General features: G+C 61.1%; 56 protein-coding genes and 3 tRNA genes (2 of these 59 cut by a window edge). 41 read left to right on the forward strand and 18 right to left on the reverse strand.

The window, feature by feature from the left end:
* Positions 1 to 928, forward strand: the 3' portion of a protein-coding gene (gene mptB / locus BLV41_RS02870) for a polyprenol phosphomannose-dependent alpha 1,6 mannosyltransferase MptB (RefSeq protein WP_074710345.1). 620 nt of this gene lie to the left of the window's left edge; 928 of the gene's 1548 nt are visible here — the last part of the coding sequence; its start codon lies beyond the left edge, outside the window; it ends in the stop codon at positions 926 to 928.
* Positions 929 to 980: 52 nt separating this feature from the next.
* Here mptB (BLV41_RS02870) and BLV41_RS02875 read toward each other — a convergent pair whose 3' ends face one another.
* Entirely contained in the window at positions 981 to 2141 is a 1161-nt protein-coding gene (locus BLV41_RS02875; RefSeq protein ID WP_342028163.1) for a hypothetical protein, read from the reverse strand.
* A 148-nt stretch (positions 2142 to 2289) separates the two neighbouring features.
* On the reverse strand, positions 2290 to 3696 hold the full coding sequence (locus tag BLV41_RS02880; protein WP_074713073.1) for a glycosyltransferase 87 family protein: 1407 nt from the start codon (positions 3694 to 3696) through the stop codon (positions 2290 to 2292).
* 232 nt (positions 3697 to 3928) lie between these two features.
* On the opposite strand from BLV41_RS02880, the gene mptB (BLV41_RS02885) reads away from it, so the two are divergent.
* Positions 3929 to 5554 (forward strand): polyprenol phosphomannose-dependent alpha 1,6 mannosyltransferase MptB, encoded by a 1626-nt coding sequence (gene mptB, locus BLV41_RS02885; protein WP_074710349.1) that lies wholly within the window; start codon positions 3929 to 3931, stop codon positions 5552 to 5554.
* A gap of 1 nt (position 5555) precedes the next feature.
* On the opposite strand, the gene BLV41_RS02890 is transcribed toward mptB (BLV41_RS02885), so the two are convergent.
* Entirely contained in the window at positions 5556 to 6281 is a 726-nt protein-coding gene (locus BLV41_RS02890) for a DNA alkylation repair protein (RefSeq protein WP_083360573.1), read from the reverse strand.
* A gap of 58 nt (positions 6282 to 6339) precedes the next feature.
* Between BLV41_RS02890 and BLV41_RS02895 the strand changes: the two genes are divergently transcribed.
* Positions 6340 to 7137, forward strand: a complete 798-nt coding sequence (locus BLV41_RS02895) for a putative protein N(5)-glutamine methyltransferase (protein WP_044572390.1) — start codon at positions 6340 to 6342, stop codon at positions 7135 to 7137.
* A gap of 86 nt (positions 7138 to 7223) precedes the next feature.
* A complete protein-coding gene (locus BLV41_RS02900) occupies positions 7224 to 7727 on the forward strand; it encodes a universal stress protein (protein ID WP_074710351.1) in 504 nt (167 codons plus the stop codon).
* A 3-nt stretch (positions 7728 to 7730) separates the two neighbouring features.
* Here BLV41_RS02900 and BLV41_RS02905 read toward each other — a convergent pair whose 3' ends face one another.
* Positions 7731 to 8195 carry an SRPBCC family protein gene (locus tag BLV41_RS02905; protein WP_044572394.1) on the reverse strand — a complete coding sequence of 155 codons (465 nt, stop codon included), beginning with the start codon at positions 8193 to 8195 and terminating at the stop codon, positions 7731 to 7733.
* A 56-nt stretch (positions 8196 to 8251) separates the two neighbouring features.
* Complete coding sequence (locus BLV41_RS21940; RefSeq protein WP_157884093.1) at positions 8252 to 8419, reverse strand: hypothetical protein; 168 nt, start codon at positions 8417 to 8419, stop codon at positions 8252 to 8254.
* 154 nt (positions 8420 to 8573) lie between these two features.
* Between BLV41_RS21940 and BLV41_RS02910 the strand changes: the two genes are divergently transcribed.
* Both BLV41_RS02910 and BLV41_RS02915 read left to right on the forward strand, forming a co-directional pair.
* The gene (locus BLV41_RS02910) at positions 8574 to 9497 is read left to right on the forward strand and encodes an oxygenase MpaB family protein (RefSeq protein WP_044572396.1); all 924 of its coding nucleotides are present in this window, start codon (positions 8574 to 8576) and stop codon (positions 9495 to 9497) included.
* Positions 9498 to 9559: 62 nt separating this feature from the next.
* Positions 9560 to 10021, forward strand: coding sequence for a DUF3817 domain-containing protein (locus BLV41_RS02915; RefSeq protein ID WP_044572398.1), 462 nt, complete (start codon positions 9560 to 9562; stop codon positions 10019 to 10021).
* Positions 10022 to 10031: 10 nt separating this feature from the next.
* Here the strand turns inward: BLV41_RS02915 and BLV41_RS02920 are convergent, their stop codons facing one another.
* Together BLV41_RS02920 and BLV41_RS02925 are read right to left on the reverse strand one after the other, a co-directional pair.
* The gene (locus BLV41_RS02920) at positions 10032 to 10991 is read right to left on the reverse strand and encodes a hypothetical protein (RefSeq protein ID WP_074710353.1); all 960 of its coding nucleotides are present in this window, start codon (positions 10989 to 10991) and stop codon (positions 10032 to 10034) included.
* 10 nt (positions 10992 to 11001) lie between these two features.
* A complete protein-coding gene (locus tag BLV41_RS02925) occupies positions 11002 to 11586 on the reverse strand; it encodes a TetR/AcrR family transcriptional regulator C-terminal domain-containing protein (protein ID WP_044572402.1) in 585 nt (194 codons plus the stop codon).
* A gap of 145 nt (positions 11587 to 11731) precedes the next feature.
* Between BLV41_RS02925 and bioB the strand changes: the two genes are divergently transcribed.
* The 9 genes from bioB (at position 11732) to BLV41_RS02965 (ending at position 20523) form a co-directional block, all read left to right on the forward strand.
* A complete protein-coding gene (gene bioB / locus BLV41_RS02930; RefSeq protein WP_074710355.1) occupies positions 11732 to 12817 on the forward strand; it encodes a biotin synthase BioB in 1086 nt (361 codons plus the stop codon).
* Complete coding sequence (locus tag BLV41_RS02935) at positions 12810 to 14180, forward strand: adenosylmethionine--8-amino-7-oxononanoate transaminase (RefSeq protein WP_074710357.1); 1371 nt, start codon at positions 12810 to 12812, stop codon at positions 14178 to 14180. Before bioB ends, BLV41_RS02935 begins: the two co-directional genes overlap by 8 nt.
* A complete protein-coding gene (locus BLV41_RS02940) occupies positions 14177 to 15394 on the forward strand; it encodes an 8-amino-7-oxononanoate synthase (protein WP_074710359.1) in 1218 nt (405 codons plus the stop codon). The genes BLV41_RS02935 and BLV41_RS02940 overlap by 4 nt, the downstream gene beginning before the upstream one ends.
* On the forward strand, positions 15391 to 16458 hold the full coding sequence (locus BLV41_RS02945; RefSeq protein WP_074710361.1) for a cytochrome P450: 1068 nt from the start codon (positions 15391 to 15393) through the stop codon (positions 16456 to 16458). Before BLV41_RS02940 ends, BLV41_RS02945 begins: the two co-directional genes overlap by 4 nt.
* Positions 16455 to 17180 carry a dethiobiotin synthase gene (gene bioD / locus BLV41_RS02950; protein WP_074710363.1) on the forward strand — a complete coding sequence of 242 codons (726 nt, stop codon included), beginning with the start codon at positions 16455 to 16457 and terminating at the stop codon, positions 17178 to 17180. Before BLV41_RS02945 ends, bioD begins: the two co-directional genes overlap by 4 nt.
* Positions 17181 to 17806: 626 nt before the next feature.
* On the forward strand, positions 17807 to 17938 hold the full coding sequence (locus BLV41_RS22740) for a hypothetical protein (protein WP_280138573.1): 132 nt from the start codon (positions 17807 to 17809) through the stop codon (positions 17936 to 17938).
* A 280-nt stretch (positions 17939 to 18218) separates the two neighbouring features.
* Positions 18219 to 18869: an alpha/beta hydrolase gene (locus BLV41_RS02955; RefSeq protein ID WP_083360575.1), complete on the forward strand. Its 651-nt coding sequence runs from the start codon at positions 18219 to 18221 to the stop codon at positions 18867 to 18869.
* The gene (locus tag BLV41_RS02960; RefSeq protein WP_074710365.1) at positions 18866 to 19900 is read left to right on the forward strand and encodes an LLM class flavin-dependent oxidoreductase; all 1035 of its coding nucleotides are present in this window, start codon (positions 18866 to 18868) and stop codon (positions 19898 to 19900) included. The genes BLV41_RS02955 and BLV41_RS02960 overlap by 4 nt, the downstream gene beginning before the upstream one ends.
* Positions 19901 to 19974: 74 nt before the next feature.
* Positions 19975 to 20523 carry a YdeI/OmpD-associated family protein gene (locus tag BLV41_RS02965; protein WP_074710367.1) on the forward strand — a complete coding sequence of 183 codons (549 nt, stop codon included), beginning with the start codon at positions 19975 to 19977 and terminating at the stop codon, positions 20521 to 20523.
* A gap of 51 nt (positions 20524 to 20574) precedes the next feature.
* Here the strand turns inward: BLV41_RS02965 and BLV41_RS02970 are convergent, their stop codons facing one another.
* Entirely contained in the window at positions 20575 to 21834 is a 1260-nt protein-coding gene (locus tag BLV41_RS02970; RefSeq protein WP_170835410.1) for an MFS transporter, read from the reverse strand.
* A gap of 52 nt (positions 21835 to 21886) precedes the next feature.
* Here BLV41_RS02970 and BLV41_RS21540 point away from each other — a divergent pair, with 52 nt between their 5' ends.
* Both BLV41_RS21540 and BLV41_RS02980 read left to right on the forward strand, forming a co-directional pair.
* A complete protein-coding gene (locus BLV41_RS21540; protein WP_074710371.1) occupies positions 21887 to 22882 on the forward strand; it encodes a GlxA family transcriptional regulator in 996 nt (331 codons plus the stop codon).
* 5 nt (positions 22883 to 22887) lie between these two features.
* Entirely contained in the window at positions 22888 to 23433 is a 546-nt protein-coding gene (locus tag BLV41_RS02980) for a GNAT family N-acetyltransferase (RefSeq protein WP_083360903.1), read from the forward strand.
* On the opposite strand, the gene BLV41_RS02985 is transcribed toward BLV41_RS02980, so the two are convergent.
* Positions 23335 to 24336 carry an acyl-CoA thioesterase gene (locus tag BLV41_RS02985; RefSeq protein ID WP_074710373.1) on the reverse strand — a complete coding sequence of 334 codons (1002 nt, stop codon included), beginning with the start codon at positions 24334 to 24336 and terminating at the stop codon, positions 23335 to 23337. The two genes, BLV41_RS02980 and BLV41_RS02985, sit on opposite strands and share 99 nt — an antisense overlap.
* A gap of 184 nt (positions 24337 to 24520) precedes the next feature.
* Between BLV41_RS02985 and BLV41_RS02990 the strand changes: the two genes are divergently transcribed.
* Positions 24521 to 26107 (forward strand): alkaline phosphatase D family protein, encoded by a 1587-nt coding sequence (locus BLV41_RS02990; RefSeq protein ID WP_074710375.1) that lies wholly within the window; start codon positions 24521 to 24523, stop codon positions 26105 to 26107.
* 55 nt (positions 26108 to 26162) lie between these two features.
* On the opposite strand, the gene BLV41_RS02995 is transcribed toward BLV41_RS02990, so the two are convergent.
* Positions 26163 to 26525, reverse strand: a complete 363-nt coding sequence (locus BLV41_RS02995; protein ID WP_074710377.1) for a mycothiol transferase — start codon at positions 26523 to 26525, stop codon at positions 26163 to 26165.
* 85 nt (positions 26526 to 26610) lie between these two features.
* Here BLV41_RS02995 and BLV41_RS03000 point away from each other — a divergent pair, with 85 nt between their 5' ends.
* The gene (locus tag BLV41_RS03000) at positions 26611 to 27408 is read left to right on the forward strand and encodes a dioxygenase family protein (protein ID WP_074710379.1); all 798 of its coding nucleotides are present in this window, start codon (positions 26611 to 26613) and stop codon (positions 27406 to 27408) included.
* Between the two features lie 92 nt (positions 27409 to 27500).
* On the opposite strand, the gene BLV41_RS03005 is transcribed toward BLV41_RS03000, so the two are convergent.
* Positions 27501 to 28436 (reverse strand): NADP-dependent oxidoreductase, encoded by a 936-nt coding sequence (locus BLV41_RS03005; RefSeq protein WP_074713077.1) that lies wholly within the window; start codon positions 28434 to 28436, stop codon positions 27501 to 27503.
* Between the two features lie 146 nt (positions 28437 to 28582).
* Between BLV41_RS03005 and BLV41_RS03010 the strand changes: the two genes are divergently transcribed.
* From BLV41_RS03010 to BLV41_RS03030, 4 genes are all read left to right on the forward strand, one after another.
* A complete protein-coding gene (locus tag BLV41_RS03010) occupies positions 28583 to 29059 on the forward strand; it encodes a MarR family winged helix-turn-helix transcriptional regulator (RefSeq protein WP_074710381.1) in 477 nt (158 codons plus the stop codon).
* A gap of 483 nt (positions 29060 to 29542) precedes the next feature.
* Positions 29543 to 30394: an alpha/beta fold hydrolase gene (locus tag BLV41_RS03020; RefSeq protein WP_074710386.1), complete on the forward strand. Its 852-nt coding sequence runs from the start codon at positions 29543 to 29545 to the stop codon at positions 30392 to 30394.
* Between the two features lie 71 nt (positions 30395 to 30465).
* Entirely contained in the window at positions 30466 to 31461 is a 996-nt protein-coding gene (locus BLV41_RS03025; RefSeq protein ID WP_074710388.1) for an NADP-dependent oxidoreductase, read from the forward strand.
* 43 nt (positions 31462 to 31504) lie between these two features.
* Entirely contained in the window at positions 31505 to 32365 is an 861-nt protein-coding gene (locus tag BLV41_RS03030; protein ID WP_074710390.1) for an alpha/beta fold hydrolase, read from the forward strand.
* A gap of 19 nt (positions 32366 to 32384) precedes the next feature.
* Here the strand turns inward: BLV41_RS03030 and BLV41_RS03035 are convergent, their stop codons facing one another.
* Entirely contained in the window at positions 32385 to 34061 is a 1677-nt protein-coding gene (locus BLV41_RS03035; RefSeq protein WP_074710392.1) for a serine hydrolase, read from the reverse strand.
* Positions 34062 to 34265: 204 nt separating this feature from the next.
* On the opposite strand from BLV41_RS03035, the gene BLV41_RS03040 reads away from it, so the two are divergent.
* From BLV41_RS03040 to BLV41_RS03045, 3 genes are all read left to right on the forward strand, one after another.
* Positions 34266 to 35213 carry a hypothetical protein gene (locus BLV41_RS03040; protein ID WP_139244189.1) on the forward strand — a complete coding sequence of 316 codons (948 nt, stop codon included), beginning with the start codon at positions 34266 to 34268 and terminating at the stop codon, positions 35211 to 35213.
* Positions 35214 to 35216: 3 nt separating this feature from the next.
* Positions 35217 to 35414 (forward strand): hypothetical protein, encoded by a 198-nt coding sequence (locus BLV41_RS21545; protein ID WP_139244190.1) that lies wholly within the window; start codon positions 35217 to 35219, stop codon positions 35412 to 35414.
* A gap of 80 nt (positions 35415 to 35494) precedes the next feature.
* On the forward strand, positions 35495 to 36403 hold the full coding sequence (locus tag BLV41_RS03045; RefSeq protein ID WP_074710396.1) for an MSMEG_6728 family protein: 909 nt from the start codon (positions 35495 to 35497) through the stop codon (positions 36401 to 36403).
* A gap of 854 nt (positions 36404 to 37257) precedes the next feature.
* On the opposite strand, the gene BLV41_RS03050 is transcribed toward BLV41_RS03045, so the two are convergent.
* Positions 37258 to 37330: transfer RNA gene (locus tag BLV41_RS03050), tRNA-Arg, on the reverse strand.
* 184 nt (positions 37331 to 37514) lie between these two features.
* Here BLV41_RS03050 and BLV41_RS03055 point away from each other — a divergent pair.
* From BLV41_RS03055 to BLV41_RS03070, 4 genes are all read left to right on the forward strand, one after another.
* On the forward strand, positions 37515 to 38144 hold the full coding sequence (locus tag BLV41_RS03055) for a single-stranded DNA-binding protein (protein ID WP_074710398.1): 630 nt from the start codon (positions 37515 to 37517) through the stop codon (positions 38142 to 38144).
* A 44-nt stretch (positions 38145 to 38188) separates the two neighbouring features.
* Positions 38189 to 38713 carry a DUF6993 domain-containing protein gene (locus BLV41_RS22380; RefSeq protein ID WP_244516715.1) on the forward strand — a complete coding sequence of 175 codons (525 nt, stop codon included), beginning with the start codon at positions 38189 to 38191 and terminating at the stop codon, positions 38711 to 38713.
* 85 nt (positions 38714 to 38798) lie between these two features.
* Positions 38799 to 40481 carry an energy-dependent translational throttle protein EttA gene (gene ettA / locus BLV41_RS03065; protein WP_074710400.1) on the forward strand — a complete coding sequence of 561 codons (1683 nt, stop codon included), beginning with the start codon at positions 38799 to 38801 and terminating at the stop codon, positions 40479 to 40481.
* A 187-nt stretch (positions 40482 to 40668) separates the two neighbouring features.
* Positions 40669 to 42417, forward strand: a complete 1749-nt coding sequence (locus BLV41_RS03070; protein WP_083360577.1) for a BCCT family transporter — start codon at positions 40669 to 40671, stop codon at positions 42415 to 42417.
* A gap of 22 nt (positions 42418 to 42439) precedes the next feature.
* Here BLV41_RS03070 and BLV41_RS03075 read toward each other — a convergent pair whose 3' ends face one another.
* Positions 42440 to 43345: an acyl-CoA thioesterase gene (locus BLV41_RS03075; protein ID WP_074710402.1), complete on the reverse strand. Its 906-nt coding sequence runs from the start codon at positions 43343 to 43345 to the stop codon at positions 42440 to 42442.
* Between the two features lie 135 nt (positions 43346 to 43480).
* On the opposite strand from BLV41_RS03075, the gene BLV41_RS03080 reads away from it, so the two are divergent.
* A complete protein-coding gene (locus tag BLV41_RS03080) occupies positions 43481 to 43972 on the forward strand; it encodes an acyl-CoA thioesterase (RefSeq protein ID WP_074710404.1) in 492 nt (163 codons plus the stop codon).
* Complete coding sequence (locus BLV41_RS03085) at positions 43972 to 44640, forward strand: DUF8185 domain-containing protein (protein ID WP_074710406.1); 669 nt, start codon at positions 43972 to 43974, stop codon at positions 44638 to 44640. The genes BLV41_RS03080 and BLV41_RS03085 overlap by 1 nt, the downstream gene beginning before the upstream one ends.
* Positions 44641 to 44687: 47 nt before the next feature.
* Here the strand turns inward: BLV41_RS03085 and BLV41_RS03090 are convergent, their stop codons facing one another.
* From BLV41_RS03090 to pepN, 4 genes are all read right to left on the reverse strand, one after another.
* On the reverse strand, positions 44688 to 45122 hold the full coding sequence (locus tag BLV41_RS03090) for a globin (RefSeq protein WP_074710408.1): 435 nt from the start codon (positions 45120 to 45122) through the stop codon (positions 44688 to 44690).
* Between the two features lie 8 nt (positions 45123 to 45130).
* On the reverse strand, positions 45131 to 45859 hold the full coding sequence (locus BLV41_RS03095; protein ID WP_044572503.1) for a mechanosensitive ion channel family protein: 729 nt from the start codon (positions 45857 to 45859) through the stop codon (positions 45131 to 45133).
* Between the two features lie 88 nt (positions 45860 to 45947).
* Positions 45948 to 46430: an OsmC family protein gene (locus BLV41_RS03100; protein ID WP_074710412.1), complete on the reverse strand. Its 483-nt coding sequence runs from the start codon at positions 46428 to 46430 to the stop codon at positions 45948 to 45950.
* A 124-nt stretch (positions 46431 to 46554) separates the two neighbouring features.
* Positions 46555 to 49104 carry an aminopeptidase N gene (pepN, locus tag BLV41_RS03105; protein ID WP_074710414.1) on the reverse strand — a complete coding sequence of 850 codons (2550 nt, stop codon included), beginning with the start codon at positions 49102 to 49104 and terminating at the stop codon, positions 46555 to 46557.
* 213 nt (positions 49105 to 49317) lie between these two features.
* Between pepN and BLV41_RS03110 the strand changes: the two genes are divergently transcribed.
* From BLV41_RS03110 to BLV41_RS03150, 9 genes are all read left to right on the forward strand, one after another.
* Entirely contained in the window at positions 49318 to 50358 is a 1041-nt protein-coding gene (locus BLV41_RS03110; RefSeq protein WP_074710416.1) for a DUF1648 domain-containing protein, read from the forward strand.
* Between the two features lie 4 nt (positions 50359 to 50362).
* Positions 50363 to 51352: a hypothetical protein gene (locus BLV41_RS03115; protein WP_074710418.1), complete on the forward strand. Its 990-nt coding sequence runs from the start codon at positions 50363 to 50365 to the stop codon at positions 51350 to 51352.
* A 77-nt stretch (positions 51353 to 51429) separates the two neighbouring features.
* A complete protein-coding gene (locus tag BLV41_RS03120; protein WP_044572464.1) occupies positions 51430 to 51903 on the forward strand; it encodes a ribose-5-phosphate isomerase in 474 nt (157 codons plus the stop codon).
* Positions 51904 to 51956: 53 nt separating this feature from the next.
* Positions 51957 to 52952 carry an Fpg/Nei family DNA glycosylase gene (locus BLV41_RS03125; RefSeq protein WP_074710420.1) on the forward strand — a complete coding sequence of 332 codons (996 nt, stop codon included), beginning with the start codon at positions 51957 to 51959 and terminating at the stop codon, positions 52950 to 52952.
* Between the two features lie 100 nt (positions 52953 to 53052).
* Positions 53053 to 53126: transfer RNA gene (locus tag BLV41_RS03130), tRNA-Gly, on the forward strand.
* Between the two features lie 201 nt (positions 53127 to 53327).
* Positions 53328 to 53400 (forward strand) — tRNA-Pro (locus BLV41_RS03135).
* Positions 53401 to 53489: 89 nt separating this feature from the next.
* Positions 53490 to 54854 carry a trigger factor gene (gene tig / locus BLV41_RS03140; RefSeq protein ID WP_074710422.1) on the forward strand — a complete coding sequence of 455 codons (1365 nt, stop codon included), beginning with the start codon at positions 53490 to 53492 and terminating at the stop codon, positions 54852 to 54854.
* 288 nt (positions 54855 to 55142) lie between these two features.
* Positions 55143 to 55763, forward strand: coding sequence for an ATP-dependent Clp protease proteolytic subunit (locus BLV41_RS03145; RefSeq protein ID WP_074710424.1), 621 nt, complete (start codon positions 55143 to 55145; stop codon positions 55761 to 55763).
* A 32-nt stretch (positions 55764 to 55795) separates the two neighbouring features.
* Positions 55796 to 55888, forward strand: partial view of an ATP-dependent Clp protease proteolytic subunit gene (locus BLV41_RS03150; protein ID WP_044573605.1) — the 5' end (the start) only. 582 nt of this gene lie beyond the right edge of the window; the window shows 93 of its 675 coding nt (coding positions 1–93); it begins with the start codon at positions 55796 to 55798; the stop codon falls past the right edge of the window.

Raw genomic sequence — 55888 nt, forward strand, 5'->3', positions numbered from 1 at the left:
CAAGTTGGCGCAACTCCAAGGTGTGAACGGTGCCCGGGCCTTGTGGCTCTCGGTCGCCAACCCGCTGTTCCTTCTATCCTTTGTTGCCAGCGCTCACAACGACGCCTTGATGGTGGGCCTGGCTGTTGCGGGTGTTTACTGTGCCGCCACACGACGGGGATTGCTCGGCGTGGTTCTTGTCACTGCTTCGATCGCGGTCAAGCCCATAACAATTGTTTTGCTGCCGTTCATCGGCTTGTTATGGGCAGGTCACGCCGCAGGCTGGGGGCGCAGATTCCTCTTCTGGGCGGCCACCGGGTCACTTAGCCTGGCCATGCTGTTGCTCATGGGCCTGCCAGGGAATGTGGGGTTGGGCTGGACCTGGGCCCTTACCGACGCCACGCCCGGCTACACGGGCTATTCTCCTTCAGGATTTGGCGGTCAAATGCTTGAGGCGCTGGGCAACCTTGTGGGGCTCGATGGCATGGCCATAGGCAACGGGTTCCGCTCCTTGCTGACCGTGGCGAGCATGGGGGTCGCCGCCTGGTTGGTCCTCTTTGGTGACCCCAAGCAAGTGGTGCGCCGTGCCGGATTGGCGTTTGCCGCCGTGGTTCTTATGGCGCCCATCATTCAGCCCTGGTACATCCTGTGGTTCCTGCCGTTGGTGGCGGCGACGGGTATCCGCAACAACTGGCAGATCAAGGTTTGCTACGTGGTGATCGGCTTCTTTGTCGTATTCGGGGCCCAGGACCAGCTCTTCGTGTGGGACTTTGTGAAGCTGCAGGTCGGTTCCGGCACGCTGGCAACCGCTGTGGCATGGACCGCCGTGTTTTATCTGTTGGTGTTGGACGTCCACACCCGCAAGCTGCTCTTTAGCAAGGAATCAGACGTGGATGCCCTGCGTTCACAACCAGACACGCTCACAACAGTTCCACGGCCGCCAAGGTAGCCGGTCCGCGTCGAAACTCACATGAGTCAACGCTGATTTCGAACCGGACCGGCTACTTCGGCGTTACAACGGGGAGGGCTTCCGGTGAACTTGCGCTCTTGCCCAGCTCCACGGTGCGTTGAACGGCCCACACGAGCAGTGTCACCAGCAGCACGTTGCGGATGGTCAGCACGGCCGCCATAATCGGGTTTGCGTGGATCAGCGGCGTGTAGAACAACGGGTAGATGATGAATGTGGTGAAGGCGATGCCCATCAGGAGGGTTGCCGGAATCTTCCAGCGGTCCCAATCGTGCACCAAGCCGGCAACCACCACGGGCAGCAGCCAGATGATGAACTGCGGAGAGCCAACCTTGTTGAAGACAATGAAGGCCGTGACCATCAGAAGTGAACCCTCCAGGATCAACTCCTCGCGCTGGGCGCCGCGGCGCAGAGCCCACAGCATGAGAAGGGCTCCGGTCAGGGTCGCAACGATGAGCAGCGGCTGCATCAAGGTGGCGGCAATTTCGGCTCCGGGTCCGTAGACCTCGGTTGAGTTGATGGCCACGTTGTCGGCAATCTTGGAGCCACCAATATTGAACACGCTGAGCCATACCCACGGGGTGGAGAACGTGGCCTCGAGCTGCATGCCGCGATCGCCCTGGTTGATGGCAAAGTCGAGCAGGTGCGAGCCTGCCCCGGTGAGGACTGCCACGGCGGCCACGGCTGCGGTCACCGCCACGCCCGTCAGGAAGATCTGAACACGCTTGGCGCTGGCAATGAGCAGGGGAGCGATCACTGCTGCCGGCCACACCTTGATCCAGGTTGCCGCCGAGAGCAGGAACGCGGCAACAATGGGCCGTTCGACCGCGTACAGCAAGGCAATGAGCACCAGCGAGGTTGTGATGCCTTCCACGCGGGCAAAACTCAAGAAGCCCATGAACATGGTGAAAAACAGCCAAAACCAGGCCGGGGCAATGCCGCTATGGGAACGTTTTCCCCGTGTCAGGAACACCATTCCAAGGGCGTTCAGGGCAATGACGATCAACGTCCAGCCCAAAAGATACAACGACGGGCCAAACATGTTTGCCGCAAAAATGGGAAGCTGCGCCAGCAGCGGATACACCCAGGGGCTGATCACATCGCCCAGATCGGATGGGTTGTAGCCCAAGAGCGCCCACTGACGGTACTGCTGGGTGTCGCTGAACGTGTCGCCGTGGATGATGAAGCTCATCATCCAGGCGAGGAAAAAGCCATGGACGACGGTGAAGCCCCACCATACGCTCGAAGGCGTGCGGAACCAGGCAATCACCTTGGGCGAAAGAATCGCGTTACGGAGGTCCGTGGCCCGAGTCAGGACCCTGTCAAAGCGTGGAGCAGAAATCTTAGGACTCCTTGGTCAGGGAATCAGCAGCCGAGGTTGAGGCGGCACTGCCGGACTCTTCCCCGGCGATAGCCGGGGTGCCCGCCGAGGCGGGTACGGCGTCGTTCTTGGGGTGATCATGTCGGGGGATCAGGCCAGGGTTGCGGCCCATCAGGAACAGCTGGCGCACGCTCCACACGAACAAGACCACCAGGAGCAGGTTGCGCATTGTCAGCACACCAGCCATGAGCGCGTTGTTGTGGGACAAGGCATCGTAGAAGAGCGGGTAAACCATGAACGTCAGGATGGCCACGCCAATGAGCATGGTGGCCGGGACGCGCCACGCCTTCCACTGGTAGGACAGGCCGACTGCGACGGCGGGAGCCAGCCACACCATGAACTGCGGCGAACCCACCTTGTTGAAGACCACAAAGGCGGTCACGAGCGCGAGTGCACCAAAGAGCAGGAGCGCGGTGCGATCGGCCCCGCCATTGCGCTTTCCGGTGTGCAGGGCCCAGAAAACCAGCCCGGCAACGAGCAGCGCGGCGGCAACAAGCAGCGGCTGCATGAGCACGCTCATGATCTCGGAACCGGGGCCGTCCACCTGCATGGAGTTGATGTCCTGATTCATGTACATGCGCGCACCGCCCAAGCCCAACACGCTCATCCACAGCCATGGCGTGGTGAAGGTGGCCTCGAGCTGCATGCCGCGATCGCCTTGTTCCAACAGGAAATTCAGCAGCTTCGGCAGGGCATTCATGCTTAGCGCCATGCCCACCACCAGTGCGGTCACCAGCACACCGGCCAACACCACCTGCACTCGCTGCCGGACTACTGTGAACAAGGCAAGGACGACGGCGGCCGGCCAGACTTTGGTCCACGTGGCCACACTGAGAATGAACGATGTCAGGAACGGGCTCGCCACACCGATCGACAGTGCGATCAGGACGACCGGCGCCGTCAATCCGTCAACACGGGCAAAGCCCAGCCACGCCATCAGGGCTGTGAACCCGGTCCACCACAGGGCGGCCGGAATGGCCTCGCGCTTTTTGCCCCAGCGCGTGAGTTTTCCCACGGCCAACGTGTTCAGTGCGGCGATCATCAGGACCCAGATGAACAGGAACGGCCCGCTGCCAAAGATGTAGGCAATGGCCATGGGAATCAAGGCCAGTATTGGGTAGACCCACGGGCTGGGACCGGTCACGAGGGCTTCGTTGAAGTCCACGGATGCCCAAATGCGGTAGATAAAGGTGTCGCTAAACGCCTCGCCGCGCAGTGACAGCAGCCCCGCCAGTAAGAGGAACATCACATGTACAGCACCAAAGATGGTCCACATGCCGCGTGGAGTTCTCAGCCAGGTTTGGGTCCGGGCGGGCAGAAGCGCGTCCCGGAATCGGGCAAGGGCGGCAAAAAACGTATCCGTGGAGATGGTCCAGTCCTTCGTAGCAGTGGTGACGCCCGGGCGCAGCACGCGTGCGTGGCGCAGGTCCAGTGGTCGTTTCCAAGGAATTGACCGGGTGAAGTGGGTAGAATGCCAAGAACGGAGTCCGTGGCTGCTTACATATTAGCGCAGCACCCTGTTGCTCCCCGGGCCGGTTCCGGCCCTCTGCACGCAAACCAGTCCTGCCGCGAGGGACAGCATTAGTTCAGGAGTTAAGCAGTTGACAAGCACGCGTGTTGCCCAGCCGGAGGTGAAGACAAAGGTGTTGAGTAAGCTGCCTTTTCGCACTGGGACCGCGGCATCAGCAGTTTGGCAGGGATTTGCCGGTTCTGTGATGTTGCTGTTGGGCTCACTGGGTGTTGGATGGCTCGCCAGCAGTTCTGTCCTGATCCGCAATCCACTCTTTATTGTGGCCAGAACCACGCCGGTGGCCGTCATTGTCGCCACGGTTTTGTTGTGCCTTGGTGCTGCTTTGATGCTGCGTGGTTGGCTGCGGTTGCGCCAACACTTGGTGTCGTGGGATGAATCTTCTGCTCCGGTCTTGAAGAAGGCCCTGATTTTGTGGGTTGCGCCCATGATGTTCGCGCTGCCGCTCTTCAGCCGGGACTCCTACGCCTATATTGGCCAGGGCCGCCTCATGCAGCAGGGGCTGAATCCTTATACCGACGGCATTTCCGCCTTGAACAACTATTTTTCGCTCGGTCCGGACACCCTGTGGACCGAAGCGCCCACACCCTATGGACCCTTGTGGCTCTGGTTGGAGCACTTCGCGGTTCTCCTGCCGGCCAGCAGCCCCGAGATCGCGCTGATTCCCTTCCGGCTGGCGTGCCTGGCTGGTGTGGTGTTGCTGGCCATCTACATCCCCAAGCTGGCCGCCCGCCACGGTTTCAACCCACACCGGGCCTTGTGGCTGGTGGTTTTGAACCCCGTTGTGCTGATTAACTTTGTTGCCAGCGTCCACAATGATTCGCTCATGCTGGGCCTTGTGGTGGCCGGTCTCTACTACGCCTCATCGAAGCGGGCCATCCTGGGGATCTTGCTCGTGACGGCTTCGATCGCCATTAAACCCATCACCTTGATCGCCTTGCCCTTTGTTGGATTGCTGTGGGCGGGGTCCCAAGCGGGTTGGGTCCGCAAATTTGGGATCTGGGCGGCAACCCTGGGCATCTCTACGGCCGTCATGGGCATCATGGGCGCCATCAATGGTCTGGGCTTTGGCTGGTTGGCGGCCCTGCAGACACCCGGTACGGTGTGGATCTGGTACGCGCCGATTGGCCTGTTCTCGAATATTGTTGGCTTCGTAGTCACACTGTTGGGCGGGGGCGGTGCCTCCGTGACGGATGTGATCCAGGGGATCGGCCAGGTGGCTTCGATTCTTATCGTCATGGTTCTGGCATTTTGGAAGATCAACCTGCCGTCCAGCGCATCCGCAGACGCAGGTTTGACGGCAAATGCCGGGTCAGCCTTCACCAACCCGGAAGCACATGGCGAATCGCAGCGGTACAGCCAGGCAGTGCTGCGGCGCATGACATGGGCTTTTGCAGCAGTTGTTCTCATGGCGCCGATGATTCAGCCCTGGTACATGTTGTGGCTTGTGGCCTTCTTCGCAGTCACAGGGGTAAAGGAGGGATGGCAGCTGCGGACAGTGCTCTATCTGACGGCGTTCTTTACGCTGATTGCACTAACGGATCAGCTCAGCGTATTCCCTTGGATTCCGGTCGTCCTGGTTCGGTCCGTAGCCATTGGCGTTGGCGTCCTGAGCATTTTGTATGTCATGTTCTGGGACAAAAAAACGCGAGGACTCTTTGTCCCCAGCCGCGAACCTGCCCGTTCCACAACCGCCTGAATCAGAGGTGTTTGAGGGCCTCGCGACGGGACAGCGGGCTGAGCTGGGCGGCATGTTCTTGAACATAGGAGCGCACCCACTCGGGATCGGTTTTGCCATGTTGGCGCAGAGCCCAGCCGATCGCTTTGCGGATGAAAAACTCCTTGTCATCCAGGTTCGGGCCAATCACCCCGCTGAGCAGGTTCAGATCCGTGGCTGCCTTGGCCGGCAATTGAGCAATGATCGAGGCCCGGCGGAACCAAAAGTTCTCATGGACGCTCCACTGCCGCAAGAGCGGATCCATGGTGTCCCGATGCATTTGGAGCAGTTCGCACAGGCGAGGCGCCACCGAATCCACGAAATCCCACCACTGACCGGTCCCAATAACGACGCCGTAAAACGGCAAGAGCCCCATCTCGCCTTTGCCGAGGCGTGAGTCAGTGAGCATGATGGCCGCGTACCGTTCCTCCCGAAACTGTGCAGCGGTCCACAGCGCCATGACGGTTGCATGCAGCTCCTCGACGTTGGCGAAGGGGTGCTCCTTGGCAAGGGCTCTGACAGTTTTGCGGACCGCGGGGGAGGGGACCCCCAGATACGGCATGGAAGATTTCATGTAGAGCGCCATCCCCTCGGCTTTCTCAGTGAGGGACACCTGATCCAAGGCGGGACGAAGGGCTTGCAGAAACGCGGCGTTGGTCAGGCCCGTCGGGACGTATTCGAGGAGAAGGTCCGTGTCTGATGGCGTCATGCCACCAGCGTAGCGCCCCGGCGGCTACCATCTTGTTGGTATGGAGCAAAGTGCGTTGATGCCAGCCGTGGAGCTAGTTGCGGCGTTGCGATCTGCCGGATGTGTCTTTGCGGAAGAGGAAGCCGCGATTCTGTTGGAAGCAGCCGGCACCGCTGGCATCCTCACCGACATGCTGGCCCTGCGAACCCACGGACACCCTTTGGAACACATCGTGGGGTGGGCACAATTTTACGGGTTAAGAATCGCCGTGGCACCGGGAGTCTTTGTGCCCCGGCTGCGCAGCGAGTTCCTCGTGAGTGAGGCCTTGGACGCGTTGCTGCGGATGCCGTCGAATAACGCTGGCCTGCGGATTCTTGATCTTTGCTGCGGGAGCGGGGCTATCGGTGCAGCCCTAACCCACCGCCTGACCCACCGAGGTCACAAGGTGGAACTCCACGCTGCGGACATTGACCCTGTTGCGCTCGAATGTGCCGCCCGGAATATTGGACCGTTCCACGGCACGGTCCACAGCGGGGACTTGTTCGCAGCTCTGCCCCATGAATTGGGATCCAGCTTTCACATCATTGTGGCAAATGCCCCCTATGTACCAACCTCGGCCATCGATTTCATGCCGCAGGAGGCAAGGGTCTACGAGCCTGAAGCTGCCTTGGATGGGGGAATCGACGGTCTCGCCGTGCAACGAAGAATCGCACTGGAGGCCCCCGCATGGCTTCGCCCAGATGGGCTGCTGTTAATCGAAAGCAGTGTCCGGCAGGCCCCCAAAAGCGCAGCCATCATGGGCTCACATGGATTTTCAACGAGTATTGCTACCAACCATGATGTGGACGGCACAGTTGTCACAGGACGAATGCAGTGAGCCGAGAGCCCTTTCGCATCCGGAGCTGATGGGCCAAGATTAGTAGACAAGCCGTCATACATGGTGGGTCCTAAAGGAACGAGCACATGATGAATCCTCGTTTTGGCCAAGGTGCAGTGGTGGTGGGCTTGCTGCCCGAGCAAGATCCCGCAGTGTTGAAATGTGCCGTTGACTTGGCTGTGGCCACCGGCGCGGAGCTCGTGGGGGCATATGTTGACCCGGGCAGTTATCTTATTGAGTGGGATCCCGACGGCAACGTTTTAGGGAAATCCCTGGACAGGGCCCTGGATCCCGACGACGAGGCGGCGCTGGCTGTCTTGGAACTTGGGCCGCTACTGACCGCGGCAACGGAAAAGCACAACGTCACCGCGAGCATCCGCGTTCTCGGTGGCGAGACAGCGCTGGCGCTTGGGCGGTTGGCGGAGGCCGTCAATGCCTCGGTTATTGTGGTGGGCGCCCGGCGACCGGGATTGCTGGCCGGCGTCAATGAAGTCCTGGCCGGATCCGTGGTGCGCAAGCTTTTGGCAACCCAGCACATTCCAGTCCTTGCCATACCGCGCGTGGACGCCCACCCGCCGCTACACGGCTGAAGCCTAGTTTTTCTTGGCCACGAGTTCCGCTAGCTGAGCCAGGCCCTTTTCAAAATCGCCACCTACCATCTTGTCCATGTTCATGAAGAGCATGAAGACGCGGCTCAGGCCCTTGTTTTCTCCCGTCATGGTCCACGTGACACGCGTGCCATCGCCCACCGGTTCAAAGGTGAACGTTGTGGGGTTAACGGCCTTCATGGGCTTGGTGAACTCCAGGCGCAGGTGAATCCGTGAGGGTTCAACGGCCTCGAGGATTTCCATGGTTCCAGCCCCGGCCTTGCCATTTCCCTTCCACGAATAGGTTGCGCCAACGCCTTCAACCGGGCCCGAGTAGCTGCGCTGCATGGACGGATCGAGGCCTTCCCATGGTGACCAATTGATCCACTCACGGAAACCGACAACGTGAGCGTAGATTTCAGCTGCTGGGGCCGGGATGACTGAGCTGCGGGAGACGGTAAATGTTGACATAGTCACAGCATAGGCCCCGGCGCCGACATTCGTCAGTGCCCTCGTGACGCGCCGCGTTAGCTGGCGTCTTCGGGCCCTTCGGCAGGATCTTGGGTGTGCATCCGAATCTCCGGCATCTCCTTGCCGTCGGTTCCTTCCGCAGCAGTCTCTGCATGCTCCCGGGATGTTCCCTCACCCGAGAGAGCCGTTCCGTCGCTAGTGTTTGTGGCTGGTGTGCTGCTCATGGCCCTGCCTTCTTTCCTGCCGCCGGGCTCCTGTTGGCCGTGCGGCCTTTCTCTCATTGTGGCCCTTTGGGGCGGCTTTGTCATCGGCATAAAGTGCCCGCGAGATTGGCTGCTTGGTGGTGCGTCCTCGCCGCGCGAGGTACACACTGGAAGCATGCTCAATCCCGTGGCCTGGTGGCGCCAACAACTCCGAGGCACCTTTAGCAACAATTCGCCCACCGTTCCGCAATGGGAGCTGGACCTGGAAATGGGCGACGACGCCGGCTACTTCGGCCCCGATTCGGCGGCTTGGGCTGTGCATGGCTCAATGACGACACTCGTGGCAGGTATCCAGGCCCTGCTCATTCAGGCGCTTCACCCGGGCGCGCTCGCGGGTGTCCATGACCATTCCAACTACCGGACCGATCCGTTGGGCAGGCTGGCCGGCACCATCCAGTGGATCTTTACGGTCACCTATGGAGACACCGTTGCGGCGATCAAGGCCTCGGCCAGAGTTCAGCGCCTCCACGGTTACGTCAGAGGAAACTACACCACCAACGCGGGGGAGCAGCGCCCCTACACAGCCAACGATCCCGATCTGCTCCGGTGGATACACCTGGCGTTCACGCAGGCATTTCTGGCCACACATCAGGCCTATGGTGGAGCCATCCCTGGCGGACCCGACGCCTATGTGGCCGACTGGGCTGTGGCCGGCGCCCTCATGCAGGTGAAAGATCCACCCACAACAGTTCGCGAGCTCCAAACCCAACTCGCCACGTTCAACGGCGAGCTGCGCTGTGATGAACGCGCCGCTGAAGCCATCGCATTCATTCGCCACCCGCCATTGCCACGCTCACAGCGAGCAGGGTACAGAATCCTCTTTGCCGCCGCCGTTGCGGCCCTGCCACCGCTATATCGCGAGCTTATGGACCTCCACGTCCCGGGGCTGGGCCCGGTGCCGCTCCCGGTGAAGATTCCCACCCAGGTCGTCTTCGCCGTGGTGCGTGCGAGCCTGGAATCTCCGGGCCCCAGTGAAACCGCTGCGCGGGCCCGTCGCACACGGCTGGGTGTGCAGGACGCTCCCAGAAAACGCCGCTAGGGTTGGCAGTGGCCTTTTGGCCCAGCAACGCCCGCCCACCATCCAAGGACTGTACCCAGCCCATGTCGCCACGCACTTTCTACCGTACGATCGCCACGGCCGAGGCCGTCACCTGGACACTGCTGATCGCAGCAATGATCCTCAAATATGGTGTGAAGGTTGGCGATTGGCCGGTCTCCATTGCCGGGTTTGCGCACGGTTTGGTGTTCATCGCCTACGTGGTCACCGCGATTTTGGTGGGCCTGAACCAGCGGTGGCCGAAGGGACTGATCGTGGTTGCCGCGGCCACCTCCGTCATTCCCTATCTGACCATTCCTTTCACCAAATGGCTGGAAAACAAGGGAAGGCTCGACGGCGCATGGCGCACCACCGTGAGCGACCACCCCGGGGACGGCAAGTGGGCGGATGTGGCATTGCGGGCGATGATTGGCAGGCCGGTTCTGCTCGGCGTAACCTTCGTGGTGGTTGTTGGCGGGGTCATGGCCACCATGCTTTTTGTTGGCCCTCCCGGCGGCCGTGCGTAACTAGCCGCGTTTACTCGTTGGCAGCGTAGGGATTGATGGATCGTTCTGGGAACGGTGTAAACCACGCAGAGACGTCCACTGTGGCCATGCCCAGCTGTGCGGCCTGGTAGAGCAGCTCGTGGTCCAGATCATCAAACAGAGTTTTGTTGGCAAGGGCCCGCCAGTGTTCCGGCAAATCCAAGGCAGGGAGCATCTCGGCCAGGATGTCCACACTGTCAAGGGCTAGCTTGAGCGAGAGCTCTTGGGCAAGACACGACGGTGAGCTAAACGATGTTGCCAGGGCCGTACCCAAATCCAGTGTCACCACGAGGAATCGCTGGGCAAAGAGTGGCCCGTAGTGGCTTTGGTACAGCGGCGGAAGGGCGCCAAGTTGGAGCGCCTCATCGAGGGCTCCCGGTGAGGTGCGAAGTGCCTGAACGTCATCGAAGAGTTGATCGATAAGGTACTCGTACGCCCAGTGGATGGCACCGCGAAGATTCGTGGCCTGCCGCAACGACTGAGCCCGGACATCGGGGTTGAGCTCCACGGTGGAGTAGCCCAGGCGTTCCAGATCCAGACCCGGAAGTTTTTCGGCGGCAGCAAAAATTGTGTGGAGCCAATCGTCTTCACTCTCGGGCTCCTCGTCACCAAGAACGTCGCCAAACTCTGCGTCAAACTCTCCGTCGACGTCGTCTTCCAGATCATCCTGGGCAAGCCATGCATCTGGTTCCCCTGACGCGCCATCGATCCACATACTGGCTCCGAGCGCCGTGACTCCGGGCACCGCACCGAGCACGTCGTCAGGCTCCACCAGCATCATGAGGGCCGATTCGGGACTCTCCGCGGCCTGGGCGAGCAGCTCAACAAGGGCATGCGAATCACCGTCCGACTGTTCGCGTGCCCACTTCCGGGCGTGGGCCTGAACAGCGTCCGGGTGATCAAATTCCAGATCAATTTCAAGGTGCAGCTTTGCTGTCCGCGGAATATCCATGTCCGGTAGCTTACCGTGGAGCCGGGGCGGGAGCCTGAGCCGCTCCCGTGAGCAATAGCTCCAATCCAAAGGTGAAGGCGGCATCGGTGTCGGCCAGATCGGCAGGGGCCTGAATGACGCCGGCCCGGATCAGGCCGCTGCGGGTTTGTTCCGCGGTGACGCTGCCCAAGATGAAGTGCACCAGCGATCGGGCAGCCCAGCCGGCGTTGCTCCCTTGGAGGCCTGCTGCCTCAAAACCGTGGCCAAGGCGGCGCAACGCTGTGAGCGATTCCGGGTCAATGGCGTAGGCCAGCGCAACCACCTCGGCGCCGTCGCGCACTTTCAGAAGTGCCTGGCGGATGGCCTGCGAATGCCGGCGGAGAGGTGCGAACGCGTCGGCACCTTTGGCTGCATCCAGAGGACCGGAATCTGCCGGTACCAGAATCAGGACCGACAGGACGCCGAGCAACTCTTGCTTGTTTTTCACATGCCAGTACAAGGCCCCGGGCTGCACCCCCAAGTCGCGTGCGAGCCGCCGCATGGACAGGTCTTCCAGCCCATAATCCCGCAGGATTTCAAAGGCGGTCTCGATGACCTGGTCACGCGTCAGTGGCATGTGCTGCATTCCTTTGTCGAGGTGGCGCCGGGGATACGTGGCCGCCACCATCCATTTTGCCCCATGCTTGCGGCAGCGGCCGCGCACGCCGTCGCTTGAGCGGAGGGCATTTGACAGAACGACCGCCGGTTTTGATACTTGAACAGTGTTCAATAATTTCCAAGCTCTCGCCGACCGGCAGTTGTCCGGCGCCACCTTGACCCGCCAAGACGCCCTGGCTGTCCTGAATTCCACCGACGAACAAATGCTTGATGTGGTGGCCGCCGCCGCGCGCTTGCGTCGTGCGCACTTTGCCAACACGGTGAAGGTGAACTACCTGGTCAACCTCAAGTCAGGGCTGTGCCCGGAGGACTGCACCTACTGTTCCCAGCGCTTGGGGTCGGCCGCGCAGATCCTCAAATACACCTGGATTAAACCGGAAGAAGCCCTGGAGCAAGCGGCAACAGGCATCGCCGCGGGAGCAAGCCGGGTGTGTCTCGTGGCGAGTGGCAAGGGCCCCACGGACCGTGATGTTGAGCGCGTTGCTGGCATGGTGGAGGGCCTGAAGGACCAGCATCCGCAGGTGGAGGTTTGTGCCTGCCTTGGCATTCTGAAGGATGGTCAGGCGGAAAAGCTCAAGGCCTGTGGGGTGGACGCATACAACCACAACCTGAACACGAGCGAAGAAATGTACAAAGAAATCTGCTCCACGCATGAATTCGCCGACCGGGTCCGGACCGTTGAACATGCCAAGAGCGCCGGACTGTCTCCGTGCTCGGGACTGATTGTGGGCATGGGTGAGAGCGACGATGACCTCATCGATGCCATCTTCGCCCTGCGAGACCTGGGCAGCGACTCCATCCCTGTCAACTTCCTCATGCCATTTGAAGGCACCCCGCTGGAAGGCACCTGGCTATTGACCCCTGCTCGATGCCTGCGCATCCTCGCTACTGTTCGCTTCGCCTGCCCCGAGGTGGAAATCCGCATGGCCGGTGGGCGGGAAATGCACCTGAGGACGCTCCAGCCCTTGGCCCTCAACATCGCCAACTCGCTGTTCCTGGGTGATTACCTCACCAGCGAGGGACAGCCCGGCGAGGCCGATCTGGCGATGATTGCCGACGCCGGTTTCACGGTTCTCGGCAGCAGCCCTGTCCCCGACACTCCTTCCACCCACGACGGCGATCCCCAGGCTGGTGCCCAGCCCACCATCCGGCGCCGAGGTGCCGGGACGGAATTCGCCGCCAATGCTTAGTGCCCCCGCCGTCGAACATGGTGGCCGGAACGCCGCAGGAACAACACACCGTTCCTTGGCAGAGCGGGACCGTGGTTTGCTGTGGCACCCCTATGCTTCCCTTGATGGGCCCGCGCCCTACGCAGTCCTGGGGGCGGCCGGGACCAAACTCGACCTTGAGGCTCCTGGTGGCCAGAGGTTCGAGGTGATTGACGCCATGAGTTCTTGGTGGTCGGCCGTCCACGGGTACCGCAATGAGGCACTGGACGCGGCACTTCTGGAGCAGGCTGGATCGTTTTCACATGTCATGTTTGGCGGGTTGACTCACGCACCGGCGGTTATTCTGGCCGAAAAGTTGATAGACATGGCCCCGAGCGGCCTGGAGCATGTGTTTTTCGCCGATTCGGGTTCAGTTTCGGTGGAAGTGGCGTTGAAATTGGCCGTGCAGTACCAGCGAGCGGCTGGGTATTCGCGCCGGGCCCGCTTCCTGGCGCTCTCGGGCGGGTATCACGGTGACACGTTTGCCGCGATGAGCGTATGTGATCCCGTGGATGGCATGCACTCCGAGTTTCCGGGTCTTGTGGCTCCGCAGCTGTTTTTGCCGAGGCCGCCGAAAGCCCGTTTGATCAAGGGGGAACTTCGCTCGGATCCACTGGAAGTGGCCCAATGGGTGGGCGTATTGGAAGAGATGGTCCTCACCCACCTGGATGAACTGGCAGCCATTGTTCTTGAACCCGTGCTCCAGGGCGCCGGGGGCATGCACATCTATGCGCCGGAGTGTGTCCGGGCTGCCCGTCGTGTGGCCAGTGAACACGGCCTTTTGCTGATCGTGGACGAGATTGCCACGGGTTTCGGCCGTACTGGCAGACTTTTTGCCTCCGAATGGTCGGCCGTCACGCCGGACATCATGTGCGTGGGCAAGGCACTTACCGGCGGTTATCTGACGCTTGCGGCCATGCTGTGCTCACGAGAGGTGGCGGCCGTCATCACGGCATCGCCTCTGCGAGCGCTCCTCCATGGGCCAACGTTCATGGCCAACCCCTTGGCGTGTGCCGTTGCAGTGGCGTCGTTGACGTTGCTGGACTCTGAACCCTGGCAACGGCAGGTTGGCGCTCTTGAAGCAGGGCTCACCGCGGCGTTGGCGCCCGCGGCCGCGCTTTCGCAGGTTCGCGACGTTCGGGTGCTGGGTGGCGTCGGCGTGATCCAGCTGAACGTGCCGGCGGATGTCACGGCACTGACCCGGGTGGCTGTGGAACATGGGGTATGGGTCCGTCCTTTCCGTGACCTTGTTTACACCATGCCTCCGTACATAAGTTCGGCCGAGGATATTGCCGCCATCGGCGCCGGCCTGTGCGCAGCCGTGGCCGCGGTACATGGTCAATGAGACACACAGTTGCTGAGTCCCCAACGGCAAACACCGGCGCCATGGATGCCTGGCTGCAGAGCCGAGCCAATGTCCGCGAGCGCCGTGGCCTGACGCGGAGGGCAGGTGCCTCCGGTTGCGAAGATGCTGGCACCATGCTGGATTTGGCGAGCAACGACTATTTGGGCCTGTCTCGGGATTCCCGTCTTACGGCGGCCGCCGTAGCCGCTGTTGAGCAGTTCGGATCAGGAGCCCGTGCGTCCCGGGTGGTGACTGGGACACTGCCGGCCCATGAGTTCTTGGAAGAGAAGCTGTGTACGCTCACGGGTGCTGCGTCAGCGCTGGTGTTTTCCTCCGGGTATCTGGCAAATCTTGGCATCCTTGGGTCCTTGGGAGGCCCGGGTACGCTCCTCATCCTCGATGCGCACGTGCATGCTTCGCTGTTGGACGCGGCCCGGCTTTCGCGCTCACCCGTTGTCACGGTTTCACATAGCGATCTGGAGGACGTGGAGAGGGCGCTGAAATCCAGGAGTCAGCCCCGGGCAGTGGTGGTGGTGGAATCCCTGTATTCGGTGCTGGGGGACAGTGCAAACCTCATGGAGCTGGCGGCCTTGTGCGCCATGTATGACGCGTGGCTGCTGGTCGACGAGGCTCATGGGATCGGCGTGGCGGGTTCTGGGCGCGGTGCGGTACACGCCGCCGGGCTTGCGGGGGCCCCACACGTGGTCGTGACGGCGACACTGTCCAAGGCTCTTGGTGCGCAGGGTGGCGCTGTCCTCGGGTCCGCTGCATTGCGGGATCACTTGGTCAACACGGCACGCCCCTTCATCTTTGACACGGCCTTGGCCCCTGCGTCCGCCGCAGCGGCGGCAAGAGCGGCACAAATCATCGCCGCAGAGCCTGAACTTGCCACGAGACTTCAGGACAACGCAGCAACCCTGGCTGATCTGTGTGGGATCGGGCGCTCGCAGGGCGCCGTGCAATCCATACCCATGGCAACAGCTGACGATGCCGTGGCCGCAGCCGCCCGGTTGCGTGCCGCCGGAGTCCTGGTGGGATGCTTCAGGCCGCCCAGCGTGCCCGACGGCGTATCCCGCCTGCGCCTGACGGCCCGGGCCGATCTCACACACGGACAGATGGTCCACGCTGCGCGGCTGATCCGTGCAGTTCTGCAGGAACAGCCTGCGCGGAATCTTGAACACGGCGGCATGAGCCGGAATGGGAACAACATATGAACTACCTCGTTGTAGGAGAGCCTGACACCGTCAAGGAGGTTATGCGACGCACGGATGATTTTGCGCCGAGCAATGCCCTGACCTCAGTGGTGCCGCTGGCTCCGGCCACCTTGCGCATTCTGAGCAAAGCCAAGTTTGCCTTACCCCCGGTGTTGGCCTCGGCCACGGGGGAGCGGCACCGGATGGTGCGCAAGATGGTGGCGGGCTTCTTCACCCCGGCCAAGGTGGCAGCAGTGGCCCCGCGCGTGCAAGAGCTGACACGCCACCGAATCGCGGAGACTGCCGTCGCACTGGACGCCGGCCCCGTGGACCTGTCCCTTTCACTGGCTCGCCACGTGCCACCGGTCATCATGGCCGAACTTACGGCGCAGGAAAACCCGCCCTTGGACACGCTCAAGGTGTGGAGCAGGGACTCCTTGGAGTTGTTCTGGGGATGGCCAGGGCCTGGACGCCAGCTCGAACTTGCTCTCAGCGCCGCCGAGTTTTATGGCTGGCTACGTGCGGAGGTGGAGGCAAGTCGTGGCCGGGACTCCCTGTTCGGAGTGCTGCTGGCGGCGGGCCTGTCCACAGCGGAGGTATGTTCACTGGGTTACTTCCTTGTCATTGCCGGACAAGAAACCACCTCACAGCTGATCAACACTGCGTTGTATAGGGGGCTCGGGCGTGGCACCCATGGATGGGCCGAACTTGCTGACCCGAAGCGTGCCGCCGAGCACGTGCGCGGCGTCCTGGCCGAGGAATCATCGGTACACACATGGCGCCGCGCCGCCCTCCACGACACCGAACTCCGGGGAGTGACGCTGCCGGCCGGTGCCGAGATTCTCCTGGAACTTTCCGGTCGTCATGCACCCGACTCCCCGCCTGCCGCCTACTCGCTCGCTTTCGGGTACGGACTGCACCGCTGCCTCGGTGCCAAACTTGCCGAGCTTGAAACCCAACTCGTAGTCCAGGAAACAGCGGCCGCCCTGCCCCATCTTGAACGCACAGGCCCCGAACCTGAATGGTTGCGTCTGCTGTCCTTCCAAACTCCGCAATCGGTCATGGCCGCAAGGCTGCCACAGTGAAACGCGGAAAGGCAAGTGTCGCCGGGGCAGAGCTTCCCGGCGTCGTACTCATCACCGGCACGGACACCGACGTAGGCAAGACAGTGGCGACGGCGGCACTTGCCGCGGCACTGCAGGCACAAGGCGCTTGCGTGGCCGTCTACAAACCCGTTCAAACCGGTGTGTCCCCGGGCGATGGCGGGGACATGGGTGAGGTTCGGCGCTTGGCCGGAACTGACGAATGCCTCGAAGGGATTCGACTGACGCTGCCCATGGCCCCCGTCGCCGCGGCCGTGCGTGAGGCCAAAGTGCTGCCAGCACTTGAGGTCCATGCGGCTGCGATAGCAGACCTGGCCGACAAGTATGATCACGTCCTGGTAGAGGGAGCCGGCGGACTTCTGGTGGCGCTGGACGGAGACGGGAACACCATCGCCGAATTGGCCAGAGCCCTGGAAGATGGCCCGGCGAGCCCATGTGCCGTGGTTGTGGTGTGCCGCAGCGGACTCGGCACCCTCAATCACACCCTGCTGACTCTGGAGGCGCTCGCGGTTCGTGGTTTGAACACCACTGGGCTGGTGGTGGGCGCCTGGCCCCGGGACCCCAGCGCGATTGAGCTGGACAATAGAGTATTCCTCGAGCAACTTCCCACCCCACTGTTGGGATGCCTGCCCGAGAAAGCATCGGCGCTCTCCGGGGAACAATTCCGTGCGGCGGCCCCTGAATGGTTGCGTGGGCGCGGATGAAAGCCGTCTCCACTCGAGGCAAGAAGGGCACCAACAGTTAGATGGGCTGCGGACCTTCGTAATGGTCCAAATGGACAATTTTTCAGGCCGGTGAAGAAATAATTGAAATTACTATCGAATCAACTGGATTTATCACCGGTTTGTGATGTAGTTTATCTATTAGTCCCCGACAAACCGTCCGGGACGTCCGCGTGCAATCGAAGGGAGGCCATGATGTTTACAACTATCAAGTCCGGAGTAATCGGATCTGTTCATGCCTTGCCCGGCACGCCTGTCAATCGCCGTCACAGCTAACACTGTCACCGCGTAGGGCCGCCGCCGCAAGGCTGTCCAGACTAGGTCACGTCTACGTGACCATCTCCCGACCCGTCAATCCTGGTCATTCGCTGCACCCCCTGGTAAGCACCCTTGTCCTTTCCGCGCCTCTGGCGTGGTTGACATGTGTTGCTTTTCTTGCCGCGAAAGGCCAGCGCCTGACTGCCGGACTCCAAGCACAAAACAAACCGCGCTTTTTTGTGCTCTCATAATGCCGTTTTAAATTCATTTCGATTATGAAAGAAGGGCCTTATTTGTCGCGCCATAAAATGTCCAACAATTCACCACAATTATTGAAGGGAGGTGCCAGCATGAACCCCAAGTCATTTAGATCATCCGTCAAGCGGATATTCTTCACCCCCGTGGATCAGGAAAAGTTCAACCAGCTTCGCGAACGTCAGTACCGCGAAATCATCCGGGTTGACCTGTTCAACATCCGGTAAGTTTCCTGCCGTTCACCTTGTGCCAGCGACGGCACGCCACTGAAAGGAGGGAGCGAGATGACCATTACACATTTCGAAATCCTCATTCCCCATGCCGGTTCGGTGCACATTGCACCGACCGGCCACCGTGAACAGCCCGTGCTGACCAGCACGGGCTGTTTCATTTAATGAATCAGTCAATTCTCAATAGTTGAAGCTACAAGTAAGTGGTGTATCTTTGGGGTATGACCAGCGTTGCGGCGTGTGGCCGCCAAAACGAAACCAACCTCAAGGAGAACCCATGAACACCACCCTGCGCGATGTACGCTCGCCCAACTGGAGCACCGTTGATGCTCCTGACGTGGTGGTGCTTTTCCTTCACGGCTTCGGGTCCAACGAACACGAGCTGGCGTCCCTTGCTCCTGCCCTGGGGCTCAACCTTCCGTGGGCATCGCTGCGCGCCCCACTTGAGCTGGGCAACGGGGGAGCGGCGTGGTTTCACATTACGACGCCGGGCGCCCCGGATTCGGCACCCGTTGAACAGGCGAGCGAGGCAATCTGGGCCTGGATCGAGAAAAACGTGGATCCCGGAACGCGCATCGTTCCCATTGGCTTCTCGCAGGGCGGGCTCATGGCAAGCCAATTGTTGCGCACCAAGCCGGAGCGAGTAGTGGCACCGGTTGTCCTTGGCGGATTCGTGCTGGGCGCACCGCAACCCGGTGACAATACCCTGAGCGAACACCGCCCGGCACTTTTCTGGGGACGAGGCGCCGAGGACGGGGTCATCGCGCCGGCAGCCATTGCCCGCAGCAGCGACTTCCTGCCACGGCACACCACGCTCAATGAACGGATTTACCCCGGGCTGGGGCATGGCATCAACGCCGCCGAGCTCAGCGACGTGCGCCGTTTCCTGACACTTGAGATTGGCGCTCACGTGGCAGCCGCGGCATGAACACCGACTCGCCCTTTGAGATCGGAATCTTCACCTTCGGTGAGCTGACCCGTGACGAGCACGGCCATCCCATGGAGGCCATGGCTCGCACCCATGACATTCTCGAGTGGGCCCGCGTCGCCGATGAGTCCGGGCTGGACGTTTTTGGTGTGGGCGAACACCACCGCGAAGACTTCGCCGTCTCCTCGCCCGCGGTGGTACTCGCCGCCGCCGCTGCACAAACCAAGAACATCCGCCTCACCAGCACCGTGACGGTACTTTCCAGTGCCGATCCCGTTCGTGTATTTGAAGACTTTGCCACCTTGGATCTTGTCAGCGCAGGACGCGCAGAGTTGACCGCAGGCCGGGGCGCCTATCTGGAGTCCTTTCCGCTGTTCGGCCAAGAACTTCAGCGGTATGACGAATACTTCGAAGACAAGCTCGAGCTACTCCTGCGGATCCGTGAGGAAAACCCCGTCAACTGGAAAGGGACCACGCGCCCACCATTGAAAAATGCAGGGGTGTGGCCCCGACCTGTCCAGCATTCCCTGCCCATCTGGGCCGCCGTAGGGGGAACACCTGCCTCGGCTGAGCGGGCCGGGCGGCTGGGAATGCCGTTGTACCTGGCAATTTTGGGGGAGCCGGAACGATTTGGTCCCTTGGCGCAGTTATACCGCGTGGCCGCTCAAACCGCTGGCCGTGGCACAGGGAGAATCGGGGTCACCTCCCACTTCTATGTTGAGGAAACCTCGCAGGGAGCCAAAGACACCTTCTTCCCGCACTACTCGTCCTACATTGAGCAGAACATGCCCCGAGCTGGGCGGCTCGATCGGCCCAGCTTTGACGCCTGGGCTAGTCCGCGCGGAGCACTATTTGCGGGCAGCCCGGCCGAAATTGTAGACAAGATCCTGTGGGAACACGAAATTCTGGGCCACTCCCGATTCCTCGCGCAGGTGGGCCTGGGTGGCTTGTCTCAAACGGCAACCCTTCGCTCCATCGAACTGCTCGCCACGGAAGTTCTGCCAGCCGTTCGGGCCGCGCTGAAAAGCTAATGCCCGGTTCCTCAGCTGTCAGGTGCGCCGGTATGCGAATATTCTGGTCAAAACTGGCGGCGAAGGGATTGACCATGAATGTGCTCGAATTTGCCAACGCGGGCGAATGGGAGGCCTGGCTGGAAACTCACCACCTCCAGTTGGGCGAGGCCTGGTTGCGCATCGGGAAGCGGAACACCGAACGTGACCTGATCACCATCGTTGACGCCGGCGACGTCGGGTTGTGCTTTGGCTGGATTGACGGTCAGCGCAAGGCCTGCGATGCGGACTCCTTTCTGCAGCGCTATTCACGCAGACGAGCCGGGAGCGCATGGTCCCAGGTCAATGTGGAGAGGGCACAAACACTGGTGGCCGCCGGGCGAATGCATCCAGCTGGTTTGGAAGAGATTGCTCACGCGCAGCACGACGGGCGCTGGGAGAACGCCTATGAATCGCAGCGGACCGCCCAGATCCCGGTCGAATTGTTGGCCGTTCTGGCCGCCAATCCTCATGCACATGCTGCTTTTGAGGCCCTGGGCCGCTCGGAACGGTACCTTTTGATGCTCCCACTGCTCAAGGCTTACACGGCAGAGCGAAAGGCTGCGGCACTGACGCGCGTCATCGGCCGCCTCGCCCGGGAGTAACGGACTTACCGCGGGCAAGTTGCGTGCCCCATTTCAGGGGCTATACCGCCCTCAGCGTGATTCAGATCTTTCCAACTTGCTTCTTCCGGTAAGCGACGGCACAGTTGGCCCCGCCTTAAGGTGCTGTGAAAGCCTCGGCCCGTTCTGCCAGGTGAGGACGGCAACGGCTGCCAAGAGAGCCGCGACTGTGGCTGCGCCGAGCAGGTTGACGCCACCCCAACCAACGCTTTGCAAGAGCCACGCCGCTGCAAAGGACCCGGTGGCGGAGACGGCGGCGGTGGAGCCATCGGCGAAGCCTTGAAGCTTTGCGCCACGGCCTTGCGGGTAAGACCGCAGCAGCAGTGCCGAACCTGCCACGAAGAGGACATTCCAGCCGACGCCAACCAGCGTCAGTGTCGCGATCATGGCAGCGCCGGTGCTGAAAAACACGCCAAGGATGCAGCCAAGAGCCATGATGAATCCACCCGCTAGATTTGTTCTGAAGTTGCCACAGCGCTTCAGGAGCTGGGCGCTTAGTGCGGATGGGGCAAACATGCCGATGAGGTGCCACTGGATCATGGATGCACCCATGGCAGAAGAATGGCCGGCGTGATCGTTGGCGAGGGGGCCGGTGGCCATGACCAGCGTCATGACGAGCCCGGAGCCAGCCAGGACCAGGACGGCCTGTTGGAACTGCGGATTGCCAGCCCGCCTGTGGATAGCGATGGCCGGTTGCTTTGCCTCCTCGGTGTTGCCGGTGGCTGGTGGCATGGTTAGGGCCAGAACCAAGGCCACGACGCCGAGAGCGGCGATCAATAGGCATGAGCCAAGGTATGGCTGCAAGGCAGCGTGAGATGCGGCAACAGCGGCAAATGGTCCCAAAGCCGCGGCGGCAATTCCGCCGTACATGACCAGTGCCAGCGCCCGCTCGCGCGTGGCAGGCGGCGAATATTCCGAGGCCACAAATCTCAAGAATCCACCCACTGCACGGTAGCCGCCGGTCAATGCCGTTCCGAGGCAAAAGAGGGCAAAGGAGTGGGTTGCGACAGCAAAAGCGGACAGGAAGCCACCCGCGATCGCCGTGATGGCGCCGACCACCATGACAGGACGGTACCCAAACCTGGCTGCCGCATGGCCGGCCGTGAATGAACAAATGGTACCCACCACCACAATCAAACTCAGGGGCAAGGTCATCAAAACAGGCGAAGGTGCCAGTAACATTCCCACGAGTCCGGTCAGGGTCAGGTCAATGCTCACAATCATGTAGTAGCAAGCCTGAGCGGCAATAAGGCGGATGAGCAAGGCTCTGAAATGTACGGCGGACTGGGTCATGCTGCCACGATGCCATCGGGCGAAGGTACGCAACAGTGGCAAGATGGCCACTATGCGAAAGAATTCTGCCACAAGAGCAACTCCCCTCAAGGTCGCTGTCTTGGCTCTGCCTGAGGTTTTGACGCTGGACTTCGGCATTCCTGTCCAAGTCCTGGGGCGAAATACGCAGGGGAACTACAGTGTTCAAACCTGCTCACCGGGCGGATTGCCTGTCCGGGCCACTGGCGGGTTTTCCGTCCTGCCAGATCGGGGTCTTGAACTTCTTGATGAGGTTCACACCGTGATCATCCCCGGGTTCACCACCTCGCGGGAACAACTCCCGGCGGAAGTCCTGACTGCTCTGATTGCCGCACATAAGAGGGGAGTGCGCATGGTCTCCATCTGCACGGGTGCGTTTGCCTTGGCTCAGGCCGGGATTCTGGACGGGCTGCGGGCCACAACGCATTGGGAATCCACGGCAGATTTGGCCACGCTCTTCCCGGCCGTTGCGGTGGATGAAAATGTTCTGTTCGTGGACAATGGGCAGGTGCTCACCTCGGCCGGCGTTGCCGCCGGAATCGATCTGTGCCTGCACCTGGTGAGAAGCGACTTCGGAGCCGCACAAGGCAACCTGACGGCCAAGGGGATCGTGTCAGCGCCCCGCCGCGAAGGAACCCAATCACAATTCATTAGCCACAAACCGGTGAAATCCCCTGCAAGCCAGCCGGCCGATGTCAGCGCCGCCATGGAATGGGCCGTCAGACACATGCACCAGCCCATTACGCTCGGCCACATCGGTGCAGCAACGGCGCTCAGCGAGCGAACCTTGGCGCGCCGCTTTGAGCTGCATGCGGGAATTGCGCCCATGAAATGGCTTTCGGCTCAACGGGTGGAACGGGCCAAGGAACTCCTGGAAACTACGGGCGCGCCCATTGAAAGAATTGCCGCCTCGGTGGGGCTCGGATCAGGGGCCAATTTTCGCACCATTTTCAAGAAACACACCTCCCTGACACCCAGCCAATACCGGCATGCTTTTGGTACGCGTCACGCGCCCGGCTTGATAGATTAATGGCCATGATTTCCATTCAGCGCGACAACCCGAGCCTGGCCGATGTACAGCAGTTGCTAGATGATCACTTGGCGGACATGCGGGCAACTTCGCCCACCGAAAGCGTTCATGCCCTGGATCATGCGGCCCTGAGCCAGCCCGGCGCTACCTTTTGGACAGTTCGTGAGGATGGTGTGCTGCTCGGTTGTGGCGCCTTGAAGCAGCTCGATGCCGAGCAGGGCGAGATCAAATCCATGCGCACGGCGCCGGTGGCTCGCGGACGTGGCCTGGCCGCTTCCCTACTGGGGCACATCATGGCCGAAGCCCGGGGCCGCGGATACCGGCACCTGTATCTTGAGACCGGAAGTGACGCATTCTTCGCTCCGGCCAGGCGCCTGTACGCCAGGCACGGGTTCGCCGAATGCGAGCCCTTCGCTGACTACGTTCTGGATCCACACAGCGTCTTTATGGAATTAGAGCTCGACGCCGGTGACGGCAGCCGTGGAACCTCCGGCGGCCAAGAGGTGATTGGGGAGCCTGTTCCCGGGTGCGCGGCCCCGGATTTCCAGTAAGTCTCTGGCGTGTGCGTGCAGGCGCTTGTCCTCGTCGGTGACGGGAATCCAGGTGGGGACGGGAACCGAGTTTCCGGCGTCGTCCCGGGCCACCATGACGGTGAGACAGTAGGTGGTCAGGTTCATCTCGCCGCCTTTGGGATCTCCCGAACGGACGTGGACCGCAATGTGCATGCCTTTGGTCCCCGTGTAAACCAACCGTGCTTCCACCTCCACCACGTGACCGATCAGCAGTGGACGGTAGAAGCGGACACCGCCTGAGAATACGGCCACGGTGGCATTTCCGCAGTAGCGCGTTGCACACACATACGCGGCCTCGTCGATCCACTTCATGACGATCCCGCCATGAACCTTGCCGCCCCAGTTCACATCCGTGGGGGCGGCCAAGAATCGCAGGACAACGCGCTCAGCAGTCCCGGCATCGCTATATTCCTGGACCTTCATGGCGTCTACGATTTCTTCACGAACCTTGATCCGGGCCAGGGCATCATCACGCTGGTGAATCTCCTTGGCAGTGGCCGGCTCAAATGGAGCCACTTCCGTTGGTTTGCCGTCCGCGCCCACCGCGACGAAGATGACAATGCATTGACTGCGCATGGTGGGGACTCCGCCTCGGGGATCGCCCGAGGACACCACTGTGTGAATGTGCATCGAGGATCTGCCCGTGTAGACAACCGTGGCCTTGACCTCAACCATGTCGCCACTGTTGACGGGGTCCGCGAAGTGAATATTGCCCACATAAGCGGTCACACAATAGGACTTGGCCCAGCCGACGGCGGCCGCGTAGGCTGCCTTGTCCACCCATTCCAGCACGGTGCCGGCATCCACGGAGCCGCTATGGCCGACGTCGGTAGGAGCGGCAAGAAAACGAAGGGTCACCGAGTTGGTGGGAGTCTCACTCATTGCTCGATTCTATTTATCTCGGCGCCAGTCCTTGCGTTTGAGAGTCTCATCGGAGGACTCTCGCGTCACAATCCACGGCGTTCTGCCGCGCCAATGTGCCAAGTGGCGAATGTTGCCGCACAGTTAATCGTCCATTCATGACATCCGCAGACCTTGTTAAATTGGCCTTACTAATTTAACTGTCATGGATAATATTTCGCGTAGATCAATACTGTCCGCAGGCCTTGGCGCCGGCCTCGTCGCCGCAGTGCCCGGAGCCGCTTTTGCTACCTCCGTAGCTGAGGATTCCGGCCTTCGCACCGATCCGTTCATGCTGGGAATTGCCTCCGGCGAGCCGTGGCCGGATGGATTCGTACTCTGGACCCGACTGGCGGTGAACCCGGTGGCTGAAGACGGTCTGGGTGGCATGCCGTCGCGCAATGTCGCTGTTGCCTGGGAGGTGGCCGAAGACGCCACCATGCGCAAGGTGGTAGCCCGGGGCATGGAGCACGCGCGAATCGAAACCGCCCACTCGGTGCATGTGGAGTTGCGAGGTCTGCGGCCGGGACGTGAGTACTACTACCGATTCCGTACCGGCCGGCATGTCAGCCCCGTGGGCCGCACCATGACCGCCCCGGCCCTGCACGAGACACCGTCACAGTTGGCTATGGCCTTCGCCAGCTGTGCGCAGTACGAGCACGGCTACTTCACCGCCTATTCGCGACTGGCACAGGACCACCCGGACCTTGTGCTTCACCTGGGCGATTACCTCTACGAGTACAAGAAGGACAGCTATGTGATTGGCGGCGGCAACCCGCGCGACCACGAGGGTCCGGAAACTGTCAGCCTGGCTGGCTATCGCCAGCGTCACGCCCAATACAAGTCCGACGCCGATCTGCAGGCTGCGCACGCGGTGGCGCCGTGGCTGGTGGTGTGGGATGACCATGAGGTGGACAACAACTGGGCGGATGAGGTCCCGGAGAACAAGGACGCAGCCCAGCTCAACGACACCACTGAGCATTTCCGGCAGCGCCGGTCGGCGGCCTTCCAGGCGTACTACGAGAACATGCCGCTGCGACCCTCGTCCGTGCCGGCCGGGTTCGACATGAAGATCTACCGCACCATCCAGTGGGGCCAGTTGGCCAATTTCCACATGATGGATACCCGGCAGTACCGCGACGACCAGCTGGCCGGCGATGGGTGGCAGAAGAACGTGGCCGAGCGTTTGGCCGAGGACCGCACCATCACCGGTGACGAGCAGGAGAAGTGGCTGTTGGACGGCTTCAAGAACTCCACACAACGCTGGGACATCCTGGGCCAGCAGGTGTTCTTCGCGGAGCGGGACAGGAACAAGGCCCTCGAGATTGACGACGTCTCCATGGACGGTTGGGACGGCTATGCCGCCTCCCGCCGCCGCATCACCCAAGGCTGGGTGGATGCGAACGTTCGCAACGCCGTCGTTCTTACCGGCGACGTGCACCGCAACTGGGCGAACGATCTCAAGGTGGATTACAAGGATCCGGCTGCACCAGTGGTTGGCTCGGAACTGGTGTGCACCTCCATCACGTCCACGGGCAACGGAAGCGGTTCCACCACTGATTCGACCATGGCGTGGAACCCACACCTGAAGTTTTACAATGACAACCGCGGCTACGTGAACACCAAGATCACCAAGGACGCACTCACCGCAGACTACCGGACCCTTGACTACGTCACGACGCCCGGAGCTTCCGTCAGCACGAAGGCGTCCTTCGTCATCCAGGACGGAATTGGCGGGCTTCAAGCGAAGTAGAAGCTGCAATCGAGGCCGGAGGCGGCGGCGGTGGGGAGGGACTTCCGCCGTCGCCTCATTGGCCGACTCGCCCGTCGATACACTCCCGCAGCAGGTCGGCATGTCCGCAGTGCCGGGCATACTCCTCGATCCTGTGCACGTACAGTTCACGGACTGCTATTTGATCCTTCCCAAGACGCTCTCCAAGATCCGTGTGACCTGCCAGGGCAGCATCGGTTTCGGCCTGTTCGCGCGCCAGCCTGGCAAGGGCGGCGTCGACCTCGCCGTGGTCGGCGATTAGGCCATCGAAATCCCCATCACCGTCGCCGTAGATTTTCGGCAGCGGCTCAGCATCGCTGTCGCGAGGGTCTTCATCAGGGTCCGCCCGCATATCAGGGTAGATAGTGGATTTAGTCCATCTCGTGGGTTGTTCAGTCATGCGTTCCATCCTTACCGGTTCCGGGGGAAGCTCACAAGTACTTTTTTACTTGAAGCATCAACTATTATTGGGGTATGCTTCTTCCATGACTGTTGCAGCTGACCTTCCCCCGGTACTTTTTCTCTCACATGGCGCGCCGCCGCTGGCTGACGACGCTACCTGGACTGCCGAGTTGGCGGCATGGTCGGGGACCATGGAAAAGCCCAAGGACATCTTGATGGTGTCCGCGCACTGGGAGAACGCGCCTGTCACATTGAGTGCCACGCGCAACAAGCAAGATCTTGTCTACGACTTTTGGGGATTCCCGCAGCGATACTATGACGTACGCTACGACGCGCCGATGGCACCTGATCTCGCCGACGAGGTTGCTCGCTTGGCTGGCACCCATGGCCACCATGTGGAACGCGACGAGACTCGTGGCCTGGACCATGGCGCCTATGTGCCCCTGAAGGAAATGTTTCCCGACGCTGATGTTCCCGTAGTGCAGATGTCAATGCCAACGTTGGATCCGCAAGGCCTGTTTGCGCTCGGTCAGTCGTTGGCGCCACTGCGTGAGCGTGGGACCATGATCGTTGGATCCGGATTTACCACACACAATTTGCGGTGGTTCAACCCTGCCGCTGGGCCGGACACAACTCCGCCTGCCGCATCGAGCGAATTCGACCACTGGGCCGAAGAAGCCATGGCTCGGGGTGATGTGGACTCAATTCTTGACTTCCTGCACAAGGCCCCGGCCGCACGCGAAGCCCACCCACGTTCGGAACACTGGGCACCTCTCTATGTTGCACTCGGCGCGGCTTACGCATCCGGTGGCATTGAGGCGAAGACGGCCATCGATGGTTTCTGGTTCGGGCTCTCAAAGCGCTCATGGTCGCTCACATAAACATGGCGCGTGGAACTGGCTACTGACATGAACGGTTCACCCGAATTGGAGGATGACGCTGCACGTTGGCGGCGTCACCCTCCTTGGGTTTACTAGCTGAGCGTTAAGACGGTCTTGCCCGGGAGCTTGTCATTTTCCGCATCTTCGTGGACGGCGTGCAGTTCCAGCAGTGGCCGGCGGTCAGCAATATTGAGTTTGATTCGACCTTGTTCCACGCGTGCAACCAGGTCGGCCAAGTGGGAACCGTTGGGCGTAACCCATACGTTCGCCGTGCGAACGGCGCGCTCGGGGTCGGCTGGTATGGCTCCAGCGGAGCTAACCGCAATGCCGCCATCGGCGACATAGGCCGTTAGCTTCTCCAGGTCCTCCGGGGTGAGACGCACGTGGTTAATGACTGCGTCGAAGGGTTCACCCACTGCCGAGGGGCCGGCGTCGAGATCCAGCGGACTGATGACCTCGGAGGTGCCGTATCCAAGTAGGCGGTCGGCATGCTGAGGGTCGCTGACAGCGGTCACCGTCGCGCCGGCGTCGACCGCGAGTTGGACGACGATGCTGCCCACTGTGCCACCTGCTCCGTTGACGAGCACGCTCTGCCCGGGCTGAATATTCGCCAGTTCGATCGCGGCCTGCCGGGCTGCCAGGCCGGTCAGAGGAAGGGCTGCTGCGTCGGCCAACGGCAGTGTCTTGGGTGCGGCGGTGACGAACTCGGCTGCGATGACCGCGTACTCCGCGGCACCGCCGTGCTCGTTCAGGGGGAACATTCCAATGATGAGGTCATCGAGCTGGAATCCGGTGACTCCTTTGCCCAGTCCGACGACCGTGCCGGCAACATCAAGGCCCGGCGTGATCGGCAGCGGGGTCGGGATGGCTTCCGCGAGCACGCCCAACCGGAAATGACCGTCTACCGGGTTGAACGAGGTGGCGGATACCTTCACGAGGATTTGGCTGGGTCCAGGCACGGGGAGTTCTAGCTCCTCTGCTTGCAGAACCTCGATGCCGCCGAACTGGTGGTAGCGAATTGCTTTCATGGGAATCTCCTGGTGATAGTTATCGTTTGGTCCTGCGCTGGTGAGGGCCAAAAGGTGCATCGGGAGTTGCCTAGGCAACTGATAGAACTCTGTCGCAGTTGCCTAGGCAAGTCAAGTGGTCGTCTTTCGGTGTATAGTTTCGTTTCATGACCGAATCGCCCACATGGCTCGACGAACACCAACAGGCGGTGTGGCAGGACCTGCTTACCGTCGTGATCGCGCTTCCTTCGCTACTCGACCGGCAGCTGGAACGCGACGCCGAGACGACGAACTTTGAATACAGTGTTCTCGCCCGCTTGTCCATGGCCCCAGACTTTACGGTTCGCCTTAGCGAGCTGGCCGCGCAATGTGACAGCAGCCTGCCCAGGCTGTCAAAGGTCATGGTTCGCTTCGAGCAACGCGGCTGGGTCACCCGCAGTCCTGATCCGGGTAATGGGCGATACATACTCGCCGCGTTGACCGAAACCGGCATGCAGAAAGTTGTTGAGAGTGCACCTGGTCATGTGAATCGAGTGCGCGAGCTCGTGTTCGACCCGCTGACGCTCACACAGCAACGCAACCTCGGAATTGCGCTCTCTCGCATCGCGGGGACGGTTCGCGAACAACTCGACAACCGCAAGTAATGCTCGCGCCGGGACGGCCCAACTGCTGACCCAAGCTTCTCGCCGGCAGGCCCGGCGTCGTCGAGCTTGAGAGTGGGGCTGATTCTGTCGAGGGCGGCATTTGGGATGCTGGCGGAGTTGGTTCGGGTTAGGTGCGCGAACTATTCGATGCTCATTTTGGCGAGGAGCGCGTCTTCTTCGCGTCATGCCACAGATGTGCGACGACGGTCTCCGACGCCCCATGGGGGTCATCTTCTTCGGGTCCTTGTTAGTCGGTCGTGCATTTGCCCCGATTCTCACCGCGGTCCGAGGTGGCGCTTTGGTCGGCGACCGGCTCCCGCCGAGTCCGGGCTCGGCCGCTCGTGGTCTCGGTGGAGAGACGGGATTCATCTCATCCGCAGGCATTGTCAGCTTCCTTGCCTGGTGGATATTCTTGACGTGAATTATGATTACACTCATAATTGAGTATGATCGGAAAAGTCGAGAAAGAAGGGTGAAAAAATCATGACTGAAGCTGCGGGCGTGGATCGTTTTCAAGATGCCGTCACCCGAACGGTCGACGTCGAAGGAGTCAGCATCGCCTACCGCGAGATCGGCCCCGCCGACGGTATCCCGCTTGTGGCGTTGACACACCTCGGGGCGAACCTGGACAACTGGGACCCTCGGATTGTCGACGCCCTTGCCACCGGCCGCAGGGTCATCCTGCTCGGATACCAGGGCGTCGGCAGGTCTGGCGGCACCGTCCGGGCCTCCATTCAGGAGATGGCCGACGACGCGATCGGTGCGATCCGGGCCCTCGGCCACTCGCGTATCGATTTGTTCGGCCTGTCAATGGGCGGGATGGTGGCACAAGAAATCGCACACCGCGCCCCGGATCTAATCAGTCGTATGATCCTCGCCAGCAGCGGACCTGCCGGTGGCCCAGGGCTGACCGCAATGACCCGCGTCATGATCGCCGGCACGCTCGGCGCTGTCACCACGTTCCAAGACCCGAAGATGCTGCTGTTCTTCGCCCGAACCCAGGCTGGTAGGACTGCTGGGCGTGAGTATTTGAAGCGTCTAGGCGAGCGGTCAACCGACCGCGACACTGCTGTTCACAGTGGGGTTCTGCGTGCGCAACTCGCCGCCGTGAACCGTTGGGGTAATCAGCCACCGGCGGCGGCGTCGCTGTTCACGGGACCAGTACTTCTCGTCCACGGTGACAGCGACCGGATGGTTACCGTCGCGAACTCGAACGCTCTCGCTGACGTGTTTCCAGAGTCGTCGCTCACGGTGTATCCCCGTGCCGGTCACGGAGCCGTCTTCCAATACCATGACGAATTCACCGCAAGCGCACGAGACTTCCTTCGCCGCTGACAGGCCAATCTGAGCGCTGTTCTCCAGTGCCAGCCCATTACATTTCTGCCTATCTATAAGGAGCATTACCGATGAGAGCCTTCATTCTCACCAAGTACAAGACCGCCCTCCACGAGGCGGATGTGCCTGAACCCGTGGTCGGCGACTATGACGTCCTCGTCCGAGTTCAGGCCGCCGGGCTGAACCAACTGGACGAAAAGATTCGGGTCGGCGAGTTCAAACGAATCCTGCCCTACAAGCTGCCGAGGGTCCTCGGCCACGACCTCGCCGGCACCGTCATCTGCGTCGGCACGAAGGTCCGAAACTTCAAACCGGGCGATGAAGTCTACGGTCGCCCTGGAACCGACCACATCGGCACCTTCGCCGAACGGATCGCCGTCCCCGAGGCCGACCTCGCCATAAAGCCTGCCTCGATCACCATGGACGAAGCAGGCTCACTGCCTCTGGTCGCCCTGACCGCCTGGCAGGCGCTCGTCGAAATCGGCCGCGTGCAACCCGGTCAGAAAGTCCTCATCCACGCTGGCGCAGGTGGTGTCGGAACGATTGCCATTCAACTCGCCAAACACCTCGGCGCGGAAGTCGCCACCACGGCAAGCGCAGCCAATGCCGACTTCGTTCGGAGTCTTGGTGCCGACCACATGATCGACTACCGTTCAGAGGACTTCGAACAACGTCTTGGCGATTTTGACTTCGTTCTTGACAGTCTCGGCGGGGAGAACCTCGAGAAGTCGCTGCGCATCTTGAAACGCGGCGGAACAGTCGTCGGTATCTCCGGACCGCCCACCCCAGAATTTGCACACCGCGCAGGGCTGAACGCGGTGCTACGTCTTGCGATCACCGCGCTCAGCAGCAAGATTCGAAAGCAGGCCAAACGGATCGGCGTCAGCTACCAGTTCCTCTTCATGCGTGCCAGTGGTGACCAGCTCCGAGACATCACGGCGCTCATCGACAGCGGCGCCATTCGCCCTGTCGTTGGACGCGTGTTCCCCTTCGAAGAAACCATCCAAGGCCTCGAGTCCCTGGCAAATGGTGGCATCCGGGGTAAGGCCGTCATCAGCAACCCCTGACCAACTGTTCTCCAAACCGCATTCGATTTTAGAAAGGGTCATCATGGGCAGCAGCTCTCAGGATCCCACCATTACCTCGTACGCTCAGGCACCAGCCAAAACCATCACCGCCAGGGGCGTCACGTACGCCTACCGTGAACTTGGGCCGAAGGGCGGCGTCCCCGTCGTGTTCTTCGTCCACCTCGCCGCGACGCTGGACAATTGGGACCCTCGCATTGTGGACCCCATCGCGCAGCACCGCCACGTCATCACCTTTGACCAGCGAGGTGTCGGAGCTTCCACCGGGAAGGTGCCCGGCACCATCGAAGCCGCGGCCGACGACGCCTACGACTTCATTACCGCACTGGGTTACGACTCGATCGACGTGTTCTCGTTCTCGATGGGAGGCATGATCGCCCAGGACCTCGTCATCAAGCATCCCAATCTCGTCCGGAAGCTGATCCTCACTGGAACCGGCCCGCGAGGCGGGAAAGACATGGACAAGGTCGCCAGGACCACCTACTGGGACATCCTGCGGGCCACGCTGACACGGTCCGACCCGAAAGAGTTCCTCTTCTTCAACCGGGACGCTGAAGGCAAACGGGCCGGCAAAGCTTTCGTTGCCCGCCTCGCCGAACGGACGGCCGACCGCGACAAACGGATCGGCACGAAGGCGTTCCAGGCGCAACTCAAGGCGATCCAACGCTTCGGCCGTTCGGCGTCGTCCGACCTGTCGGTCGTCACGCAGCCGACTCTCATCGCCAACGGCGACAATGACCGAATGGTTCCCTCGATCCTCTCCAAGGACCTGCAGCACAGGATCGCAGGTTCGGATCTCGTTATCTATCCGAACTCGGGTCACGGCGGCATATTCCAGTTCCACGAACAGTTCGCACCAATCGCGGTGAAGTTCCTCACCGAATAGCACGGATATCGCGTTGGGTTCAGCCAGCCCGGGTGAACACGCCGAGCCCGTTCGGCTCCTGGCCAGGTGCCGGGAACTTGTTGAAGTACGTCAGGGTGACCCCGGTGATCTGCCCGTCCTTGCGGACGAAGACTGCCGAGGAGAGTGAACCGGGGAGCGCATTCTCACCGGTCGGCACGAAGGACAGAGTGTCGCCGTTCCACGGATCGATCTTGAACGTGTAGCCGCCCTCAGGGCCGAGCGCGCCGGTGAGGGCACCGTTCTTCTCGGTCACGACGAATTTGCCGAAGTAGGGGCTCGTGTATGTGCCGACGTAGTCGCTGGCCGGACCCGCGGCCGCGGCATCTGTGGGGGGCTCTTTGCCTACGAGGTCACCTGCCGGGTCGGAGAAGTGCGCGAAGACACCGGGCCACACGTCCAACCAGGGGCGCGTCTCTTCACCGAACTGAACGAGGTCGACGAACTCCGAAACGATCGCCTCCGGAACTCCAGAGGGAGCTCCGTTCGTGAGCACGACGATCCCGAGGTTCAGATCGGGAATCATTGTGGCATTGGTGGCGGATCCCCACCCGAATGCGCCGGAGTGGCTAATGTTGACGCGGCCGGTCACGGTGGCACCGACGTTCGTGCCGAAGCCATAGTGCGAGGTGCGCGATGTCAGGTTCGTGGCATCGCCGCCGGTGATCGAGTGGGCGGAATAGGTCTTTGCCAGCACGAGCGGGTCGATGAATTCAGCGCCGTCGACCTCGCCGTTGGCCAGCACCATATTCATCCACTTCGCAATGTCGCCGGCAGTGGAGGCGACACCGCCGGCAGGAGCTTCGGCATCAGCGTCACGGTCGAACAGCTGCACGTACTGACCTACTCCGGTGCGCGCGTGCATCGCCGCGCGATCATCTGCGGCGAGATATTCGTCGTGGATGGTGCTGGTCGAAGTCATGCCGAGCGGTTCGAACAGCAGTTCGTGCGCGGTCTGCGCCCACGTCTGCCCGCGCGACGCCGCGACCGCCTCGCCGCCTACCGTCAGTCCGAAGTTGGAGTACTGGTATGTATCGCGGAACGACGCCAAAGGAATCTGGTTCATGTGGGCCATGATGTAGTCGACATCGAAGCCGAGGTCCTCGAGGTCATCGCCGCCACCGGTCGGAATGCCGGTGCGGTGCGAGAAGAAGTCGGCGATCTTTCCATGCTTGGTCACGTACGGATCGTTCAGCGCGAAGTCGGGGAGGTATTTGACCACCGGATCTTCCCAGGACAGATCGGCGTCTTCGGTGATCGCTTTGGCCACAATGCTCGACGAGAGGGGTTTGGATAAAGACGCGATCTGAAACACTGTGTTGACGTCTACGGGTTCCTTCGTCTTCACGTCTCGCACACCTCGTCCCTCTTCGAACACGACCTTACCGTTCGAGACGACAGCGACTGCCGCGCCGGGCACTCCTGTCTGCTTGAGCGCCTTCTCGATGAACTGGGGGAGCGCAGCGACGGCCGCGGCCACTGCCGTGTCACGATCCGTGTAGAGATCGACGACGTCCTGGTTGGGTGCTTCGCCGACGGTGACGGCGAGCCCGCTCGAAGATGACGGTTCCCCGGCCGTACCCGCGGTGCACGCCGTGAATCCCAGCGTGAGTGCTGCCATCGTCGACACGGCGACAATGCGTACGATGCCCTTGTTCGTGCTGCTCATGCTGTTCATGCCGCTGCCTCCCGTTGACGGTCTGTTGGCGGAGACATGGCTTCCCACTCGCGCATACGAAGCCATGGCTTCCGGTGCCCATAGAGATCATTGTCCATTTCCGGAAGCGGACAAGACAACCACCGCTTCCGGACGTGGCCTCTAGAGGGCGTCCTGATCCGGTCACATGCGCCATAATGGTGTCCACACGCTCCAGAGGTGGACATGAATGATAGAGAACTGCTCGAACTGATCTACCGCAGCCGTCCCAAGACGGTGGCGGAACTCGCCACCACCGCGCACGCGGATGAGGGCGAGGCCGCCGACGCCGTTGCGCGTCTCGCGCGGGGAGGCGCGATCTCTGTGCGCGATGGCACCATCGCGTACCCGACGCCGGCGATGTGGACGGCCGACGTCGTCGAACGCGAAGTGCGTGCGATGCGGCAGACGGCGGACGAGGCCGCCTCGCGAATCGAGGCGCTCGTTGCAGACCTACCGACTCTGCTGCGTCACTGGGCTGCGGGCGAGGCGTCCGGTGATCTCGTTCCCGTTTTTGTGCGACACGGGCCGCAGGCAGCAGAAGACCTCTGGTACGACATCGCGCGGGAGGGCAGCGACACCGCCTGGTCAGTGCTTCCCGATCTCGGACGCTACTTGCAGACCGATCCCGCCCGCGCCAGCCGTTTCGCGGAGATGTTCGCCGGCAAGCGATCGGTGCGAGCCCTTCTCCCGCGTTCGATGGCAGGGGACTCCCGGCTCGTGGCGATCGCCGAGCGCTACGCGGCTGTCGGGGTGGAGTTCCGCATTCTCGACGACCTTCCGAGTTGGTTCTGGATCGACGGCGAGGTGCTCGCACTGCCGATCGAATGGGGCGAGGGGTGGCCGTCCAGCGTGGTCGGTGTCCGTAGCGCGTCCCTGGCAGAGCTGGGCCGAAGCCTGTTCCGGGAGCTCTGGCATCGCGCCGAGCCGATCGGTGGTGTGGAGCAGCAGTGGGCGCCGCTTCTTGTGCTGATGAAGCAGGGCGTCACTCTCGACGCGGCATCTCGCAGGCTCGGGATCAATCCGAGAACTGGTCGTCGCCGCATTGCGGCGGCGATGGAGCAGTACGGAGTGTCGACTTTGTTCGCTTTGGGTGTGGCGTGGGCCGCGGACGGGAAGCCGACGGCACTCTGAGCGATGATGTCCTCGACAGCCGTCGTGCCAGGACTGATCGTGGAGTGGCCGCATAGTGGCTGCAGCCGTAACGACCAGTCCCTCGCCTGCGCCGAACGCTCATCGCGCCGTCACCGGCCGCGCATGCCAGCGCCGGGCACGCTCCCGGCCACCAAATACGAGGGCCGCCGGCCATGGCGCGCAGCGGCGCTGGAACGCTAACGGGTGACTGTGGGGGAAGTCTCCGCCGGTGAGGGGCCATTGCAATTGGCACACGGCGCTTGGGACGTCAGACTGAATGCATGCAGACTTTTCTCCCATACCCCGACTTTCAGCAGAGTGCCGCCGCCTTGGACACGACAAGGCTAGGAAAACAGCGTGTTGAAGCGCTGCAAATTCTCCGTACGTTGGTGATTCCGGGATACGGCCGGCAGTCGCACCCCGCCGTTCGTATGTGGATGGGACATGTTCCCGCTCTCACCATGTACGCCCTGGCCATGGCGGACGAATGGATCGCCCGCGGCCACCCGGATAACACCCGAGAGAGCATCAAGGAGTTCGCCCCGCAGGCCGCCCACCCCGACTATGCGGACAAGATCCCCATGCCACCGTGGTTGGGTGACCCTGATTTTCACGCAAGTCACCGTTCCAGGCTGATTCAGAAGGACCCGCGCTTCTATGACGCGCTTTTTTCTGACACCCCAACGGATTTGGAATTGCTCTGGCCCGAGCCGCGCCGGGAGATGATTCCCGAGGACCCTTACGACGACTTCGTGTGGGTTCTGCGAGCCCCGTTAGGTGACGTCGACCCGGAAAAGATCGACAAGGTCGGAATGCCGGTCGGGGGCAAGGCCAAGTCTGTGAATGACGAGCACGACGGCGACGAAGTCACCGTAGCCGACAAAAAGGGGCCACGTTTTGGGGCCAAAGATGTCCGCAAGGCGCCAGCGCCGAAGGCGAAGAAGCCCACGCGTAACCGCAAACGACAGGATGAGGCCTTCAGGACATTACCCGGTAACACCACGGTGCTGATCCCGTTGGAAGATGGTGCCAGGTTTGTGTTGGGCAAGCTCCAGGGGCGGCCGATCACGCTCGAAGACGGCCGTTTTGGCCGCACCTTCGAAGCCCAGGAGATCATTGACCGCGCGGACTTCGACAATCCGGCACTCTTGCAGGATCCGCGGGTGTTCTTCCCGATCCCCGGCCAGTAGCAGCCCGGATTCCGGGCTGCTGCTTGTGCGGTTTGCTTGGGGTGCTAGCGACTGACAGGGATTGGTCCGGCGTCGGGCGCGGCCTGAAACAATTTTGCTGCCGGGGACTAACTGCGCAGCCTTGTCCAGATCGGCTCCGATGACCACGCCGATGACGGGGCACAACAACCCGGGAAGCATTCTTCATCCCGCCCCTGCGCCCATGCCTGCCACCAGGGCGGCGACCTTTAGCTTGGCGTTCGCTCCCTGGTCCGCAGGTACGGACAATCTTTCGTTGGTCAACGAGTGCTGCCCGCATCCTCGGCACCAGTCCTGGCCGGACAGAACGGCGGCTAAGCATGCTGCTGCCCAAAAAGGGGAGCCGGTCATGCTGAGGGGGCGGAGTCTGTGAATTGCTCCCCGAAAGTAAGGAAATGAATTAGTCAGTCCAACTTTCGGGGAGCAGTTCAAACGCGCAGGCCAGAGCCACTTTTTGCGCCCCGGCCGGTGTGTGGGTTCAAAACATCGTTGACTCTGGTGGTGGCCGCGGAGTTCGCAGGGCATTTGATATGTCGGGACATAGTTGACGGTGAGAATTGCTGCTTTACGTGGCGTCTGTCTGCCGGTGCCTGGGCTTTGGCTTAGCCGGCTCTACCTTCCGGGTGCCAGACTACGCCGTGTGGTGCGGGCGCGGCCACACCGAGTGCTTGTCATGGCCCATATATCCCGGCGATGGAAACTATGACCCGTACTTGTTTTGGTGCTGAAACCAGGGGAAAAGCCTGAGAAAAAACTAAAGCCCCCTCCCGAAGGAGAGAGCTTTTGTCAACGATGTCCCGCTACATCTGTCAACGATGTCGCGACACATCACATTGTGCCCCGGGCGGGAATTGAACCCACGACCAAGAGATTAGAAGGCTCCTGCTCTATCCGCTGAGCTACCGAGGCGTGGCCCTAAATACTGGCCTCATCTAAATTATCAGGTTAATTCCACGAACTCTTCCTCCACAGGCACAGCCGCCTGCTAACCCGTCCACAATTCCCAGTTTGCCACTGGTTCGAGCAACTTCGAAGGCGTTTGCTGGAAGCCAGGGAACACCGCCGCAGCTGCGGCCCAGAGAAAGGCAATGCAATGGTCAACACCGTCACCATCAGGGGATTTGCTACTACCGGGATAGAGTTGCGGACCACCGCCAACGGCCTTGTTGTGGGCGATTTCCGCATGGGGTCCAATGAGCGCCGCCCGGATCCTGTCACCAATGTATGGGCAGATGGACCCACAAACTGGTTCCGCGTCAATGTTTTCCGGGCGCTGGCCCAAAACGCGGCGTCAAGCATTCACAAGGGAGACCGCATCATTGTGGTGGGCAAGCTCAAGATCAGCACGTACTTGCGGAAGGACGGGGCCACCGGCACCAACGTGGACATCGAAGCTGAAACCATCGGGCCCGATCTCCAGTTTGGCACCGCTCACTACATCCGTGTTGCCAGTGCCCATCCTGCTGGCAGGGACTCGTCAAGGAGCGACGCCGATCCCGCCAACGTCCCGCCACTGAATTCTGGTGGTGAGGGCGAGGCAGGGTCCTTCCATGACGACCCATCCGGTGGGGACGCAGAGAACCACGACGCCGGTGACCTGAGTACAGTCCCGGAACATGCTGAGGATCCAGTGGACCTTGCCGAAGCCCAGGAATTAGTTGGAGAAGGCGAAACACTGAACAGGGCCACGGGCGAGCTAATCCCAGAAGACGTGCCCTTCTAGGAGTAGTGGGCAAGTGGCCTGCCGCGTCATGGCAGAATGGCGGGGTGACTTCGGAAAAGATGACATCCCGCCGCCAGCCAACCCAAACCCGCTCGAATTTTCGTGCAATAGGCATGGCTGCCCTGTTGGCTGCAGCAACGGTTCTAGGAGGCTGCTCCTTATTGCCGTCAGCTTCGGAAGATGCCACATCCGCCGCGGATTCAGCGACAACCCCCGCCTCGGCTGCAGCGCAGGAAGGCGCGGTTTCAGCTACCCAGGCTCCGGAAGTCAAGACACCAGCGCAAGACCTTCAAGAAAAGGTCAAAGCTTCACTGACAACGTTGGCCGCCAGCGCAAAATCGCCCAACCGCGAGCAAATGATGCAGGCCATGGTTAAAGCCGGGGCCGTTCAAGAAAAAGTGGAAATATCCGTTGACATCACACCCACCGGACTCGCCGTAGACGCCATAGAGACAGCAACTTTGGTCGACAAGGAATGCGTAGTCGGACAGGTTCGGGCTGGATCGGTGGCCGTCACAATTCTCCCCGTCCTAGCCTCCGGGCGTTGCTTTGTAGGAGATGCTCACTAGCCTTCTGCAACGTGCGGCTACAGTGTTCCTCACTTTCATGGTCGCGAATGTGAGATATATGCCTGTACCCACTAACCTTGGGGGTATGGCGGAATTTATTTATACAATGTCCAATGCCCGCAAGGCTGTTGGCGAAAAACTCATTCTCGACAACGTAAGCATGTCTTTCTACCCGGGTGCCAAGATTGGTGTCGTAGGACCCAATGGTGCTGGTAAGTCCACCATCTTGAAGATCATGGCTGGCTTGGACACCCCCTCCAACGGTGATGCTCGCTTGAGCCCCGGCTACACAGTGGGCATTTTGCTCCAGGAGCCGCCGCTGAACGAGGAAAAGACTGTTCTTGGCAACGTCCAAGAAGGCGTTGGCGAGATCTACGCAAAGATCACCCGTTACAACGAGATCTCCGAGGAAATGTCCAGCCCTGACGCTGACTTTGACTCGCTTCTGGAAGAAATGGGCAAGTTGCAGGAAGCCATTGATGCCGCCGATGCTTGGGACATCGACTCCCAGCTGGAGCAGGCCATGGATGCACTCCAGTGCCCGCCGGGAGACTCAGACGTCACAGTCCTCTCCGGTGGTGAGCGACGTCGCGTGGCCCTGTGCAAGCTCCTGCTGCAGAAGCCGGACCTGTTGCTCCTCGATGAGCCCACTAACCACTTGGACGCCGAGTCCGTCAACTGGTTGGAACAGCACCTCAAGAGCTACGCCGGTGCCGTTCTCGCCGTGACCCACGATAGGTACTTCCTTGACCACGTGGCTGAATGGATCGCTGAAGTAGACCGCGGTCACCTGTACCCGTACGAGGGCAACTACTCCACTTACCTGGAGAAGAAGCGCGCTCGTCTGGAAGTTCAGGGCAAGAAGGATGCCAAGCAGGCCAAGCGCCTCACCGAAGAACTCGAGTGGGTACGCTCCAACGCCAAGGGCCGCCAGACCAAGTCCAAGGCTCGTTTGGCCCGCTACGAGGAAATGGCTGCCGAAGCCGACCGTACGCGCAAGCTCGACTTCGAAGAAATTCAGATCCCGCCGGGCCCGCGCCTGGGTGGCATCGTCTTGGAAGCCGAGAACCTCAAAAAGGGCTACGGCGATCGCGTACTGATCGACGGCCTGACCTTCACCCTGCCCCGCAACGGCATTGTTGGCGTCATCGGCCCGAACGGTGTTGGTAAGTCCACGCTCTTCAAGACCATTGTTGGCCTTGAAGAGCTCGACGGCGGAAACCTCAAGGTTGGCGATTCGGTCAAGATTTCCTACGCTGACCAGAGCCGCGGCGGCATCGACCCGGACAAGACTTTGTGGGAAGTTGTTTCCGACGGTCTGGACTTCATCCAGGTCGGCCAGGTTGAAATGCCTTCACGCGCCTATGTTGCGGCCTTCGGTTTCAAGGGTCCGGACCAGCAGAAGAAGGCTGGTGTGCTCTCCGGTGGTGAGCGCAACCGCCTGAACCTGGCGCTGACCCTGAAGCAGGGTGGAAACCTGTTGCTTTTGGATGAGCCCACTAACGACCTTGACGTGGAAACCCTCAGCAGCCTGGAAAATGCGCTGCTGGAATTCCCCGGCTGTGCCGTGGTGGTATCTCACGATCGCTGGTTCCTGGACCGAGTGGCCACCCACATCCTCGCTTACGAAGGCACCGATGAGAACCCTGCCAACTGGCACTGGTTCGAGGGCAACTTCGATTCCTACGAGGAAAACAAGGTTGAGCGCTTGGGCGCCGATGCGGCCCGTCCGCACCGTGTTACCCACCGCCGCCTGACCCGCGACTAACATCTCGGGCACGTAGGACCAACAAGAATGGCCGGTCTCCTCACGGAGACCGGCCATTCTTGTGCCTGCGGTTGCAAGTGGTCAGAGTTTCGGTCGTGACCATTGGTTCCACGACGAAGACATGGTGATTCTCCGATAGTTGAACGAAGCCCGGTCTTTTTCGCGATAAGGCACTTATGCTGGGGAAATGTCAGAGACAAAAGCCAAGCCAAAGGTCCATCGCTGGGTATTCTGGCCAGCGGCCTCGATAGTCCTCGTTTTCGCATCGTTTGCCATGCTCGCGCCGGAAACCGCTGAGGCGTTGTTCTCCGGAGTCCAGGGCACCATCGTCGGCTACTTCAACTGGTACTACGTGCTACTGGCCACAGCCCTGGTGATCTTTTGCTTGTGGCTCGGCTTCGGCAAGTTCGGCGACATCAAGCTGGGCAAGGACGACGACGTACCCGAGTTCTCGCTCGGATCGTGGTTTTCCCTGCTCTTCGCCGCCGGCATGGGGATCGGCCTGGTGTTCTACGGCGTCAGTGAGCCCCTGAGTCACTATGCCTCGCCCAAGCCTGGCACCACCGGCAGCCCTGGCGATCTCGCCCAACATGCCCTCTCGCAGACGTTCCTGCATTGGGGCGTTCATGCCTGGTCGATTTACGTGGTCATCGGCCTGGCCCTGGCCTACGCCATCCATCGACGCGGCCGGCCGGTATCGATCCGGTGGACGCTTGAACCCCTGCTCGGGCGGAGGGTGCGCGGCGGACTGGGCAACCTGATCGACGTCATTGCCCTTGTTGGCACCATCTTCGGGGTGGCCACCTCGCTGGGGCTCGGCGTCCTGCAAATCAGCGCTGGACTGGAGAGCGCCGGGCTGATCTCCTCCTCAATTTTCGTTGACCTGGTCATCATCGCGGTCATCACCTGCTTCGTGTTGTTCTCCGTGCTTTCTGGTGTGGGCAAGGGCATGAAGTGGCTCTCCAACACCAACCTCATCCTGGCCGGCATCTTCGTGGTCTTCCTGCTGATAGTGGGCCCCACCCAGTTCCTGTTGCGCAACTTTGTGCAATCCACCGGCAACTACCTTCAAAATTTCCTTGGCATGGCCTTCAACGTCAGCGCCTTCTCCGGGGCAGAGGGCGAAGCCTGGCAGTCAACATGGACTACGTTCTATTGGGGCTGGTGGATCTCTTGGGCCCCGTTCGTGGGCATCTTCATTGCCCGGATTTCCAAGGGCCGCACCGTGCGCCAATTCGTGGCCGGGGTCATCTTGGTGCCCACACTGGTCACACTCCTGTGGTTCAGCGTGCTGGGCGGCACCGCGCTGTACTCCGAACTCTCCGGCAAAGGCGGGCTGGTGGGCGCGGATGGAACGGTTGACACCTCCGGCGCCCTGTTTGCGATGCTGGACCAGGTTCCCGCCGGTGGCGTGCTCACCATCGGGGCCATCTTGATGATCGTGATCTTCTTCGTGACCTCCGCCGACTCGGGCGCGCTGGTGATGGGCATGATCGCCAGCGGGGGAGACGTGGAGCCAAAGAACTGGATCCGCATATTCTTCACCTTGGTCACGTCACTGCTGGCCAGCGCGCTGCTGCTGTCCGGCGGATTGGAGGCCCTGAAAACCGCGGCGATCATCATCGCATTGCCCTTCAGCGTGGTGCTTATCCTGATTTGCTGGTCCACCTACCGGGCGTTCTCCCGTGAGTCCCGCGCCTACGACAAGGCCAAGCGCCTGGCGTTCGTTGACCACATCGGGGATTTCTACGGCCTTGAGGTTGAGGCCCCGAACCAGGATTCCCCGCTTCTGAATCTGCGTGCGCTCACCACCCTGCTGCGCGGGCGGCTTCCGGCGGACAAACGCTCGCACATTGACCCTTTCGGCCATCATCCTCGGGACCGTGAGAGCGAGGATTCATCCTCCGCTGATGAGCCCGCAAAACCCGAGTCATAACCTCGCTTCCCTTTTGAGCGAGTTAGTCTGTTTCAACGCCTTCGGGAACACGGATCATGCCTTCCTGGGCAACCGTGGCGACCAGCTCGCCGTCGCGGTTGAAGAAGCGGCCAAGGTTGAGTCCGCGAGCCTCTGACGCACTGGGCGAGGCTGCCACATAGAGCAGCCAGTCGTCCACCTTAAGCGGGCGGTGCCACCACATGGCATGGTCAAGGCTGGCCACACTGATCCCGGGAGTTGACCAGCTGATGCCGTGGCGCCGCAAGGACGGCTCCAGCAGTGTGTAATCACTGGCATAGGCAAGCGCTGCGCGGTGCAGGTTTTGATCGGCTGGCATGGGGCCAAGCGTCTTCAGCCACACGGCCTGGTGCGCAACATGCTCGCCCTTGACGTCAAAGTAGATGTTGGCGCCTACATGCCGGATATCGAACGGGCGGTCGTACGCCCACGCCTGCGCCACGGGGTGGTCTATCCCACCCAGCAAATCGGCCGATGTGGGAAGTGTCTCCGGGGCCGGGATGCCCTCCGGCATGGTGTCCTGATGCTCAATGCCGCTATCGGGTCGTTGGAAAGAGGCGATCATCGACAGGATCGGCACGGACCCTTGATAGGCGTGCGTGCGCCGGGCGGAGAAGGACCGCCCGTCGCGCAACCGCTGAACTCCAAAAGTCAGAGGAGCCGCGGCGTCACCTGGGCGCAGGAAATAGCCGTGCATCGAATGAACCAGGTGATCGCTGCCAACCGTGCGGGATGCGGCAATCAGCGACTGTGCCAAAACCTGACCCCCAAAGAGCCTCGGGCGCGGGGCGTTGGCATCGCCGAGGCCCACAAAGATGTCTTCATCCGTTTGGGCTCCACCGGCATCGGACAGTTCCAAGATGCGCAAAAGTGTTTCCATCGGATCGGTGCTCTTAGGCGTCACATTCATAGACGTGACTCTATGTGTCGGTGGACCAAGCCACAAATAGGCGCTCCGGCAGGATTTCCCCGAATTGCGGGCACAAGGGTGTGACCTTGCAGACTTGGATTGGTGGCGCCCCTGCGGCTTTGAGATGATGAAGGCATGGCACCCGGTATTCAGATCGCACAGCAAATCCGTTTCGGAGACATTGACGCCTACGATCACGTCAACAACGTAGTTTTCCTCCAATATCTTGAGGATGCCCGCGTGCAACTCACTTACGCCGATTTACCCGGTGGGGGCACGTTCCAAGACCTTGTGGGCAAGGACTTGTTCACCTTGGTGGGGCGTCACGAAATTGAATACCTTGCGCCGATCAGCTTCCGGCCCACCCCCATTTTCGTGAACATCTGGGTCACCAACATTGGCGGCTCAAGCTTTGACTTTGGTTACACCATCACCGAAGAAGACGTTTCCGTGGTTTATGCGCAGGCGGCAACCTCCATGGTGTTGGTTTCTCGCACCACGGGCCGGCCCGTCCGCTTGACCGATACCCAACGCACCGCCCTGGAAGCGTGGTTGGGTGATCCCGTGCCGTTCAAACGCGGCGCCACGCGCACCAACACCCCAACCCTCGCCGAAGGAAACCGCTGATGTCCACCGCAACGCACACCGATGAACTGCTCCTGGACGACGCCGGAACTGTTGCCGATCTGCGCACCTTTGTCACGCGCGCGCGCACCGCTGACGACGGCGCCATCCGGCTCCAGGGGGCTGGCCGCGTCCTCGCCGCTTATGTCTGCGTCATGCGCTCGAAACTTCTGGGGGAGGGAACTCCCACGGTTCTTGGGTTGCGCACCATGGCGCTGGCAGCGCCGTCGACCATTGACATGACGGTGTCGCTGGCCTCAGTCGCGGATCGCCTGGCGCGGATGGACGACGGCGACACGCGCCTTCCGGTGCCGCCCGTGACGGTTCATGAATCCTGGGCGGGCGTTAGCGCACCGCGCAGCGCATGGGAGGAACTTGGCACTGTCTCGGCCGATGCCCTGATCGCCGTAGCAAAGGCCGGGGTTCAGGAAATCGGGCAGATCATCCCCGTGAACCCGGGCGCCCTGTTGGTCAACAACATTCGCGCCTCAGTGTGGGGACGGCCCATGGAAGGCATGCCGGGCGAGGTGCCCGGCGGTGCTGCGTTTGCTGCGTATGCGCTTGGCTTTGTTGCGCCCGGCGAAAGCGCCACGATCTTCGGCTCTCACAAGTGGCTGCGCGTCAGCTCCGCGCGTGGCCACATCCTGGTCCGCCCGAAGTCTGTCCTGTAGTCCGTGCGCCGGTGATCAGGATACGCCTGACCACCGGACTGGGCATCCTAGGCCGAGTTGACCAGTGAGTGTGCCGCCCGCTCTAGGTAATCCCAGAGTGTGGCTTCGTGCATGGGGGACAGCTCCGCGGCGTCGACTCCCTTGCGCATGGCCGCCAGCCAGTGATCACGCGCTTCCGGGGTGACGGCAAAGGGAACGTGACGCATCCGCAGGCGCGGATGGCCGCGTTCCTCAAGGTAGGTCCGCGGTCCACCCCAATACTGTTCGATGAACATCAGCATGCGTTGCTCGGCCGGCCCCAAATCTTCTTCGGGGTACATGGCGCGCAACAGCGGATCGGCGGCAACGCCCTGGTAAAAGACGTTGATGATCTTCTTGAACGTCTCATGTCCACCAATTTGGCCATAAAACGTGTCTGAATAATCCTCCGTTTGCCCCGGATTGGTGGGTGAAGGCTGAATGCGGATCGGTTCGGAAGTCATGGTGTTTTCTATTCTGCTGACTCGGTAGGTTCGTTGGTCATGCGGACGGACGACGCCGGTGCCGGGCCCGCCGCTGAAGCGGCACTTGGCGCCGGGCTGCTTTGGGTGCCGGTAGCCGCCATCGCATCTTCGGCCAGCGGCTGGTAGTTGCCCTTGGAACGGTTGCCCAGGCGCAGGATCTCGCCGTTGCGCAGATACCAGAGCGCCCCGTCTTCAGCCAGAACCCGGGTGATGCGAAGACCCACCGATTCCACCGTGCCGATGACCTCACTGGTCTGGATCACATCACCTATGCCGTACTGGTCCTCGATGGTGATGAAGATGCCTGCCAGGAAGTCGCGGATGAGCTGCTGGCAGCCAAAACCGATGGCAATACCCAACACTCCAACACTGGCCAGCAACGGGGCAATGTCGATTTGGAACGCGATCAACACGTAGAAGCCTGTCACCACGGCAACGACGGCTGTCACGATGGAGTTCAGAAGTGAGCCGATGGTGCGGGCCCGCTGGACACGGCGTTCGTTTTCCAGGGCCCTCACGACGGGGTCAATGTTTCGAAGCACCGGCGCGGCCCAACGCAGGGAACGGTGTTCCATCATGGAGTTGTCAGTCAAGGCCCGCTTGACCACAATCCGGATCAGGTAGTGCAGCACAAGCCACACCACTAGGCCAACGGCCACCGTGATGCCGGCCAAGGCCAGGTGTTCAAGGATGCCGTCATTGGAGCCGACGAAAATATTGCTAGCTAGCACGCGAAATTTACCCTGTGTCCGTTGGAGGTGGAAAAGAACTCTCTCTCAACCCTAACGCCCACTCCTGAGGGATTCAGTCCTCTGTGATGCCCAGCAGTCCGGGAACATGCTTGACCGGAAAGTTCACGCTGCGGGCAATGAAGCACTTTGCTGAGGCCTCGGCATGAAGCGAAAGGGCCAGCTCTTCGGTGGCAGGATCCGCGACATGGATTTTCGGGTGCAGCGTGACAGCTTCAAATTGTCCACTCCCGTCCCGGTTCATCACCATGGTCCCGGTCGCAGTGTCCTCGTATCGGGTGATGACCACCCCATGCAGGACTGCGACGTGAAGATAGGAGAGCATGTGGCATTGGGCCAATGCGGTGACTAATAGTTGCTCTGGGTTCCAGCGTTCGCGGTCACCGTGAAATGTTCTGTCTGCCGAGCCCAGCAGAATGGGCAGACCAACGGCCGTGACGCTGTGGTCGCGACCGTAATCCTTGTATGTTGATGTCCCGGTACCCTTATTGCCGGTCCACAAGACATTGATTTCATAGTGATGTTGATTCAGGCCCATAATGCTAAGCCTAGGCGACATAACGGGCCCCAGCCACGTCCCGTGGCTGCCGCCGCCGGAACCGGCTCAGTCAACATCGCGGCGCCGCCAACCAGGGGCGGCGCCGCGAAAGTGACGCTGGCTGCTACTTGTCGCTGGCCTGGGCACGCAACGCGCGGGCCACGCCGTCGCGGCTTTCAATCAGCAAGCGGCGCAAGGCAGGTGTTTCACTGCTCAAGGTGTCAAGGAATTTATCCGTGGCATCCAAGACGGCCTGTGAGACCAGTCCGGAGGGGTACAGGCCAGTGATGATGGTCGATGCAGTCTCGTACGACTTTTCCTCCCAAATGCCCTGCACAGAGGCAAAATACTTGGCCACGTACGGTTCCAGCAGGGACTTGTCCCAGACCTTGCCGAAGCCGGTGATCGATGCCCGCTGGATGGAGTTGGCGCCGTCACCGCGAACCACCACTGACTCCCACGTCTGGGCCTTGGCCTCCGCCGTGGGAATGGCCGCGTAGGCGGTGGCAGCAGCCAACTGACCATTCTGGGTGTTATCCAGGGCAACCGCAGCATCAATGGCCGCAGCATCGGCGCGGCCACCCGCCACGAGCGAGGTCAGCAGCTCCCACCGCATATCTGTATCCAAGGTGAGCGAATCCAACTCGACGTTTCCATCCAGCAATCCCTGGACGGAATCGAGCTGCTGCGCCGACTGGGCGCGGGATGCAAAGGCCTTCACGAACTGGAGCTGCGCATCTGACCCGGCACCGGCGGCCTGTGCCAGTGCCCACAGCGAATCTGCGGCGGCGATGGCCGTGGCTTTTTGGTGCTCGGGAGCAACATAGAGTTCCAGGGCCGTGGCCAGCTGACGCAGCAGCACCATGATGACCGTGGAATCGCTTTCGTGGCCAACCGTGGCCAGCACAAAGTCAACGTACGCACGGGCGGGAGTTTCGCCGTCGCGCGTGGCATCCCAGGCAGATGCCGATACCAGGGTGCGGGGGAGCGATTCCTTGAAGTCCTTCAGGTGATCCTTGGCCGTGGCCAGTGACTCCGCGTCGAGACGGATCTTGGCATAGGCCAGATCGTCGTCATTGAGCAGGATCAGCGCTGGGCGCTTCAGGCCCACCAATTCCGGCACCTCTGTGGTGGCGCCATCAACGTCGAGCTCAACGCGGTGGGTGCGCACCAGCTTGCCGGCATCTGCACCGGATGCGGCCAGATCGTAGAAGCCAATCGCGGCACGGTGGGGGCGCAGCGTCGGGTACTCGGCAATCGCGGACTGGAGGATCGAGAATGAGGTGATCACGCCGTCGTCCGCGACCTCAAGAGCGGGCTTGAACGTGTTGACACCGGCCGTCTCGAGCCACTTCTCCGTCCATGCGGAAAGGTCGCGGCCACTGGCAGCTTCGAGCTCCACCATAAGATCCGGAAGCTCGGTGTTGCCCCAGGCGTGCTTGCCAAAGTAGGCGCGCACACCGGCCATGAATTCTTCCTGACCAACCCAGGCCACCAGCTGGCGCAGAACGGAGGCACCCTTGGCGTAGGTGATGCCGTCAAAGTTGACCAGCACGTCCTCAAGATCGTTGATCTCTGCCTTGATGGGGTGGGTGGAGGGCAGCTGGTCCTGGCGGTAGGCCCAGCTCTTTTCCAGCGAGGAGAAGGTGGTCCACGCATCCACGTACTTGGTGTTCTCGGCCGCGGCCAGGGTGGACATGAACTCGGCGAAGGACTCGTTGAGCCACAGGTCATTCCACCAGCGCATGGTCACGAGGTCGCCAAACCACATGTGCGCCAGCTCGTGCAGGATGGTGATGGCACGGCGTTCCACCATGGCGTCGGTGACCTTGGAACGGAACACATAGCTTTCCAGGAAGGTCACCGCGCCGGCGTTCTCCATGGCGCCAGCGTTGAACTCAGGCACAAACAACTGGTCGTACTTAGGGAACGGGTACGGGGTGCCGAACTGCTTCTCAAAGAATTCAAAGCCCTGGCGGGTCAGCTCGAAGACGTTCTCGGCATCCATGAATTCCATGAGGGACTTGCGGGCAAAAACGCCCAGCGGGATGGTGCGGCCATCGGAGCTGGTCAGCTCGGAGCGCACGCTCTCGTAGGGGCCGGCGATCAACGCGGTGATGTAGCTGGACATCTTCAGCGTGGGCTCAAAATGCCACGTCGACTTGCCCTCGCCCGCGGCAAGTGGTGCCGGGGTGGGGGAGTTGGAAATGACGTCCCAGTGTGCCGGGGCGGTCACGTGGAAGGTGAACGCGGCCTTCTGGTCCGGCTGCTCAAACACGGCAAACATGCGACGACTGTCAGGAACCTCGAACTGGCTGTAGAGGTACACCTCGCCATCCACGGGGTCCACAAAGCGGTGCAGGCCCTCACCGGTGTTCATGTACAGCGCGTCGGCCTTGACTGTGAGCACGTTTTCGGCGGCGAGCTGGGGCAAGAGGATGCGGACGCCGTCGGACACCTCTGACGGGTCCAGCTCCACGCCGTTCAGTGTCACCTGATGGACCTTGTCCGTCACTGCATCAATGAACGACGACGAACCCTCCTTCGCGCTGAAGGTCACCGTGGTGGTGGAGGCGAAGGTGGTGTCCGAGGTGGTCAGGTCGAGAACGACGTCATAGCTTGTGACAGTCAGGGTGGCCGAGCGCTCAATGGCTTCGGCACGGGTCAGGTTCATACCAGGCAAGGTGATGCCTTCCGTTCGGGTTCGGATTGAACATTGCCGCAGGGCAGCAACAGCAGTGTGCCCGGCGGTGGGTGAATTGATTCCTTTAGGCTACTGCCAAGTAGTCCCGGGGTCATGCAGACAGGCTGAATTTGCGCCCCGCGTGGCGCTAGGGAAGGGTTGAGAGAAGAATTTAGGTTGGCTAGTTGGGGAAGTGGGCTTTTCATGGGGCAACAGTTGCGCAGTGTTGCGCAGGAGAATACTTACAACCAGCGATGGCTGTTAGGGACGCTGCTTGGCTCGATCTTGATTACTGTGGTGGCAGCCGCCTGGATGGTCTTGATGGCGGATCGGCTGCCAGCTGGGCTGGCCACGCACTGGAACGGCAAGAATGAGGTGGACGGCTATTCATCGCTGTGGGGCATGGTTGGCATGACCATTGCCGTGGCAGCAGGGACAAGCTCCGTCATCTCAGTGCTGGCAATTGCCACCCGCAGTCAAAATCTGTTGCTTGCACGCATCGGCCTCGCTTTTGGAGTGGCCCTCGGTGTGGGCGTCACCGCAATGATGGTCGCCGTAGTTGCCGGACAGCTCGATCTCACAGACGCCTCAAGAGCACAACTATCCGGACCCGTCATGGCCGGAGGACTTGCCGCCGCCTTCGTATTTGGCACAGCTGTGCTGTGGCTGTACCGGCCCGGCGAAATCCAAAGAAGTCAAAACCCTGACATTGCTGCCGTGAATGCAACAGCCACGGCGGAAAATGGAGAGCTTGCCCGAGTGGCGCAGACCCGTGCCGCGCAGGGTGAAACGCTGCGGATCAAGGTTTCCACGGGGCGTTGGGCGTGGGTTCTGAGTCTTGGCCTTGGAATCGTGATGTCCGTCAGCATGTACTTCATCATCCCCGCGCTGGCCCTGCTGGGCATTGTCGCGGCAGCCCTCGTCTGGGTATTTTGCCAAGGGACTGCAGTCATTGGACCGGATGGAGTGAAAGTCCTGGCCTCCGGGTTTTGGAAACTCATGCCCTTGAGCTGGCCGGAAATCAACAAGGCTACGGTGGAGGACGTCAAAGCCATGGACTATGGCGGATGGGGGTACCGCATGAATGGTGGAAGCGTGGGTTTCATCATGGCAAGTGGTCCCGCACTTGTGATGGACGTTGGCTTCCACCAAAAGTTCGTCATCTCCATGCCCAGTGCTACTTCGGCGGGTCAAGCGATGGCCTTGGTCAACGCTTATGTTCACAACGTGAAAGTGAAAAAATAAACCCATGACACGCAACGGCAATCGCAACACCTTCAGCGGGCGGCGCCTCGACGCCCGCGCGTTGAGGTTTGCCATAATCTTCCCCGTGCTGCTCGCCGCGGCACTCATCATCGGAAGTGTGTTGATCAGTGCTCAGCTGCCACACGGAATGGTGTTCCCATGGGGCGGTGATTCCGTGGGAGTCACCACCTTCCTCACGGTGGGAGTTGCCGCCATCGTGTTGATAGGGGCTGGACTAGGGAGCCAAGGGGCACGAACAAGCCTGCCCCGCACGCTTCGGCGCGTTCTGTTGGGGCTGGCCATGGCCGCGCAATTATCCGCCTTCACACTGTTTGTGGCAGCGCTTTTGGGTCAAGGTGCACACGGTGGATTGCCGCCCGAGCGCGTGGACGGATTTGTACTCCTCATGGGGTGCGGCCTTGCCGCGGCCATGGGCATTGTTCTGGCGATGACGTTCAAGCCGGATGAACAGTGGACCCCGGCCGACGATCTTGCCCTGGCCCACATGCTGGAGGCCCAAGAGGACCCCACCGAGGCCAACGACAAGCTGGCCTACTTCCTTCACCCGAGAAGTTCCGTCATCTTGATGATCTTGCTGGCAGGAATCCTGCCCGGTGCATTCCTGGCGCTCATCTCGCCGTGGATCCTGCTGGCGACTGTTCTCGCCGCGCTCCTTGCGATCGGACTCCTGTGCGCCACCGTGACGGTGGACCGCACACAACTGGAAGTGAAGCTGCTGGGTCTTGTTCCCGTCCTCGTTGTGCCGTGCCAAAACCTGACTGCGGCGGTGTCGCTGGACATCCTTGCGCGAGACTACGGCGGATGGGGCCCGCGCAAACACAGCGGCTCCGCCACTTTCCTGAGCTACTCCGGCGCCGCAGTGGTGCTCCGGCTCGACGACGGCGGCAAGGCCGCACTCAGCGCCCCCTCCCTTGACATCGCCGATGAGCTCTCCACCATCTTGAATCGTCGCGCCGGGAAAGCGCCGCGCTAACCGTTGGCGGGCTTAATGTGGCGCAGGCTTCGGTAGGCTTGAGGCAGTAGTCACTACCTCGAGAACAAGGAATCATCATGCGCGTTCACATCGCAACCGACCACGCCGGCATGGAGCTCAGCGCTCACCTCATCACGGCGCTGGCCGCCAAGGGCTACGAGATGGTGGACCACGGACCCCAGGCCTACGACGCCGAAGATGACTACCCTTCCTTCTGCATCAACGCAGCGCTCGCAGTAGTTGCCGATCAGGCCGCCGGTGTTGACGCGCTGGGCATTGTGCTGGGTGGTTCGGGCAACGGCGAGCAGATTGCCGCCAACAAGGTCAAGGGTGTGCGCGCTGCGCTGGCGTGGAACCACTCCACAGCCACGCTGGCCCGCGAACACAACGACGCCAACGTGATCGCAGTGGGCGGGCGCCAGCACAGCGTGGAAGAAGCCACCAGCATCATCGAAGCGTTCCTGGCGGAGCCTTTCAGCAACGCCGAACGCCATGTGCGCCGCATTGGCAAGATCGCCACGTACGAGACCACGGGCGAGATCGTCGAGTAATTTCTCCTTGAACAATCAATACTTGTTGCTGCCGGGACCAGGCGGTGTGACCGATGCCTGAGGGACATTCGGTTCACCGCTTGGCCCGGCAGTTTCGTGACGTCTTTAGTGGTGCCGCGCTGGCTGTTTCCAGCCCGCAGGGCAAGTTTGCCGCAGGTGCGCTTTTGCTGGATGGGCACGTGGTGGAACGCGCCGAGGCTCACGGCAAGCAGATGTTCCTGTACTTCTCACACGATCTGGTGATGCGCGTTCATCTGGGGCTCTATGGTGCCTGGGATTTTGGGGGCGACTCAACCTTTAGCGGGGCCTCCAGCATTGGCGCACCACGGCGGATCGGCGAGCGGGAAGTGGCTGCGGATCCTGGGTTGGTCCACGCGTCCGAGGGCACCGCGGCGAGCTTGCAAGCCGGGGGAGGGCGTGGGGACTACACCGGCCCGCCCGAGCCTAAGGGCGCCGTTCGCGTTCGCCTCGTCTCGGACCACGGATGGGCAGATTTGCGCGGGCCAACCGCGTGCGAGGTCATCACGCCCGCCGAGTCTGTTGCCCTGCGTCGCAAACTGGGGCCGGATCCACTGAACAATTTGCAGCACGATGCGCAGGAGTTTGTGAACCGCATTCGTAAAAGCTCCACCGCTATTGCCGTGCAACTTATGAAGCAAGAGGTGCTGGCAGGGGTTGGCAATGTGTACCGGGCCGAGGTGCTGTTCCGGCTGGGTCTGGACCCAATGCTGCCGGGAAGGAGCCTGCAGCAAGAGGAAACCCTTGCCATGTGGGAGGACATTGCCCGGGTCATGGGCGACGGCGTCCGCGATGGGCGCATCATCACGACTGAACTCGTTGACAGGCCCTCCGGAGTTGGCCAGGAGGTGGGTCACGGGCTGCTCGCCAGTGACGGGCACCTGCGGCCCAATCACGATGTTCCCGTAGAAGATTCCCACTACGTGTACAAGCGTGATGGGCTGCCCTGCAGGCACTGCGGAACAGTTATCGCCATGAAGGAGCTTGGCGGCCGGAAACTTTATTGGTGCCCCTCCTGCCAGAGACATTAGCCGGTCTTGGCCTCGGTGGCGCTCGATTTGCAGGATCGGCAAAGTGGTTGATATTGTTACGGAGTTGTTCCGGCGAAAGCCCACAATGATCCCCATATCTGGGGGCGTAGCTTAATGGTAAAGCCTCAGTTTTCCAAACTGATGACGCGGGTTCGATTCCCGTCGCCCCCTCCAAATTAAGAAATCCCCGGTCTTCTGACTGGGGATTTTTTGTTTCCCCAGCCCTGGCCGCGGGTGAGCATGGAGCGCAAGGTTGGGCCGCCGTCGTACACGGAAATGGACAACGCTGGCGCCTGATGCTGCCGCCTGGCTCCGCCCCGGATGGGCCGATTGTGCATCTGGCAACTTTTGCCCGTAGACTGTCTCGGGCAACTACGGGGCGTAGCGTAGTGGCTAGCGCGCCTGCTTTGGGAGCAGGAGACCGCAGGTTCGAGTCCTGTCGCCCCGACTTCAGCATTATCCGGTTCACGTTTGGTCAGTGACTGCCTATGTGCTGGGCCTATACATCCATCAACAGACCATCAGGAGTACCACGCTGTGAAGAGCGCTGTCGAAAACCTCACACCCACTCGGGTAAAGCTCGATGTTGAGGTTTCCTTTGAGGAATTGAAGCCCAGCATCACTGAGGCCTACAAGACACTTGCCACACAGGTTCAGGTGCCTGGCTTCCGTAAGGGCAAGGTCCCCAACACACTGATCGATCAGCGTGTTGGCCGTGGCTACGTCCTGGAAACGGCCATCAACTCCGGCCTCAACGGCTGGTACCAGGAAGCTGTTGTCGAGAACAAGCTCACCCCGTTGAGCCGCCCCGAGGTTGAAATCACCGAAGTTCCGGACCCGTCCGGCACCGACGGTGTGGTCAAGTTCCAGGTTGAGCTGGACATCCGCCCCGAGATCGAACTGCCGGACTACGCCGGTATTGAGGTTGAGGTTGCAGCTGTTGAGGCATCCGAGGAAGATACCGACAAGGCTCTTGACGAGCTGCGCGGCCGCTTCGGCACCTTGAAGGTTGAAGACCGCCCGGCAGCTGACGGTGACTTCCTCACCATCAACATTGATGCCAAGATCGACGACGTAGAGGTTGACTCAGCTGCTGACCTTTCTTACCAGGTCGGCGCAGGCAACATGCTTGACGGTCTGGACGAGGCTGCAACCGGCCTGTCCGCCGGCGAAGAAGCAATCTTCAACACCAAGCTGGCCGGCGGCGAGCACGCAGGTGAAGAAGCTCAGGTCACCGTCAAGGTCACCTCCGTGAAGGTTCGCGAACTGCCCGAGGCAAACGACGACTTCGCTCAGCTGGCTTCCGAGTTCGACACCATCGCCGAACTGAAGGAAGACCTGGCCAAGCAGGCTGCAGAGTCCAAGACTGTTGAGCAGGGTGTTGAAGCCCGCGACAAGGTACTGGAGAAGCTCGTTTCATTGGTAGAGGTTCCGGTTCCGGAATCCGTCATTGCCGAGCAGCTCGAGCAGCACTTCCGCCCCGAGAACTCCCACGGTGAAGATCACGACTCCGAAGAGCACCGCGCGGAAGTCAAGGAAAACACCGAGAAGGCTTTCCGCAACGAGATCATCCTCGACGCTATCGCCGAGAAGGAAGAAGTCAGCGTCAGCCAGGCTGAACTGATCGACTACATCGTCTCCTCCGCCAGCCAGTACGGCATGGACCCGAACCAGTTCGCGCAGATGCTCGATTCCTCGGGCCAGGTCAACATGATCGTTGGCGAAGTTCGCCGTCGCAAGGCACTTGCCGCAGTCCTGGGCAAGGCCGTTGTGAAGGACTCCGAAGGTGCAGCAGTTGACCTGACTGACTTCGTCTCCGTTGCCTCCGAAGAAGAAATTGCTTCCGAGGACGAGGTTCTCGAGCCCACAGCAGTGACCGATCCGGGCGAAGTCCGCATCTAATTGCTTCCCTTTACAGGGTAAACAAGATTCAAAAGCCGTTGCCGGTTCCTTTTCGAAGGGCCCGGCAACGGCTTTTTGTTTGCCATTGATGGCGCCCTTCACGCTGCCACGCCAATGGCGTTTTATTCCCCACCATGGCGGATCTTCGGGGATCGTGCGCCTACAGCGAACAGTGTACTGATGGGCGCCAAAGCGTCTCCAAAAAGGGCTACTGTCCAAGTAGTGAACATTAGTGATGGTCACGTTGGGCATGCTCAGCGAGCCACACGAAGGAGAGGTAAACCCACCATGGCACAGCACACCACCCCCACGATGGCTAGCGCGGACCCGTCCGGTTCGGACCAGTACATCTACAACCGCCTGCTCAAAGAACGCATCATTTGGTTGGGCTCAGAGGTTCGTGACGACAACGCCAACCTGATCTGCTCGCAGCTGCTGCTGCTCTCGGCTGAGGATCCTGAGAAGGACATCTACCTTTACATCAACTCACCCGGTGGATCCGTAACGGCCGGTATGGCCATCTACGACACCATGGAGTTCATCCCCAACGACGTGGTAACCGTAGCCACCGGACTGGCAGCCTCCATGGGCCAGTTCCTGCTCTCCTCGGGCACCAAGGGCAAGCGCTACGCGACTCCCAACGCACGCATCCTCATGCACCAGCCTTCCGGCGGAATTGGTGGAACGGCGTCGGACATCAAGATCCAGGCCGAGCTGATCCTGCACATGAAGAAGGTCATGGCCGAGCTGACTGCAGAGCAGACCGGCCAGACGGTGGAAAAGATCCTCACCGACAATGACCGTGACAAGTGGTTCACCGCGGCTGAAGCCCTGGAATACGGATTCTTTGACAAGATCGCCCGTCACGCAGGATCCGTTGCCGGTGGCGGCGGAACAAACGCAAAGTAAAAGCCGAAGAAAAAGATTTCAGGAGCAAACCGATGACTTACAACTTTGGCAGCACAGCATTTGGCCACACTGCCGGCAACCTTCCCTCCAGCCGTTACGTGCTCCCTCAGTTCGAGGAGCGCACA

The organism is Arthrobacter alpinus, assembly GCF_900105965.1.
Lineage (GTDB): Bacteria > Actinomycetota > Actinomycetes > Actinomycetales > Micrococcaceae > Specibacter > Specibacter alpinus.

What these genes read in the sequence shown, in the direction of transcription:
- BLV41_RS21540 (WP_074710371.1), top strand. Translation starts at nt 21,887, where the DNA reads ATGCGAAAGAATTCTGCCACAAGAGCAACTCCCCTCAAGGTCGCTGTC.
- BLV41_RS02925 (WP_044572402.1), bottom strand. Translation starts at nt 11,586, where the DNA reads ATGCCACTGACGCGTGACCAGGTCATCGAGACCGCCTTTGAAATCCTG.
- BLV41_RS03085 (WP_074710406.1), top strand. Translation starts at nt 43,972, where the DNA reads ATGTCCACCGCAACGCACACCGATGAACTGCTCCTGGACGACGCCGGA.
- BLV41_RS02935 (WP_074710357.1), top strand. Translation starts at nt 12,810, where the DNA reads ATGCTTAGTGCCCCCGCCGTCGAACATGGTGGCCGGAACGCCGCAGGA.
- BLV41_RS02940 (WP_074710359.1), top strand. Translation starts at nt 14,177, where the DNA reads ATGAGACACACAGTTGCTGAGTCCCCAACGGCAAACACCGGCGCCATG.
- BLV41_RS03055 (WP_074710398.1), top strand. Translation starts at nt 37,515, where the DNA reads ATGGTCAACACCGTCACCATCAGGGGATTTGCTACTACCGGGATAGAG.
- BLV41_RS03035 (WP_074710392.1), bottom strand. Translation starts at nt 34,061, where the DNA reads ATGAACAGCATGAGCAGCACGAACAAGGGCATCGTACGCATTGTCGCC.
- BLV41_RS02955 (WP_083360575.1), top strand. Translation starts at nt 18,219, where the DNA reads ATGAACACCACCCTGCGCGATGTACGCTCGCCCAACTGGAGCACCGTT.
- pepN (WP_074710414.1), bottom strand. Translation starts at nt 49,104, where the DNA reads ATGAACCTGACCCGTGCCGAAGCCATTGAGCGCTCGGCCACCCTGACT.
- BLV41_RS03005 (WP_074713077.1), bottom strand. Translation starts at nt 28,436, where the DNA reads ATGAAAGCAATTCGCTACCACCAGTTCGGCGGCATCGAGGTTCTGCAA.
- BLV41_RS21545 (WP_139244190.1), top strand. Translation starts at nt 35,217, where the DNA reads ATGATGTCCTCGACAGCCGTCGTGCCAGGACTGATCGTGGAGTGGCCG.
- BLV41_RS02915 (WP_044572398.1), top strand. Translation starts at nt 9,560, where the DNA reads ATGTCGCCACGCACTTTCTACCGTACGATCGCCACGGCCGAGGCCGTC.
- BLV41_RS03040 (WP_139244189.1), top strand. Translation starts at nt 34,266, where the DNA reads ATGAATGATAGAGAACTGCTCGAACTGATCTACCGCAGCCGTCCCAAG.
- BLV41_RS03120 (WP_044572464.1), top strand. Translation starts at nt 51,430, where the DNA reads ATGCGCGTTCACATCGCAACCGACCACGCCGGCATGGAGCTCAGCGCT.
- BLV41_RS02960 (WP_074710365.1), top strand. Translation starts at nt 18,866, where the DNA reads ATGAACACCGACTCGCCCTTTGAGATCGGAATCTTCACCTTCGGTGAG.
- BLV41_RS03045 (WP_074710396.1), top strand. Translation starts at nt 35,495, where the DNA reads ATGCAGACTTTTCTCCCATACCCCGACTTTCAGCAGAGTGCCGCCGCC.
- BLV41_RS02895 (WP_044572390.1), top strand. Translation starts at nt 6,340, where the DNA reads ATGCCAGCCGTGGAGCTAGTTGCGGCGTTGCGATCTGCCGGATGTGTC.
- BLV41_RS03030 (WP_074710390.1), top strand. Translation starts at nt 31,505, where the DNA reads ATGGGCAGCAGCTCTCAGGATCCCACCATTACCTCGTACGCTCAGGCA.
- BLV41_RS03010 (WP_074710381.1), top strand. Translation starts at nt 28,583, where the DNA reads ATGACCGAATCGCCCACATGGCTCGACGAACACCAACAGGCGGTGTGG.
- BLV41_RS03145 (WP_074710424.1), top strand. Translation starts at nt 55,143, where the DNA reads ATGGCACAGCACACCACCCCCACGATGGCTAGCGCGGACCCGTCCGGT.
- BLV41_RS03125 (WP_074710420.1), top strand. Translation starts at nt 51,957, where the DNA reads ATGCCTGAGGGACATTCGGTTCACCGCTTGGCCCGGCAGTTTCGTGAC.
- BLV41_RS03090 (WP_074710408.1), bottom strand. Translation starts at nt 45,122, where the DNA reads ATGACTTCCGAACCGATCCGCATTCAGCCTTCACCCACCAATCCGGGG.
- BLV41_RS02905 (WP_044572394.1), bottom strand. Translation starts at nt 8,195, where the DNA reads ATGTCAACATTTACCGTCTCCCGCAGCTCAGTCATCCCGGCCCCAGCA.
- BLV41_RS03110 (WP_074710416.1), top strand. Translation starts at nt 49,318, where the DNA reads ATGGGGCAACAGTTGCGCAGTGTTGCGCAGGAGAATACTTACAACCAG.
- BLV41_RS02980 (WP_083360903.1), top strand. Translation starts at nt 22,888, where the DNA reads ATGATTTCCATTCAGCGCGACAACCCGAGCCTGGCCGATGTACAGCAG.
- BLV41_RS02965 (WP_074710367.1), top strand. Translation starts at nt 19,975, where the DNA reads ATGAATGTGCTCGAATTTGCCAACGCGGGCGAATGGGAGGCCTGGCTG.
- BLV41_RS03020 (WP_074710386.1), top strand. Translation starts at nt 29,543, where the DNA reads ATGACTGAAGCTGCGGGCGTGGATCGTTTTCAAGATGCCGTCACCCGA.
- BLV41_RS02900 (WP_074710351.1), top strand. Translation starts at nt 7,224, where the DNA reads ATGATGAATCCTCGTTTTGGCCAAGGTGCAGTGGTGGTGGGCTTGCTG.
- BLV41_RS03100 (WP_074710412.1), bottom strand. Translation starts at nt 46,430, where the DNA reads ATGGGCCTGAATCAACATCACTATGAAATCAATGTCTTGTGGACCGGC.
- BLV41_RS03070 (WP_083360577.1), top strand. Translation starts at nt 40,669, where the DNA reads ATGTCAGAGACAAAAGCCAAGCCAAAGGTCCATCGCTGGGTATTCTGG.
- BLV41_RS02910 (WP_044572396.1), top strand. Translation starts at nt 8,574, where the DNA reads ATGCTCAATCCCGTGGCCTGGTGGCGCCAACAACTCCGAGGCACCTTT.
- BLV41_RS02995 (WP_074710377.1), bottom strand. Translation starts at nt 26,525, where the DNA reads ATGACTGAACAACCCACGAGATGGACTAAATCCACTATCTACCCTGAT.
- BLV41_RS02970 (WP_170835410.1), bottom strand. Translation starts at nt 21,834, where the DNA reads ATGACCCAGTCCGCCGTACATTTCAGAGCCTTGCTCATCCGCCTTATT.
- BLV41_RS21940 (WP_157884093.1), bottom strand. Translation starts at nt 8,419, where the DNA reads ATGAGCAGCACACCAGCCACAAACACTAGCGACGGAACGGCTCTCTCG.
- BLV41_RS02920 (WP_074710353.1), bottom strand. Translation starts at nt 10,991, where the DNA reads ATGGATATTCCGCGGACAGCAAAGCTGCACCTTGAAATTGATCTGGAA.
- BLV41_RS22740 (WP_280138573.1), top strand. Translation starts at nt 17,807, where the DNA reads ATGAACCCCAAGTCATTTAGATCATCCGTCAAGCGGATATTCTTCACC.
- BLV41_RS02985 (WP_074710373.1), bottom strand. Translation starts at nt 24,336, where the DNA reads ATGAGTGAGACTCCCACCAACTCGGTGACCCTTCGTTTTCTTGCCGCT.
- BLV41_RS03025 (WP_074710388.1), top strand. Translation starts at nt 30,466, where the DNA reads ATGAGAGCCTTCATTCTCACCAAGTACAAGACCGCCCTCCACGAGGCG.
- BLV41_RS02890 (WP_083360573.1), bottom strand. Translation starts at nt 6,281, where the DNA reads ATGACGCCATCAGACACGGACCTTCTCCTCGAATACGTCCCGACGGGC.
- BLV41_RS03000 (WP_074710379.1), top strand. Translation starts at nt 26,611, where the DNA reads ATGACTGTTGCAGCTGACCTTCCCCCGGTACTTTTTCTCTCACATGGC.
- ettA (WP_074710400.1), top strand. Translation starts at nt 38,799, where the DNA reads ATGGCGGAATTTATTTATACAATGTCCAATGCCCGCAAGGCTGTTGGC.
- BLV41_RS03080 (WP_074710404.1), top strand. Translation starts at nt 43,481, where the DNA reads ATGGCACCCGGTATTCAGATCGCACAGCAAATCCGTTTCGGAGACATT.
- BLV41_RS03075 (WP_074710402.1), bottom strand. Translation starts at nt 43,345, where the DNA reads ATGAATGTGACGCCTAAGAGCACCGATCCGATGGAAACACTTTTGCGC.
- BLV41_RS02875 (WP_342028163.1), bottom strand. Translation starts at nt 2,141, where the DNA reads ATGATGAGCTTCATCATCCACGGCGACACGTTCAGCGACACCCAGCAG.
- BLV41_RS03115 (WP_074710418.1), top strand. Translation starts at nt 50,363, where the DNA reads ATGACACGCAACGGCAATCGCAACACCTTCAGCGGGCGGCGCCTCGAC.
- BLV41_RS02990 (WP_074710375.1), top strand. Translation starts at nt 24,521, where the DNA reads ATGGATAATATTTCGCGTAGATCAATACTGTCCGCAGGCCTTGGCGCC.
- BLV41_RS02945 (WP_074710361.1), top strand. Translation starts at nt 15,391, where the DNA reads ATGAACTACCTCGTTGTAGGAGAGCCTGACACCGTCAAGGAGGTTATG.